This window comes from Fusibacter sp. 3D3 (assembly GCF_001748365.1).
In the GTDB taxonomy this organism is placed as follows: Bacteria; Bacillota; Clostridia; order Peptostreptococcales; family Acidaminobacteraceae; genus Fusibacter_A.
On the sequence record NZ_BDHH01000030.1, the window covers coordinates 1 to 48,220 of the forward strand.

52 protein-coding genes, 1 other RNA gene, 2 pseudogenes, 1 CRISPR repeat array and 2 riboswitches are annotated in these 48,220 nt (G+C 37.7%); of the genes and pseudogenes, 31 read left to right on the plus strand and 24 right to left on the minus strand.

What is annotated here, in order from left to right; translation table 11 throughout:
• From F3D3_RS21540 to F3D3_RS21565, 7 genes are all read right to left on the minus strand, one after another.
• Nucleotides 1-1,076: DDE-type integrase/transposase/recombinase (locus F3D3_RS21540; protein WP_069876546.1), on the minus strand; the 1,076-nt coding region annotated here is incomplete at its 3' end.
• Nucleotides 1,077-1,139: 63 nt separating this feature from the next.
• Nucleotides 1,140-1,661 carry a DUF6431 domain-containing protein gene (locus F3D3_RS24325; RefSeq protein ID WP_175438246.1) on the minus strand — a complete coding sequence of 174 codons (522 nt, stop codon included), beginning with the start codon at nucleotides 1,659-1,661 and terminating at the stop codon, nucleotides 1,140-1,142.
• A 281-nt stretch (nucleotides 1,662-1,942) separates the two neighbouring features.
• A CRISPR array of direct repeats spans nucleotides 1,943-2,887; the repeat unit is 30 nt; unit sequence GTTGAACCTTAACATTTGATGTATTGAAAT.
• A 108-nt stretch (nucleotides 2,888-2,995) separates the two neighbouring features.
• Nucleotides 2,996-3,661: a GntR family transcriptional regulator gene (locus tag F3D3_RS21545; protein WP_069876508.1), complete on the minus strand. Its 666-nt coding sequence runs from the start codon at nucleotides 3,659-3,661 to the stop codon at nucleotides 2,996-2,998.
• A gap of 67 nt (nucleotides 3,662-3,728) precedes the next feature.
• Nucleotides 3,729-4,679: an ABC transporter ATP-binding protein gene (locus F3D3_RS21550; RefSeq protein WP_069876509.1), complete on the minus strand. Its 951-nt coding sequence runs from the start codon at nucleotides 4,677-4,679 to the stop codon at nucleotides 3,729-3,731.
• Nucleotides 4,676-5,662, minus strand: a complete 987-nt coding sequence (locus F3D3_RS21555) for an ABC transporter ATP-binding protein (protein ID WP_069876510.1) — start codon at nucleotides 5,660-5,662, stop codon at nucleotides 4,676-4,678. The genes F3D3_RS21550 and F3D3_RS21555 overlap by 4 nt, the downstream gene beginning before the upstream one ends.
• A gap of 18 nt (nucleotides 5,663-5,680) precedes the next feature.
• Entirely contained in the window at nucleotides 5,681-6,547 is an 867-nt protein-coding gene (locus tag F3D3_RS21560; protein ID WP_069876511.1) for an ABC transporter permease, read from the minus strand.
• 9 nt (nucleotides 6,548-6,556) lie between these two features.
• Entirely contained in the window at nucleotides 6,557-7,489 is a 933-nt protein-coding gene (locus tag F3D3_RS21565) for an ABC transporter permease (RefSeq protein WP_069876512.1), read from the minus strand.
• Nucleotides 7,490-7,641: 152 nt separating this feature from the next.
• On the opposite strand from F3D3_RS21565, the gene F3D3_RS21570 reads away from it, so the two are divergent.
• The 8 genes from F3D3_RS21570 to F3D3_RS21600 all read left to right on the plus strand — a co-directional run bounded on the left by F3D3_RS21570 (nucleotide 7,642) and on the right by F3D3_RS21600 (nucleotide 15,750).
• Nucleotides 7,642-9,582, plus strand: coding sequence for an FAD-dependent oxidoreductase (locus tag F3D3_RS21570; protein WP_084389229.1), 1,941 nt, complete (start codon nucleotides 7,642-7,644; stop codon nucleotides 9,580-9,582).
• Complete coding sequence (locus tag F3D3_RS21575; RefSeq protein ID WP_084389230.1) at nucleotides 9,551-9,847, plus strand: ferredoxin family protein; 297 nt, start codon at nucleotides 9,551-9,553, stop codon at nucleotides 9,845-9,847. Before F3D3_RS21570 ends, F3D3_RS21575 begins: the two co-directional genes overlap by 32 nt.
• 44 nt (nucleotides 9,848-9,891) lie before the next feature.
• Nucleotides 9,892-10,908, plus strand: coding sequence for a M42 family metallopeptidase (locus tag F3D3_RS21580; RefSeq protein ID WP_069876514.1), 1,017 nt, complete (start codon nucleotides 9,892-9,894; stop codon nucleotides 10,906-10,908).
• A 22-nt stretch (nucleotides 10,909-10,930) separates the two neighbouring features.
• Complete coding sequence (locus F3D3_RS21585) at nucleotides 10,931-12,520, plus strand: ABC transporter substrate-binding protein (RefSeq protein ID WP_069876515.1); 1,590 nt, start codon at nucleotides 10,931-10,933, stop codon at nucleotides 12,518-12,520.
• Between the two features lie 17 nt (nucleotides 12,521-12,537).
• Nucleotides 12,538-13,800 (plus strand): amidohydrolase family protein, encoded by a 1,263-nt coding sequence (locus F3D3_RS21590; RefSeq protein WP_069876516.1) that lies wholly within the window; start codon nucleotides 12,538-12,540, stop codon nucleotides 13,798-13,800.
• A 13-nt stretch (nucleotides 13,801-13,813) separates the two neighbouring features.
• A complete protein-coding gene (locus F3D3_RS24960; RefSeq protein WP_255364412.1) occupies nucleotides 13,814-13,939 on the plus strand; it encodes a hypothetical protein in 126 nt (41 codons plus the stop codon).
• 72 nt (nucleotides 13,940-14,011) lie between these two features.
• The gene (locus F3D3_RS21595) at nucleotides 14,012-14,848 is read left to right on the plus strand and encodes a sugar phosphate isomerase/epimerase (protein WP_069876517.1); all 837 of its coding nucleotides are present in this window, start codon (nucleotides 14,012-14,014) and stop codon (nucleotides 14,846-14,848) included.
• Nucleotides 14,849-14,931: 83 nt separating this feature from the next.
• The gene (locus F3D3_RS21600; protein ID WP_069876518.1) at nucleotides 14,932-15,750 is read left to right on the plus strand and encodes a sugar nucleotide-binding protein; all 819 of its coding nucleotides are present in this window, start codon (nucleotides 14,932-14,934) and stop codon (nucleotides 15,748-15,750) included.
• A 36-nt stretch (nucleotides 15,751-15,786) separates the two neighbouring features.
• On the opposite strand, the gene F3D3_RS21605 is transcribed toward F3D3_RS21600, so the two are convergent.
• The 5 genes from F3D3_RS21605 to F3D3_RS21625 all read right to left on the minus strand — a co-directional run bounded on the left by F3D3_RS21605 (nucleotide 15,787) and on the right by F3D3_RS21625 (nucleotide 19,995).
• Nucleotides 15,787-16,251: a hypothetical protein gene (locus F3D3_RS21605; RefSeq protein ID WP_069876519.1), complete on the minus strand. Its 465-nt coding sequence runs from the start codon at nucleotides 16,249-16,251 to the stop codon at nucleotides 15,787-15,789.
• A 278-nt stretch (nucleotides 16,252-16,529) separates the two neighbouring features.
• Entirely contained in the window at nucleotides 16,530-17,975 is a 1,446-nt protein-coding gene (locus F3D3_RS21610; RefSeq protein WP_139132173.1) for a flotillin family protein, read from the minus strand.
• Nucleotides 17,972-18,562, minus strand: a complete 591-nt coding sequence (locus F3D3_RS21615) for an NfeD family protein (protein WP_069876520.1) — start codon at nucleotides 18,560-18,562, stop codon at nucleotides 17,972-17,974. The genes F3D3_RS21610 and F3D3_RS21615 overlap by 4 nt, the downstream gene beginning before the upstream one ends.
• A gap of 90 nt (nucleotides 18,563-18,652) precedes the next feature.
• The gene (locus tag F3D3_RS21620) at nucleotides 18,653-19,195 is read right to left on the minus strand and encodes a GNAT family N-acetyltransferase (protein WP_069876521.1); all 543 of its coding nucleotides are present in this window, start codon (nucleotides 19,193-19,195) and stop codon (nucleotides 18,653-18,655) included.
• A 47-nt stretch (nucleotides 19,196-19,242) separates the two neighbouring features.
• Nucleotides 19,243-19,995 (minus strand): DUF2087 domain-containing protein, encoded by a 753-nt coding sequence (locus tag F3D3_RS21625; protein ID WP_139132174.1) that lies wholly within the window; start codon nucleotides 19,993-19,995, stop codon nucleotides 19,243-19,245.
• Nucleotides 19,996-20,185: 190 nt separating this feature from the next.
• Here F3D3_RS21625 and F3D3_RS21630 point away from each other — a divergent pair, with 190 nt between their 5' ends.
• From F3D3_RS21630 to F3D3_RS21665, 8 genes and pseudogenes are all read left to right on the plus strand, one after another.
• Nucleotides 20,186-21,127 (plus strand): DMT family transporter, encoded by a 942-nt coding sequence (locus F3D3_RS21630; RefSeq protein WP_069876522.1) that lies wholly within the window; start codon nucleotides 20,186-20,188, stop codon nucleotides 21,125-21,127.
• 141 nt (nucleotides 21,128-21,268) lie between these two features.
• Nucleotides 21,269-21,730: an SsrA-binding protein SmpB gene (gene smpB, locus F3D3_RS21635; RefSeq protein WP_069876523.1), complete on the plus strand. Its 462-nt coding sequence runs from the start codon at nucleotides 21,269-21,271 to the stop codon at nucleotides 21,728-21,730.
• 14 nt (nucleotides 21,731-21,744) lie between these two features.
• Nucleotides 21,745-22,108: a transfer-messenger RNA gene (gene ssrA, locus F3D3_RS21640) on the plus strand.
• A gap of 121 nt (nucleotides 22,109-22,229) precedes the next feature.
• On the plus strand, nucleotides 22,230-22,946 hold the full coding sequence (locus tag F3D3_RS21645) for a Fic family protein (RefSeq protein WP_374700097.1): 717 nt from the start codon (nucleotides 22,230-22,232) through the stop codon (nucleotides 22,944-22,946).
• A gap of 794 nt (nucleotides 22,947-23,740) precedes the next feature.
• A pseudogene (locus F3D3_RS23850) lies at nucleotides 23,741-23,908 on the plus strand (IS1380 family transposase); the annotation flags it as partial.
• 409 nt (nucleotides 23,909-24,317) lie between these two features.
• A complete protein-coding gene (locus F3D3_RS21655; protein ID WP_084389232.1) occupies nucleotides 24,318-25,247 on the plus strand; it encodes a cation diffusion facilitator family transporter in 930 nt (309 codons plus the stop codon).
• Between the two features lie 68 nt (nucleotides 25,248-25,315).
• A complete protein-coding gene (locus F3D3_RS21660) occupies nucleotides 25,316-26,491 on the plus strand; it encodes a BadF/BadG/BcrA/BcrD ATPase family protein (protein WP_069876525.1) in 1,176 nt (391 codons plus the stop codon).
• Between the two features lie 20 nt (nucleotides 26,492-26,511).
• The gene (locus F3D3_RS21665) at nucleotides 26,512-27,234 is read left to right on the plus strand and encodes a Fic family protein (RefSeq protein ID WP_069876526.1); all 723 of its coding nucleotides are present in this window, start codon (nucleotides 26,512-26,514) and stop codon (nucleotides 27,232-27,234) included.
• On the opposite strand, the gene F3D3_RS21670 is transcribed toward F3D3_RS21665, so the two are convergent.
• Both F3D3_RS21670 and F3D3_RS21675 read right to left on the minus strand, forming a co-directional pair.
• Nucleotides 27,208-27,525 (minus strand): type II toxin-antitoxin system RelE/ParE family toxin, encoded by a 318-nt coding sequence (locus F3D3_RS21670; RefSeq protein ID WP_069876527.1) that lies wholly within the window; start codon nucleotides 27,523-27,525, stop codon nucleotides 27,208-27,210. The two genes, F3D3_RS21665 and F3D3_RS21670, sit on opposite strands and share 27 nt — an antisense overlap.
• On the minus strand, nucleotides 27,518-27,778 hold the full coding sequence (locus F3D3_RS21675; RefSeq protein ID WP_069876528.1) for a type II toxin-antitoxin system Phd/YefM family antitoxin: 261 nt from the start codon (nucleotides 27,776-27,778) through the stop codon (nucleotides 27,518-27,520). Before F3D3_RS21675 ends, F3D3_RS21670 begins: the two co-directional genes overlap by 8 nt.
• 296 nt (nucleotides 27,779-28,074) lie before the next feature.
• Between F3D3_RS21675 and F3D3_RS25275 the strand changes: the two genes are divergently transcribed.
• Nucleotides 28,075-28,302 carry an ATP-binding protein gene (locus F3D3_RS25275; protein ID WP_084389233.1) on the plus strand — a complete coding sequence of 76 codons (228 nt, stop codon included), beginning with the start codon at nucleotides 28,075-28,077 and terminating at the stop codon, nucleotides 28,300-28,302.
• A 231-nt stretch (nucleotides 28,303-28,533) separates the two neighbouring features.
• Here the strand turns inward: F3D3_RS25275 and F3D3_RS21680 are convergent, their stop codons facing one another.
• From F3D3_RS21680 to F3D3_RS21690, 3 genes are all read right to left on the minus strand, one after another.
• On the minus strand, nucleotides 28,534-28,839 hold the full coding sequence (locus F3D3_RS21680) for a hypothetical protein (protein WP_255364413.1): 306 nt from the start codon (nucleotides 28,837-28,839) through the stop codon (nucleotides 28,534-28,536).
• Nucleotides 28,840-29,002: 163 nt separating this feature from the next.
• Nucleotides 29,003-29,809: a hypothetical protein gene (locus tag F3D3_RS21685; protein WP_139132175.1), complete on the minus strand. Its 807-nt coding sequence runs from the start codon at nucleotides 29,807-29,809 to the stop codon at nucleotides 29,003-29,005.
• Nucleotides 29,809-30,294, minus strand: coding sequence for a hypothetical protein (locus F3D3_RS21690; protein ID WP_069876531.1), 486 nt, complete (start codon nucleotides 30,292-30,294; stop codon nucleotides 29,809-29,811). Before F3D3_RS21690 ends, F3D3_RS21685 begins: the two co-directional genes overlap by 1 nt.
• Before the next feature lie 159 nt (nucleotides 30,295-30,453).
• Here F3D3_RS21690 and F3D3_RS21695 point away from each other — a divergent pair, with 159 nt between their 5' ends.
• Nucleotides 30,454-30,741 carry a tyrosine-type recombinase/integrase gene (locus tag F3D3_RS21695; RefSeq protein ID WP_255364414.1) on the plus strand — a complete coding sequence of 96 codons (288 nt, stop codon included), beginning with the start codon at nucleotides 30,454-30,456 and terminating at the stop codon, nucleotides 30,739-30,741.
• 202 nt (nucleotides 30,742-30,943) lie between these two features.
• On the opposite strand, the gene F3D3_RS24330 is transcribed toward F3D3_RS21695, so the two are convergent.
• Both F3D3_RS24330 and F3D3_RS24335 read right to left on the minus strand, forming a co-directional pair.
• On the minus strand, nucleotides 30,944-31,117 hold the full coding sequence (locus tag F3D3_RS24330; protein WP_175438448.1) for a hypothetical protein: 174 nt from the start codon (nucleotides 31,115-31,117) through the stop codon (nucleotides 30,944-30,946).
• Between the two features lie 134 nt (nucleotides 31,118-31,251).
• The gene (locus F3D3_RS24335; RefSeq protein ID WP_175438449.1) at nucleotides 31,252-31,407 is read right to left on the minus strand and encodes a hypothetical protein; all 156 of its coding nucleotides are present in this window, start codon (nucleotides 31,405-31,407) and stop codon (nucleotides 31,252-31,254) included.
• A gap of 279 nt (nucleotides 31,408-31,686) precedes the next feature.
• Here F3D3_RS24335 and F3D3_RS21700 point away from each other — a divergent pair, with 279 nt between their 5' ends.
• The 3 genes from F3D3_RS21700 to F3D3_RS21710 all read left to right on the plus strand — a co-directional run bounded on the left by F3D3_RS21700 (nucleotide 31,687) and on the right by F3D3_RS21710 (nucleotide 33,775).
• Complete coding sequence (locus F3D3_RS21700) at nucleotides 31,687-32,067, plus strand: ISAs1 family transposase (protein ID WP_069876533.1); 381 nt, start codon at nucleotides 31,687-31,689, stop codon at nucleotides 32,065-32,067.
• Between the two features lie 222 nt (nucleotides 32,068-32,289).
• Nucleotides 32,290-33,114 (plus strand): PLP-dependent aminotransferase family protein, encoded by an 825-nt coding sequence (locus F3D3_RS21705; RefSeq protein WP_255364415.1) that lies wholly within the window; start codon nucleotides 32,290-32,292, stop codon nucleotides 33,112-33,114.
• A gap of 355 nt (nucleotides 33,115-33,469) precedes the next feature.
• On the plus strand, nucleotides 33,470-33,775 hold the full coding sequence (locus tag F3D3_RS21710) for a hypothetical protein (protein WP_139132176.1): 306 nt from the start codon (nucleotides 33,470-33,472) through the stop codon (nucleotides 33,773-33,775).
• Nucleotides 33,776-33,907: 132 nt separating this feature from the next.
• Here F3D3_RS21710 and F3D3_RS21715 read toward each other — a convergent pair whose 3' ends face one another.
• Nucleotides 33,908-34,336 (minus strand): hemerythrin domain-containing protein, encoded by a 429-nt coding sequence (locus F3D3_RS21715; RefSeq protein ID WP_069876536.1) that lies wholly within the window; start codon nucleotides 34,334-34,336, stop codon nucleotides 33,908-33,910.
• A 282-nt stretch (nucleotides 34,337-34,618) separates the two neighbouring features.
• Nucleotides 34,619-35,038: a hypothetical protein gene (locus F3D3_RS21720; protein ID WP_139132177.1), complete on the minus strand. Its 420-nt coding sequence runs from the start codon at nucleotides 35,036-35,038 to the stop codon at nucleotides 34,619-34,621.
• Nucleotides 35,039-35,581: 543 nt separating this feature from the next.
• Here F3D3_RS21720 and F3D3_RS24340 point away from each other — a divergent pair.
• The 10 genes from F3D3_RS24340 (at nucleotide 35,582) to F3D3_RS24795 (ending at nucleotide 46,536) form a co-directional block, all read left to right on the plus strand.
• Nucleotides 35,582-35,755: a hypothetical protein gene (locus F3D3_RS24340; protein ID WP_175438450.1), complete on the plus strand. Its 174-nt coding sequence runs from the start codon at nucleotides 35,582-35,584 to the stop codon at nucleotides 35,753-35,755.
• Between the two features lie 310 nt (nucleotides 35,756-36,065).
• Complete coding sequence (locus F3D3_RS24345) at nucleotides 36,066-36,227, plus strand: hypothetical protein (RefSeq protein ID WP_175438451.1); 162 nt, start codon at nucleotides 36,066-36,068, stop codon at nucleotides 36,225-36,227.
• Nucleotides 36,228-36,252: 25 nt separating this feature from the next.
• Nucleotides 36,253-37,605, plus strand: coding sequence for a rhodanese-like domain-containing protein (locus F3D3_RS21725; RefSeq protein ID WP_069876538.1), 1,353 nt, complete (start codon nucleotides 36,253-36,255; stop codon nucleotides 37,603-37,605).
• A gap of 39 nt (nucleotides 37,606-37,644) precedes the next feature.
• Complete coding sequence (locus tag F3D3_RS24350; protein WP_175438452.1) at nucleotides 37,645-37,812, plus strand: hypothetical protein; 168 nt, start codon at nucleotides 37,645-37,647, stop codon at nucleotides 37,810-37,812.
• 92 nt (nucleotides 37,813-37,904) lie between these two features.
• Nucleotides 37,905-41,555 carry an LPXTG cell wall anchor domain-containing protein gene (locus F3D3_RS21730; protein WP_069876539.1) on the plus strand — a complete coding sequence of 1,217 codons (3,651 nt, stop codon included), beginning with the start codon at nucleotides 37,905-37,907 and terminating at the stop codon, nucleotides 41,553-41,555.
• 151 nt (nucleotides 41,556-41,706) lie between these two features.
• Entirely contained in the window at nucleotides 41,707-42,474 is a 768-nt protein-coding gene (locus tag F3D3_RS21735; protein ID WP_069876540.1) for a class D sortase, read from the plus strand.
• A 68-nt stretch (nucleotides 42,475-42,542) separates the two neighbouring features.
• A riboswitch (cyclic di-GMP riboswitch) is annotated at nucleotides 42,543-42,624 on the plus strand.
• 14 nt (nucleotides 42,625-42,638) lie between these two features.
• Entirely contained in the window at nucleotides 42,639-43,427 is a 789-nt protein-coding gene (locus tag F3D3_RS21740; RefSeq protein ID WP_069876541.1) for a transglutaminase family protein, read from the plus strand.
• Nucleotides 43,428-43,607: 180 nt separating this feature from the next.
• Nucleotides 43,608-43,689: riboswitch (cyclic di-GMP riboswitch) on the plus strand.
• Between the two features lie 12 nt (nucleotides 43,690-43,701).
• Nucleotides 43,702-44,490: a transglutaminase family protein gene (locus F3D3_RS21745; RefSeq protein WP_069876542.1), complete on the plus strand. Its 789-nt coding sequence runs from the start codon at nucleotides 43,702-43,704 to the stop codon at nucleotides 44,488-44,490.
• 474 nt (nucleotides 44,491-44,964) lie between these two features.
• On the plus strand, nucleotides 44,965-45,165 hold the full coding sequence (locus F3D3_RS21750) for a CsbD family protein (protein WP_069876543.1): 201 nt from the start codon (nucleotides 44,965-44,967) through the stop codon (nucleotides 45,163-45,165).
• A 522-nt stretch (nucleotides 45,166-45,687) separates the two neighbouring features.
• A complete protein-coding gene (locus F3D3_RS24795) occupies nucleotides 45,688-46,536 on the plus strand; it encodes a GGDEF domain-containing protein (protein WP_069876544.1) in 849 nt (282 codons plus the stop codon).
• A gap of 115 nt (nucleotides 46,537-46,651) precedes the next feature.
• Here F3D3_RS24795 and F3D3_RS21760 read toward each other — a convergent pair whose 3' ends face one another.
• The 3 genes and pseudogenes from F3D3_RS21760 to F3D3_RS21770 form a co-directional block, all read right to left on the minus strand.
• Nucleotides 46,652-46,972, minus strand: coding sequence for a DUF6618 family protein (locus F3D3_RS21760; protein WP_069876545.1), 321 nt, complete (start codon nucleotides 46,970-46,972; stop codon nucleotides 46,652-46,654).
• Nucleotides 46,973-46,982: 10 nt separating this feature from the next.
• Nucleotides 46,983-47,789, minus strand: coding sequence for an ExeA family protein (locus tag F3D3_RS21765; RefSeq protein ID WP_242877126.1), 807 nt, complete (start codon nucleotides 47,787-47,789; stop codon nucleotides 46,983-46,985).
• A pseudogene (locus tag F3D3_RS21770) lies at nucleotides 47,786-48,220 on the minus strand (IS481 family transposase); the annotation flags it as partial. The pseudogene F3D3_RS21770 and the gene F3D3_RS21765, both read right to left, overlap by 4 nt.

Sequence of the window (48,220 nt, forward strand, 5' to 3'; positions counted from 1 at the left end):
ACTTCATACTCAATCTGATCGATGGTGATGACACAATCGATGGAAACGCGCCTTTCAATTTCAAGGAGGAAGTGTTTTTGAATCTCCTCATCAGTAAGACGCCTGATGCGTTCGGGTTCTGAAAAGAAGCGATCCTGTGGAGAAGACCCTTTAAGTGAGGCGTGTGGTGACTGATTATACCTTTGGACGTAAGCTAAAAGATTACCACGCAACTCATCAAGGGAATGAAAATCYCGAATATCCAGAGCYGCAAGCCATTGATCTTTCATGGTGCGAAACCARCGTTCGATTTTTGCTTTTTGWGTTGGCGTGTAAGGCCTGTCGTAATGGAGCACTGAGCCAGTGCGCGCTGCCAACAGTTCCATTTGTTTATTCTTAAAGGAGCTACCATTGTCAAAATTGTACATCTGTGGGCGACCATATTTGGCAACAGCAGACTTCATCACCGACATAAGGTTCACAAAATTATCGTTAAAAAAGACATCGATGCCGACAATGAAACGGCTAGCATCATCAATAAGGGCAATAATGAACACTTTGTGTTTCTTACCGTCTTGCGTTTTAAGATAAGGTCCCACACTGGTATCCCCACACCAAACTTCATTGATATGAGGGCGTTCATAACGTCGCATGTCTTGATTGGTAGTGGTCTTTTGATGGATCGCAAGGTGCTTTATAAAGCGATTGACCGTTGATTCTGATAATTCAGAGGGTTTTATACTCCCAGTTTCTCGAAGCTGCCTGAAAATTGCAGCAGAAGACATACGCGGGTAGTTGGATTTAAGGTATTTAATCTGTTCTTGAAGCTCATCATCAAGTTTGCGAGACTTTCCCGTATCCGATCTAGAGGCAGGTAGTAGTGCGTCGAAACCGCCACGTTGATAACTGTTATACCAATGTTTAATGGAAGCGGGTGCAAAATGCTTAATGGTGCCCTTTGGGGTACTGACACCTTTACTTGAGGCATCACGAAAGAAAGCCTCCTTAGATTCGTATTGATCAGATAGACCAGAAATAAGTGGAGCGATGATAGAATAGCGCATCAAAGCGATTGCATGAGTTTGATCGTGAGTCATAGTATGTTCCTCCTTTAGAATTATCTTCATTATAGGAGCAAATATAAAGTTGGTCGTGTTAGGTTATGTGGGTTTTAGAAAAAGGAGATTAGGCGTTCGTTTAATCTGCATAAACTGGCGATTGAAGTTTGAAAAAGAGCGCTTTACTAAATTGTTTGAAGGGCAAAGAGGTAAAGAAGCAGCAAGGAGGCGGTTTAACCAATGACAGAGATATTGTTTAATAACATACCGAATATTGCTCTCATCGATAGAGGGCGTGTCTTCCATGATAGGCGTAAAGTCATCAGAGCGTTTATGGCAGTTTATAATACGAACTTGGTCATGGAGAGAGATCTGAGAATAAGGGACTATGGAGGCTAATAGAATGGCATGAGTTGTTTTACAAAATGAACAGATGACACGTCTGATGCGTAAGGTTACTGAAGCATCTTCATACTTAATATCACGGTTATAGTAACCATGAATAGACATGCATCCCGAATGGCCACAAATACATCCCAACTGATGATTCTGAAGATTATTTAGGACATTATCGTATAAAATTTGAGAAATAGGATTGCAATTATCCGTTAAAATCGTTATCATATGAATTGTTATAGACGAGGTCTATCTCCTCTCTGTAATGAGTTTCAGCAGAAGTCAAACTTTGGTCGGGGAGACTTCTGTTGTATGAATGAAACTTAATGTATTCATGATAACATAAGAAGTTAGCGAATAAAATAATTTGATGCATCATGCAACAGATTAAAATGTCTACTAACTTCTTTTATTTTGACTGATATGGGGTTATTCAAAAGCAGATAATGTGCTGGATTACAATGTATTGAAATACTGGTGCGCCTTGTACCTTATCCGCTTTTGATGCTGTTGAACCTTAACATTTGATGTATTGAAATTGTCGCAAGCCATGCCAATTTTGTGTTTGCTTTTTAGTTGAACCTTAACATTTGATGTATTGAAATACAGGCAATGTTCTTTTGTCGAGCTCTTTCACAGTTGTTGAACCTTAACATTTGATGTATTGAAATACAGGCAATGTTCTTTTGTCGAGCTCTTTCACAGTTGTTGAACCTTAACATTTGATGTATTGAAATACGGGTAAATAAGTAACTGTAAACAAAGGATTTCCGTTGAACCTTAACATTTGATGTATTGAAATTCTATAATTTCAGGAAGCCAAACCGATACATTTTCGTTGAACCTTAACATTTGATGTATTGAAATGATCAAATGGCTTTTAATTGCATTGACAGTCAGTGTTGAACCTTAACATTTGATGTATTGAAATTACCGAGCTCTACTGTGTAATAAGGTGCGTTATCTTTGTTGAACCTTAACATTTGATGTATTGAAATAATTTTGCATGACTAGAATATCTCTTGAACTTGATTGTTGAACCTTAACATTTGATGTATTGAAATCTATCATGATGTGCTTCACATTTTTAATGATCATGTTGAACCTTAACATTTGATGTATTGAAATACAGAAGCACATGCACTTGCATCCAAACCAATCAGGTTGAACCTTAACATTTGATGTATTGAAATTACGTTATTGTTGGCTTAATATACTTTTCTCGACTTGTTGAACCTTAACATTTGATGTATTGAAATATATAATTTCAAATATAGTGGCCAGAGGGGAGTTTGTTGAACCTTAACATTTGATGTATTGAAATGATGCACTGTTCTTTTTTTCTTTAATATTATTTACGTTGAACCTTAACATTTGATGTATTGAAATGATGCTAATAAATTAGAATAGGATTTATTAACTTTGTTGAACCTTAACATTTGATGTATTGAAATCTGAGCCATCCCAAAGCTAAAGCTCTTTAGAACCGGTGGTTTTCTTTTTACAATAAAAAAAAGATGGCTCAATCAGCCATCTCCATACATTATACATAGTTGAATCCATCAGTACCTAATCTTATCCGAAGTGCTCAGAGCAAGCATCATATCTCGATTGAGATGCTCTTTGAAAAAGGTTTTGGCTTTTTCGATTTGACTTTTTTGAAGCGCTTCGTTGATTCGGATGTGATCCTCTTGAATGAGCTTCGCATTTTGAGATTCGAAGTGATATAAATTATAGAGGAGCGTCGTCTGTGCACGCAGTTTTTTGGCTGCGATTTCAAGGCGCGAATTATTTGCGTATTTGTAAAAGACCAAGTGAAAGGCATCTGAAAACTCAGACCACTGCAGAAGGTCATTCTTTTCAAGGTGCGCAGAAGAAGTTTTAACAATCTCATCTAACTCAGCTAAAAACTCAGTTTTATGTGCATTGTGCATGGCATACTGTAGTGCAAGACAATCCAAATCACCATTAAATTCAAAGATTTCTCTGATATCTTGATCGTTTAAAGTGACCACTGTGACCCCTACATTAGAATAGTAGGTGATCAGATTATCTTCGGCAAGCCTTGTAAGAGCCTCTCTTATGGGTGTATGACTCACCTGAAAGCGTTCTTTTAAAGATTGCAAGGTCAATTTTTCACCACATCTTATTTCTTGATTTAATATATCTTCCCTTAAAACATGGTAAATCTGCTCAGATAATGTCATCTTATTAATCGCCAAAGACATAACTAACCTCCTAGAGTTTCTCAATTATACTTTAACATGTCGTGAAGCATTAGGCAACTTGGACGGATCAAATATTTGGACAAGCCACAAAGTGTCCAGGTTCCACTTCCACGAGATCAGAACAATACCCTTTGCAACTCTCTTTATGCTCGGTGCACCTTGCGGAAAAACGACAACCTGGTGCGGGGTTAATGGGACTAAAGACTTCACCTTTCACCACCTCGATTTTCTTGTGGCGCATCTCAGAACTCGGCACGGGAATTGCCGTGAGTAGGGCTTTCGTATAGGGATGAAGTGGGTTTTTAAAAAGTTCTTTTGAAGGGCATAATTCCACACATTGCCCAAGATACATAACAGCGATGTGCGTTGAAATATGCCTTACCACACTGAGATCATGTGTGATGAACATATAAGTTAAACCCAAATCTTTTTGAAGATCCATTAAAAGATTTAAAATTTGCGCCTGAATACTGACATCCAGAGCGGAAACGGGCTCGTCACAGACGATGAATTTGGGTTTCATGGAAATCGCCCGCGCTATGCCGATCCGTTGTCTTCTGCCGCCGTCGAGTTCGTGAGGATAAGCGCTTGCAAGTCTTTTAGAGAGCCCAACAGTGGCCATCAGCTCATCCACTTCTTGATAGACCAAAGCTTTGCTTTTAAAGACCTTGTTGATGAGCAGGGGTTCGGCAATCAGATCACGTACCGTCATCCGTGGATTAAGTGAGGCATAAGGATCTTGAAAGATGATCTGCATATCTTTTCGAACCTTGGACAGTTCTGCGCCGCTTAAAGTTGTCAAATCCACCCCATCATAGAGGACTTGTCCAGAAGTGGGCTCTATAAGCCTTAAAATTGTACGCCCTAAAGTACTCTTGCCGCAGCCAGATTCGCCGACGACGCCAAGCGTTTCACCTTTTGGAATGTGGAGGCTTACATCATCGATTGCGTGAAGATGTCCTTCTTTTACAGGAAAATATTTTTTCAAATGTCTAATTTCAATCAGATTTTCATTCATAAGGACACCTTCTTTTGGTTGAATAAATGACATTTGATCTCATGTGTCTCGCTCATCTTAATCAAAGGCGGATTTTGATCACAAATAGTCATGGCATGGGGGCATCTGGGTTTAAATTTACAGCCTTCTGGTAATTGAGTGGGATCGGGCATGAGGCCCTCGATCGTATAGAGACGTTCACACTCACTCACTAAGCTGGGAATTGCACCAAAGAGGCCCACCGTGTAAGGGTGATGTTCAGGATCGTCGAAAATAGCTTCCATTAAACCGTATTCGATGATTTCACCTGCATACATAACCGCCACATAATCACATGTTTGTGCCACTACGCCAAGGTCATGCGTAATCATGATCATGGCTGTATTGAGGGATAACTTCAATTCTTTAATCATCTGTAGTACTTGGGCTTGAATCGTTACATCTAGCGCGGTGGTGGGTTCATCTGCAATGATGAGCTTAGGCCGACATGCCAGTGCTATGGCAATCACCACACGTTGTTTCATACCGCCTGAGAATTGATGGGGGTAATCTTTTTTTCTAAAAGCGGGAATCCCCACAAGCTCTAAACTTTGATTTACTTGATCTTCGATTTGATCGCGTGTTAAATGATCATTGTTGTGCAGAATTAGGGCTTCGGCGATTTGTTTGCCAACTGGAATGACTGGGTTGAGCGCAGTCATGGGGTCTTGAAAAATCATGGAGATGTTTTCGCCCCGAATCGTGCGCATTTCTTTCTCGGATAAATCGAGTAGATTTTTCTCTTCAAAGTATACCGAGCCAGCGCTGATGCGCCCTGTGCGATCGGGTAATAACCGCATAATGGATAAAGCCGTTGTTGTTTTTCCGGCACCTGTTTCGCCTACAATGCCAAGGGTTTCGCCCTTGTTGAGCGTTAATGAAATGTTGTTGACCGCATGTACGGTTTCTAAATCTGTTTGATAGATCACGGTTAAATCTTCAATTCTTAAGAGTGGTGTTTTCAAAATAATCCCCCTTTCCAGTTAATTTTTAAGTTTAGGATCAAGTGCATCCCGTAGACCATCGCCCACAAGGTTAAAAGACAATGCCGCGATGAGAATCATGATGCCAGGAAAATAGAGTAGATAAGGGGCTTTAAACATATATTGTCTCGCTTCTGAAAGCAATGCACCCCATTCAGGCGCAGGGGGTTGAACACCCATACCGATAAAGGACAATCCCGCCGCAGATAAAATCATGACGGCAATGCTCATCGTGGTGTTTACGATGATCGGGCCCATAGCGTTTGGCAAGATGTATTTGAGTATAATTCTAAAATCGGATGCATTATAAGAAAGAGCAGCTTCGATGTAGTCTTGATCCGCCACAGAGATCACCACCGAGCGCACGAGTCTAACCGTACTGGGGATGCAAGAGACGGTAATGGCGATTAAAAGATTGCGTAAATTCGCGCCCAAAGCGGCTACGACGGCCAGAGACAAAAGCACTGGGGGGACCGACATGATGACATCCATCAGTCGCATGACGATATTGTCAAACCGACCGCCATAGTAACCGCAAAATGCGCCGAGTAATCCGCCTATGATTAAGGAGATAAAACTCGTGGAAATCCCTATGAGTAACGAATATCTGGATCCGTGGATGACACGTGCTGCAAAATCTCGCCCTAAGTGATCCGTCCCAAAAGGGTGTTCAAAGCTCGGTGTCAAAAGACGATTTGCACCGACTTGTGTGATTGCTTTTTCATAAGGCATGAGTAAATCGGCAAAGATGGCCAGAAAGAGGATGATCATAAGAAGTCCTAGGCCTAACATAGCCGCTTTATTTTTTTTGAATCGCCGCCAAATTTCATGAAGCGGATGATTATCGCGAAGTAGTTTTAGTTTCAAAGTGACCTCCTATTTGGCATATTTAGATTTTATTCTCGGATCGATAAAAGCATAGAGTAAATCGATGATCAGCATAATCATTGAGAAAAGGAAAGCAAGTAAAAGTGTACTTGCCAGAACGACAGGCACATCTTTTTGTCTTATGGCTGTGACGATATGTGTGCCGAGGCCAGGCATACCGAACACAGATTCTATGATGATCGCACCACCGAGTGAAGCACCAAAATTCATGCCAAGTGAAGTAATAACGGGTAAGAGTGCGTTTTTAAGTGCATGGTTGATGATGATGCTCTGTTCTGAGGCCCCTTTTGCACGGGCTGTACGAATGTAGTCTTGTCTTATGGTTTCAAGCATGGTAGAGCGAGTAAGTCTTAAGAGTCCAGCGGCACTGCCCACCGACAGTGTGATCGTCGGCAAAATAAAGTGTTTCCAAGTATCGACGCCATTTGAAGGCAACCATCCAAGCTTTAAAGAGAATAAGAGCATGAGCATAAGGCCGAACCAAAATCCAGGGATTGCCGCAAAAAACATGGCTAAAATGGTAAAAAAGCTGTCGACGTAAGAATACTGTTTAACCGCTGAAATAATCCCTAAAGTGATTCCAAAAATGGAACTCAAGATAATCGAGAAAACAGCCAGTTTCACAGTATGTGGAAAACGAGATAGGATTTCCACAAAGACAGGAGTCTGGGTTCTGTAAGAGATGCCAAAATCGAAATGGAGTACGATATCTTTGACATAATTAAAAAAGCGCATTAAAAAAGGTTGATCATAGCCCAGTTCCATATTGAGACGTGCGATATCTTGCTTATCTGCCGTCATGCCGAGGATCAATGTACCGGGATCTCCAGGCGTTAGTGACATGATTGCAAAGACTAGAAAAACAGCCCCAATTAGAACAGGGATGGTTAATAAGAGACGCTGTGTGACATATTTGAACATTTATTTCCCCCCAATCACTGAATTTTTTATAAGCTTAGCACAAATTTTTAACCGCATCAATAGATTTTGCAAAATATAAGTTGCAACATTGAGAATATTCTGATAATATGTGTCCATAAATACTAACCGAGAAAGGAAGCTAAGTGAATCTAATGAAATGGCATTACAAATCAGAAGTAGACCAAACGTATTATTATGAAAGCGATGTCCTAGTGCTTGGTGGTGGTATTGCAGGGTGCATGGCGGCTATAGCAGCTGCGGAGAAGGGGTGCAAAGTCACCATTGTTGAAAAGGCAGGCATTAAGCGAAGTGGTGCAGGCGGATCGGGTTGTGATCATTGGGAGAACGCTGCAACCAATCCAGGTTCCACTGTGACGCCAGAAGAATTAACCCATGCGATGCTCGATGATAATGATGGCTATAACAATGCCATTTCTCATTATATTGAAGCGAGAGAGGGTTGGGATAGACTTTCAGAAATCGAAAAGATAGGCGGCAAGATCAGAGATGATGTGGACCAGTTTAAGGGTGCAGCCTTTAGAGATGAAGCGACGAAGCTCCTTTATGCCTATGATTATGAGAGTAAAATTACACTTAGAATTTGGGGCACGACTTTTAAACCCGCAATGGTTAAAAGGCTTAAAGAACTGGGCGTAACGATCGTAGAACATACTATGATTACGGCCTTGCGATCACAACACAGTGAGCAGGGCAACAAGACCCTGTGTACAGGTGCCATAGGCATCCAAACGCGAACAGGTGCTTTTCAAGTTTTTTCAGCCAAATCGGTGATCATGGCGATGTCAAGACCTGCAAGGATTTGGTTGTTTTCTGCAGCATACCCTGGAATTTGTGAATTTAGACCGATGTCATGTATCGGAGATGGACACGCAATGGGCTGGCGTATTGGTGCAGAATTTAATATGATGGAAAAATCGGTTAGAGCGCAATTTTCATCTTCTGGAAGATCATTTCCACCGTATAGTACTGGCAATAACCACAACACTTGGTATCCGGCTTCTATAATAGATGCCAGTGGGCAAGAGGTTCCCTATCAAGATCGAGACGGCAATATTTTAAAGACCTTTGATGAACGGGTAAGACCCTCAGCGGATCAAGCCTATTTTCTCAAAGGCGGTAACATCGAACAGGCAAAATACAAGTACGACGGGCCAGAGACCATGCCTTATGAAATCTTGAGCAAGAAAGGGTATAAATTGCCTTTTTATGCGGATTTGACGGAGATGCCTCAACTTGAACGCGATGTCATCTGGGGCATGATGGTGGGCGAAGAAGGCAAGACGAAAATTCCTGTATTAGAGAATCACAGAAGGGCTGGATTTGATCCTAAAAAGCACGTCTTACAATGCTACGGTGTCGGTTGGCAGAGTGCAGCATTTTTACCTCAAGAAAGGCAACTCTTTGGGCTCCCTGGTGGGTTCATGAATGATTGGCATCTTGAAACGAACATAGAGGGACTTTATGCGGCTGGGGATGCACTCTTTGCATCGAACTGTTATGGTCATGCGGCGGCAACGGGCAGCTATGCAGGGCGACATGCAGCAGATGGGGCAAAAAATAGAAAGTTATATCCACCAGAACGCGATGTGGACAAAATTTCGGAAGAAAGAGAACGCCTCTATGCACCCCTTTATAGAGCTTATGATCAAGGAATGTCTTGGAAAGAGTTGAATCACGGGATTTCTAAGACCATGCAGCTTTATTGTGGAGAAATCAAGGAAGAATCTTTGCTAAAAGCAGGTTTGGCAGTTCTAAAAGACTATGAGAGCACTTGTTTACCGATGGCAGTGGCATCGAATCCACATGAACTCATGCGTCTTTTAGAAGTGTATAATATTTTAACGGTTTCGCAGATGGTAATTGAAGCTTCTTTGGCGAGAAAGAAAAGCTGCGAAAAACTTGAATTTTTTAGAAGCGATAGCGATGAAACAGTACGAGAAGCGTTTGTCGTCATTCGAAAAGAGGGCAATCAAGTGCTTCACCGAAATGTCCCTTTGAACTATGCAGGGGATGATTTGAAAAAACAGTATGCACATTATAATGAAACAATCAAAGGAGTTGAGACGAATTAGTACTTTATTTGAATTTAGAAAAGTAGAACCCGCTAAGCCAATTGTCATAAACGATGATTGTATAGGTTGCTTAAGATGTGTTGACAGCTGTCCGATTGATATTTTTATGCCATCATCTGAGCAAGGTGGCATCCCTATAGTGGCTTATCCAGATGAATGCTGGTATTGCGGTGCATGTGCAATGGAGTGCCCTAAAAATGCCATTACGTTAACCCATCCGCTGATGAATCGACCTAAATGGGTTGCAAAGGATACGTTGAAATAAGATAAGTTAAAATAAGATACTGTAAAATAAAGGAGGTGTTTTTTATGGCATTGTTAAAAAAATTAACGCAGCTCTGGGGCGTGGCTGGACGAGAGAAAGCAGTACATGACTTTATCAAAAATGAAATTATTTCAGATGTGGATCAATGTTATTCGGATGCACTTGGCAATTTAATCGCTGTGAAAAAGGGCAATGGTCGTGGTAAAAAAATTATGATTGCAGCACATATGGATGAAATCGGTCTACAAGTCACTAAAATAGAACCAGATGGTAGAATCAAAGCCCATTCAGTGGGATGGGTTTGGGCATCGGCCGTCTATAACGACAAGGTTGTATTTCAAAATGGCACAGTGGGCGTTGTGGGGTGCGAGGGTAAAATCGAGGATGCTAAAAACGATACGACCAAGCTCTACATTGATATCGGCTGTACCTCTAAAGAAGAAACATTAAAATATGTCAATATCGGCGATTATTGCGGTTTTATGGGGCCTTATCACGAAATGAAGGACCAAAAGATCTGTGCTAAATCCATAGACGATCGGGTGGGCTGTTATATTCTCATTGAAGCGATCAAACAGATTAAGGCACCTACTGAAAACGATCTCTATTTTGTCTTTACAGTTCAAGAAGAAGTGGGTTGTAGAGGGGCAGTAGTAGCGGCCGAACGCATAAAGCCAGACATCGGTATCGCCATAGACATCACACCAGATCATATTTATCCGAGTGATCTCTCTGGATCAAATGCAGTGGGCGAAGGTGTTGCGATCAAGGTTGGTGATCCTTCGGCGATGATTGATGAGGCGCTACTCAATCAAATGATAAATTGCTGTGAAAAACATGAAATCAAATATCAAAGGGATGTAATGGACCGCGGTGGAACGGATATTTCCAGTATCAACCGTTCAAATTATGGGGTAAGAGTGGCTGGCATATCCATCGTCACGAGATATCCACACAGCCAGAGTGCGCTTATATCGCTTGAGGACGTGACACACGCGATTAATCTTGTAAAGCACTATGTAACGGAACCGTTTGTGTTCGAGGATACAATTTATAAATAAAGGATGAGCAAGGGGGCTTAGTATGAAAAGAAGTTTAGCATTAATTCTAATGTTGTTGATGGTTCTATCAATGACGACAGCATGTGGGGGCACAAAAGCAGAAGTAAAGACGGATGCTGATGGCGCATCAGCAAGTGTACCAGGCGCACAACCAGAAAGTAGCAATGCGGGACCAACCGCTGCTGTGGTTAAGGATACTTTGACTGTGGCGATTAAAGCAGATGTCACTACATTTCACCCATCAGATATAAGCACAACTGTGGAAATGGATGTTACTGATCAAATTTACGACAAATTGATGGATTTTTCAAATGAAGGCAATGGCGAATATGTGCCAAGAATTGCTAAAAGTTATGAAATTAGTGAAGATGGCCTTGTGTATACCTTTCATTTAAGAGACGATGTCACTTTTCACGATGGCAGTAAGTTAACCGCTGAAGATGTTAAATTTTCAGCAGAACTCTATCAAAATTCTAAATTTCAAGGGGCTTTAGCAGAGGGGCTTTCGGAAATTGAAGTGATTGATGCCACCACCATTGCCTTTAAAACAGCAGAGCCGTATTCACCTTTTCTAGAAAACATTATCGGCATTCATATCGCTTCAAAAGCTTACCACGATGCCGTTGATGAAAATGCTTTTACAAGCAAACCCATAGGTTCAGGGGCGTATAAAGTCAGTTCACATGAACTGGGCAGCCGAATCGTACTCGAGGCATATGAAGGCTATTATGAGGGCGTGGCTCGCATTAAAGAAGTGACATTTAAAGTGCTTTCAGATGACACAACAGTGGCTATAGCACTTCAAACAGGTGAAATCGATTTTGCTTCAATTTCTGAATCGAATTATGCCAATTTAGAGGGCATTGACGAAATCGTTGTGGAAAGTGTGCCCATGTCACGGTTTGGATTTATTTCATTAAATCATGAAAAATCCCCTTACAGCGAAGTGAAATTTAGACAGGCAGTTGCCTATGCCATCAATCGTGATAACTTGATAGAACTTGCAATGGATGGTTTTGGAACAGTAAATTCCAATATTTTAAGTCCAATGCGTTTTGGTTATTCGGAAGATCAATTTCAGTATACGTACGATCCAGAAAAAGCAAAACAGTTGCTTTCAGAAGCTGGAATTAAAACACCTTATGATTTAGGGGTCATGTATGTAGCAGACAGTTATAGCACACATGCGCAAGTCATTCAAAGTGATCTTGCAGCAGTGGGTCTTAATGTAACGCTTGAAATCTTAGAGTTTAATGCTTATCTTGATAAATTAATGAATGGAGAGTGTGGGATCACAATGCTGTCGATGAGTCTTGAAGGTTCAACTCAACAGTATGCCATGGCGTTTAAATCAGAGTATGTGGGTGCCGCTAACAACGTTAGATATGTGAACCCAGAAATTGATACTTTGTTTGATACTGCTGCTAAAGAAATTGATTCTGATAAACGCTATAAGTTGTATAATGAAATCTTTACCAAAGTACAGGATGAAGCCGTGTACGTGGTACTCTACAACAGTATAGGTCTATATGCGCATCAAATTGACTTAAGATGCCATCCTTTTATACTCGAAGGGCGTATCAGAATTTATGACTTTGAGTGGTTGAAATAGTGAGTATAGGAGATCAAATGTATTTATTTAAAAATATCAGCCTCATTTCCATGTGTGATGGGGCTGATATTAAATCCAATATGGAAGCTAATATGGAACCTAATATGGAAGCAAATATGGATGTTCTCGTTCAAGATGGGCTGATCGCTGAAATCGGTCAGGCTATAAAGGCAGAGGGCGCCGAGATTATTGAGGGCAAAGGCTATTATCTGATGCCCTCTTTATTTGATGCACATGCACATCTCAATTCAAGTGAAATGTGCAACTTGTTTATCGCAAACGGCATTACGAGCATTCGACATTTAAGTGGTGGCGATAAAGCAATGTCTTATGCCAAAGCCATTGAAACAGGTTGCGTCATTGGACCAAGTGTCTATGCTTCGGGTCCTATTTATGATGGGAGTGATGCGCTTGACAAGAAATCTGCATATCGCTATATCGACAGTATTGAATCGGCAGAAAAAGCCGTAATAGATACTGTAAGTGCAGGTTATAGATGGGTTAAAACATACCCTTCGATTAAACCTGAGCACCTAAAGGCCCTTATGGCAAAAGCAAATGAAATGGACATCAAAGTCTGTGGTCATATGAGCTACACTGTTGATAGTAAGATGCTTTGTGACTGGGGCTATCATTGTTGTGAGCACAGCAGTAGCTTGCCAAATGAGCCTCAGTCTATTCAGTATCTGGCTGAGGCAGGCATGTGGTTTTGTCCCACTCAAGTGGTTTGCGAGACGTTACCGGATTATGTCTGGGCGGGGAAAAAGCTTGAAGACTTAAAATATTATGAATACGTTCCAGATGTTATACGTCAGTTCTGGGAGACAAAAAATCAAGAGATCATCCGCGGCTATAAAAAGCGCGGGATGAAACCAGATATCCATGTCGTTATCGAACGCGGTAAAACGTTTATGAAGTATTCTGATAAGGTCATGGCGGGGAGTGATACTATGTATCCTGGAATTATTGCGGGATTCTCACTTCACGATGAGCTTGAAAAGTTGGTCGAGCTGTACGGTCAAACACCTTATGAGGTTTTAAAAATGGCTACGGTAAATCCCGCGCGATATATCGGTCTAGCGGATCATAAAGGCGGTATTCAAGTGGGTTATGATGCGGATTTATTACTACTCAGAGAAAATCCTCTAACGGCGATTTCAAATACGCGTCAGATTGAAGGTGTTATGAAAAAAGGACAGTACTTTGACCGAAAAAAATTAGATATACTTTTAAGATCTGCAAAAGAAGAACCTGTGGCTTTTTTTGAGCCACTTTTTTGAAGGCGGTTTTCGAATGCATTATAAAAGAACAGCGGAAGAAAAACAGAATATCATAAAGATTTTAATCATGTTTGCTAAAGGCATGGGTATGGGGATTGTAGTGATGCTTGTAATTATCGCCTTTTATCATCTTTTTTAAGCAAGAATTGTGGAGCAAATGCGCTATGCAATTTGGTATAATAAACCCAAAGACGATAAGAGGAGATTTTGAATGATAAAATACTATGGTGCACGTGCGCATGATTTTGGGCATATAAAAACGGATGAATTGATCGCCAAGTTGGTGGAGCATCATATAGACGGGGTTCAATTGGCCCCTTTAAAATTGTTTAAAGACTTGACTTCTCATGAAGCCTTTATCGAAGGGCATTTCAAAAATGAGGTATTGAGCGCCTTTAGAGAATCGGGAAAACAGATACACGTACTGGGGTGCTATTTAAACCAGACACACCCAGATGCTGCTAAACGTGCGCAGTTTAAAGCCATCGTAAAAGGTTATATTGATGTGGCTTCACTGGATCGCAAGACTTGTGAATGTGTTGCAACAGAGAGTTTCACCCTTAACGCTGACGGGAGTCCTCATCTGGATGATCACAACGACATCGGCTATAAGGCCTTTTTAAAAGAGGTTCTTGAAATTGTGGAATACGCAGAAGAAAAAGGGGTGGATTTTGCAGTTGAACCCGCACATCACCATATCCTCTATGATATCAAGACGACCCAAAGACTGATCACTGATGTGGCATCACCGAGACTTAAGCTCATCTTTGATCCCTGTAATTTGATGACAACAGAGCTTGCGATGAAACAAGAACAATTTTTTGAAGCCTTTCTAACGCAATTTGAAACGCATATTTTGGACTTGCATTTAAAGGATTTTGAATATGTAGAGGGTCATAAAAAGTTTCTCAGTGCTGGGAATGGGGCTTTAAAGTACAAGGCATTATATGAGTTGGTGCAGAAACAGAAATCTCCCATCAACGTCCTGCTAGAAGAATTTGATAAAAACCAAATTCTAAAGGCGATAAGTCATATGAAACAATTCTAACTTTTTTTTAAGTCAGATGAATGGATACGCCTTAAAATTGGGTAAGTATGTATAAATGTGAACATATGGACAGGGAGGCATACATGGAGAAGTTATTTGTACTTGGTGACAGTGGGCTTGTGGGAAGTGCTATCATAAAACGCCTTAAGGCGGATTATGAGATCATAGGGGTTTCAAGAGACCCTATAGCAGAGGCGAAGTGGAAGCACTTGAAATTTGATCTTGAATCGGACCGTTTACTGCCTATACTAGAGGCGACACAACCCAGTGCCGTTATTTCATGCACAAGAGGCGATTTTGAAAAACAGATGGAGACGCATCGTGAAATAGTCCAGTATGCCACTAAGGCAAAGGCTAAGGTCTACTTTTTTTCAACAGCCAACGTTTTCGATGGTGCCCCTGATTCTATAAAGATGGAAACAGATTTGGTCAATGCCACATCGGCATATGGCCGTTTTAAAATGGATTGTGAGAAACTTTTAATGGAGGGACTAAAGCAAAATGCCATCATTTTGAGATTACCCATGGTCTTTGGCGAAAATGGGCCGAGAGTTAAAGCCATTATCGCTGCGATTCAAAATGAAAAGAGCGTAGAACTCTATGAAAATTTAATTTTTACATCCATTTGGGATACGCAATTGGCCCATATGTTTAAACATATATTGACATCTGATCTAAAAGGAATTTTTCATCTCACCTCAAAAGATGCAATGGATCACGTCTCTTTTTATGGTAAATTTTTAAGCAAAAATGCATTGACAGAAATTGGCAGTATAAAACATAAAGAACCTTATTATCTGGCACTTGGAACCCAGCGCCATGAACTTGTGGATTTTGAATATTCAAATGACGATGTGATCGATAAGATCAAAAGAGTCATTAAGAAGTACTCTAAAAATTAATGTATAATTGAATCCATGTAAAGAGAACCCCAATACTCAATGATGAGCATTAGGGTCCTTTTTTTTATAGGATTTTGAGGCAAGTCGCATCATGGCATAAAAGACACAAAATTTTACGAGGTAGTGCATGCTGTAATGTATAAGTCCAGATAAAAGGGAGATCATAGAATACTCTAAAAACGCTCCTGAAGAGGTCACAAATGCCATGATGAGAGATAAAAATACAAAAAACCTTTTTTCTAACTTTATCGATCTTTCCGTATCGTTTGCTAAATCATTTACACTTTTGTTTAAACCAAGAACCACAAAGAGCATCACAGGATAAACAATCAACATATAAATGAGATTGTAAAGATTAAAGTAATGCTGTGCAATGGCATAACAATCCAACATAAAAACTATAGATAAGGTGAAAAAAAGTGCTTTGAGAATTTGATAATCCTCTTGATGGTCGTCTTGATGGTCGTCTTGATAGTCCTCTTGTGAATCCGATTTGTCCATAGGGCCTCCGAGATTTGTAGTCAATCTATTATACTAAAAAGATGTGTTTAAACCATGGCATTTCAAAGCGTATACTCAGTCCGCTTCGCTACCTTCGTAACACTTGCACAATCCTATCGGATTGCATTCAGTGGGTGTTTGGACTCCCACTGAATTAGGCATATGAACCCCCACTTAGAAAAGTGGGGGACATCTCCTCAAGGGTTATATTAAAATTTGGATACAAACAAGTTATGACACTTGAGCCAAATAGCGCTCAAGTGTCATAACTTGTTTCATTATTCAGTGGTATTAAATTCAGCAGCCTGAGCAGCCTCTTGAGCTGATGACGACATTTCAGGCGCTATAGAGTGTTGAACGTCTGTATGTGCCTTTCCTAAATAGCTTGGAATATCAAGTCCTGCCATGTTAAACATTTCGTTAAGAGGTGGGATGGATTGCATCATGCCAGATACAAATTTAGCGGTGTTTGTTTTACCATCGTCACCGCCGAGATTATCCCAAACTGTGATTTTATCAATTTTGATATTTTTAATCGCTTCAACTTGTTTCTCAATAAGTTCTGGTAACTTATCAACAACCATCAGTTTCATGGCTTGTTCTGCACCACCAGCAGCCTCGACGATCGCTTTGAAACCATCGGCTTGTTTGACGAGCATTTCGTTAGTACCTCTTGCTTGCGCTTCAAGTTTTAAGTAGATGGCATCAGCTTCACCTTTAGCGTTGATTCGAATTCTACTTGCTTCTGCTTCAGCCGCAATTTCAACACGTTCTTTTTCAATTTTTGCTTGAACGATTTGATCAGCTTCACGTGTTGCTTTTTCAAGTTCAGCACGTGCATTTTCAGCATCTTTTTGAGCCACATAAGATTCTTCAAGTGCTTTGGCTTGTTGTACTTTTTCAGCTGCCACTGCGTGCTTGTTGGCAATGGCTTCCATTTCACGACGCTTAGCATCGGATTCAGCCACTTTAATTTTAGATTGGTTTTCACCTTCTACGGCAGTTGCATTGGCATCGGCCACTTTAACCCTTTGATCCATTAAGGCTTGTGCTTCACCGATAGAACCATCTCTTGTTTTTTGTGATACAGAAATCTTAGCGTCGTTCACAGCTTTGGCAGCGGCTTCCTTACCCAAGGCATCTATGTAACCCGATTCGTCGCTGATGTCTGTGATGTTTACGTTGATCAATCTTAAACCAATTTTCTTGAGCTCTGATTCAACATTTCTTGATACTTCTTCTAAAAATTTATCTCTGTCCGTATTGATTTCTTCGATGTCCATAGTGGCAACAACGAGACGCAATTGACCAAAGATGATGTCTTTAGAAAGTTCTTGTATTTCTTCACTTTTAAGTCCTAAAAGTCTCTCTGCTGCATTTTGCATTATGTCAGCTTCTGTGCTGATCCCTACGGTAAATCTTGAAGGCACGTCAATTCTGATGTTTTGTTTAGAAAGTGCATTTTGAAGGTTGACTTCGATGGACATCGGGATTAAGTCTAAATAACGGTAGGCTTGGATCACTGGCCAAACAAGTGTTGCACCACCATGGATACATTTGGCACTTTTGACGCCATCTGAATTCGTACCGACTAAACCATATTTAACGAGGATTTTATCAGAAGGACATTTTTTATAGCGCGATAGGATTGCGATGAACAAACCAAATATAAAAATTGCTGCCATTGATACAAACATGACACCTGAAAAATTTTCAATGATCATTTTTTATCTCCTTTATTCTGAGTATCGAGGGTATAAGTTTCAATTAAAAGTTGATTGGTTCCAAAGATAGCTAAAACTTTAACTTTTGTGCCTGTTTTAATCACAGTGGATTCATCCGTTATAGCTTCAAGTTCTCTCAAGGAGCCTTGAACGGCGATCATGACTTTACCTGCACCTTGTCGATTCGGTGGGATGGGAATGTAGACTTCACCAACTTGATCCAGTGCATTGTCAAAATTCAGAGTACCATTACGCTGCATTCTACTGATGAGTAAGAACAAGCTCATGGAGATCATAACGAATATCAGACCAATGACAATGGAAAAGAACAGCGTCAATACGACTGGTATATTTTTGGTGACTAACCAAAGACCACTCCAACCGAAAAAAGTAAAAAAAGCAATAATGTTTCTCACTGAAAACAGTGTCATATGACTGGCACCTGTAATATCCACATCACCATCAGCATCAAAATCTGCATCAATTTCGCCCGAGAGACCAAAGATTGTCATGAGTGTTTGGATGAGTAAGATGAGGGATGCTGGAATAGCCACGTACAAATATATTTTTTCCAATGTTAATAGCATAAAATTGAACCTCCTTTCTGTGGGTTTACCATCCAAAAGTATAATACCATAAATCAGAGGCTTTGATATTAAATTAGTATTAAGTTAGGCTTAAACAAGTTTGTTTGATTTAATAAGCCCTATAAGCGCATGTGTCTCTTCAGTGCATTCGATATCTCCAGCGACGTTGAAAAGTGTATTGAAACCCATTTTATGCCAAAATCGAAGACCTCTCCAGTTTTTCAAGCTGACCCCAACGCCCACTTTGCTAAAAGGCAATTTAGTATAAAGGGTATTGAGATTTGAAATGATTTCATGACCATAGTGATTACGCCTCTGTGAACTGTCAATAACGAACATGCCTATCCAGAGGGTTTTGTCATCTGGATAGCCCATATATATTTCCATAAAACCTATTATTTCTAGAGTGTCTTTTTTTAGAATCGAATAAAAATCAAAGTGGTCACGACTGGCATTTGGAATAGGGGGGAGGTCGCCTTCTTCGATGGCTTTGATAAAGTAATCTTCGGTAAAAGCTTCCCCTTCTGTAAGGACTTTGTTCTCCCATGTATTTGCAACGCTCATGAGTTCATCGAGTTCTCTCAACTGAGCCGGCCTGATGATAAGTCGTTCTGTACAATGGCTATAGGGCATATTGAGTATCCTTTCTCCTTCAAATGATGTGGACTAGAAATTAGAGGTTACGATCGGAGCCAATAATCAGACCCGTCTTTAGAGCGATCCATAAAACCGTATTCGATGAGATAGCGTCTTAATGTAACATAGTCTGGGTAGATGGCTTTTAAAATGACATTGAGTTCTTTTTCAGTGTAATGTTTTTGAGGATCGAGCGTCGAAACGATTTGTCTTAAAATAACGAGTTTTTTCTTTTCTTTTGTAGAGAAGGTTTTGAGTTTTAAAGGTTCAAGGGAAATGAATGCACGCTCAAGAATAGCCTTGGCTTCATCTGCTGTGATTTTGTAACGATCATCAATCATGGTGGCGTGTGCGTGGATCGGTACGATGTCTGAGCTTGAGGGATGTGCTTCAAAGGTCAGTTCATATAGCGCAAGAAAGAGTTTGGCCTGTTTTGCTTTTTCCTTCATCGTAAAGCGCATATGTCTCACCGTGGAAGGTGCAAGTTTTAGGGATTTGGCTATTTCTTTATCCGAAACGCCAGAGGCCATTAAAATCAAAATTTCTTTTTGATTATCTGTGATGGAAGTTAATTTTTTATCGAGTGATAAAAGAGTTTCAAGTCTTTGACCATGTTCATGTACAATGTGATGCTGAATCATTTTTTCAGCAGTAAAAAAACGGTTTTCATAGGGAAAGATTTCACCCTCTTCATAGACAGCACCACATTCGATACAGTTATACGTGCCTTTGTCAGCATGATATTGGTATCCGTTTTTTAGGGTTTCTATGTTGGCGTCGATATAATTTGGTTTCATGGGTCACCTCTGTAATGATAAGATAAAATGTTTGTTATAAATATAAACAAATTATATAAAAGTTTATCTAAAATGTCAACATTCTGCAATATATATTTTGTGTGATCAAAGCAGTTTATGTGATCAAATCAGTGACTGTGACTACGATCTGTAGTATAATCAGTTGAGAACAAATAAAAGGGGTGTCGAGATGGCAAGAGATGAAAACCTCCAAATAGAATCCGAAGCAGAAAATGTGGCGATCAGATTGGAAAAAAGATTATTAAAGCAAAAAGGTTTTCTATATGCAGTTATTGCGTCTAGTATTTATGCCTTTAATTCAATTCTGGGTAAAATGATCCTAGTAGAAGGTGTAGCGCCTTTGATACTCAGTTTTTATCAATATCTGATTGGGACAGTGCTCATTTTAATGACGTTGTTGATTTTTCATAAAGATAAACTTAAAATCTCTAAAATTCAGCTCAAGCAAACTGCCATACAGGGCATTTTTGGCGCTTTTGGAACCAATATTTTTTTCTATTTAGCATTACAGCACTTAAATGCGGGAATCGCTTCGATGCTTCTTTTTACGAATCCTGTTTTTGTGACGCTTTTCTTTGCCATTACAGGGACTAAAAAACTTAAAAAGGAAAATTACATGGCATTGATTTTGGCGATGATTGGAATTGTACTCGTCCTCGACATTTTTGCGGTGAAGGGAATGACGCTTTCTTTGATCGGCGTCGGATTTGGACTTGCAAGTGCGTTGACGTACACCTTTTATAATCTCTATGCAGATTTTAAGATGGTTAAGATGGATCATTACACCGTGCTTTTCTATACCTCGTTATTTGGATTGAGCGTTTCATTTGCCAGTGTGGTAGGGGTATATGGCATCGTTCCAATCTTAAGTTTGCATTTGCTCAAATACATTTTTATCATAGCGGTATGTGCTGGAATTTTACCCGTGATTTTTTTCTATAAATCCATTGGAATCATTGGTTCGGAGAGAACGAGTATCGTGGCAACGCTTGAGCTGCCTTTGACACTGATCATAGCCTTCTTGATTTTAAAAGAGCATCTCAATGGGATGCAAGTCGGGGGCGCTTTATTGGTGATATTATCTGTGGTCTTGTTGCATCGTGGGGATTGAAAGGCGCTATAGGATTATTAAATTCTGATTACTAAACGGTCACAAGAATTGAACAATGGCAGCGTTTGTGTTAAACTGATAAAGTTCGGTAAATTAAACGCATTATAAAATGTAACATATGTATTTGAAAGGAGGTAGCCCATGGCTGAATTCAAACTTATATCCAATAACAAAAAAGCCAGACACGACTACTTCATAGAAGATACGTATGAAGCAGGTCTTGAGCTTTTCGGAACAGAAGTAAAATCCATCAGAGATGGTAAAGCAAGTATTAAAGAAGCCTATGCTGAGATCAGAAATGGCGAGATGTTCATCATTGGGATGAATATCACACCTTATGATCACGGCAATCAATTTAACAAGGATCCTCTTAGAACGAGGCGTCTTTTGTTACACAAGCGCGAGATTATCAAAATGGAAGATCTCAAAGCACGTGATGGCTATACACTTGTGCCACTGAGGCTCTATATCAACCCAAGAGGTCTGGTTAAGATCGAAATTGCGGTTGCTAAAGGAAAGAAAAATTACGATAAGCGCGAAACACTTGCGAAGAAGGATGCTGAACGCAATATTCAAAAAGCCTTGAAGAATTACAACCGATAGGCAAACCCATTCATGGGGCCGTCCAGGTTTCGACAGGGATGATGCACTACTGTAAGCGAGCCGTGTTTCTTGGTCTGGGGTACACGTTAACGAACTGGACTACTTAAATATAATTGCAAACGAAAATTTTGCACTAGCTGCCTAATCGCAGCGTCAACCCTAGGCCTTATCTCAGCCGCTTAGGATCTTGACCTAAACCCTGCTGGGGTCTCTGGATCAGATGCTTTTCTAATTTGATTTGGTAGTATAATAGAAATAGCTTGCTAGCGTGTGTGTCGTTAAACGTGCTTGTGAGCGAATCTTATGAAGCGACTGCGCTCGGAGAAAGCGGTAGGAATTTGTTTTTGGACAGGGGTTCGATTCCCCTCGGCTCCACCAATAAAAAAATACCCCCAAATGACTTGAATAAGTTAGTTGGGGGTATTTTTAAAATGATTCGAAACGAAATATAATGAAGTTAATAAGTTGAAATGAGGTGATTGTCATTAAGCACAAAAGAGTGTTTGAAAAACTTGAACAATACAACCGAATTAAAGGTGATCTTCCAGAAGTGAGTTTGAATAGTTACAGGCAGGCTTTTGAACTTGAATATACTCATAATTCAACAGCTATTGAAGGCAATACACTCACCCTTTTAGAAACTAAAGCAGTACTCGAAGAAGGTTTATCAGTTGGTGGGAAACATTTAAGAGAGCTGTATGAGGTCATTAATCATAATAAAGCTTATCAATATGTTAAAAAATGTATTGCGGATAAACTTGTCTTAAACGAAAATATCATCAAAGATATTCATTCGATATTGATGGAAAATATTATGGTTGGTGGTATATACCGCAATGTAGATGTCTATATTTCAGGTGCTCAGCATACGCCACCATCACCAAGTGAAATGTACGCTCAAATAAAGACCTTTTATATGGATTTAATTGATAAAACATTTGAAAGTACTATAGAATGTGCCGCATGGACCCATGCTGAATTTGTGAGAATACACCCTTTTGTCGATGGCAATGGTAGAACATCAAGACTTATTATGAATTATCAGCTGATGGCAAATGGATTTTTGCCGATCTCAATTAAAAAAGAATCCCGATTAGAGTATTTTAATGCTCTCGAAGCCTACGCTGTTACAAAGGATTTATGTCTTTTTGAGAATATGATTGCGGTTCTTGAGGATGAGCAATTAGATCGGTATTTAAGCATGAGCAAGGGTTAATTCACATGTTAGCTTTCTTGTTCGGGGTATACAATAAAAGGAAAGGCCCATGCAAACGCATGGGTCTTTCCTTTTATTGAGTGGATGCTGTGGGAGTCGAACGGACCGTTAAGAAAAACGTCCGGGGGACGTTTTTTAGGCCCTGGCGTGATAGCACCTGAGCCGCGCCAAAAAGGCGGCGAAGGTGCGGAGCGACTCCCCATATGTATGTGTTGGGGTGTTGTATGAACGGAGCGCCCCAAGGTGGACTGGAGATGGAGGGAGTCGAAACCTCGTAGCTTGGAGATTCGAAGAATCTCCAAGGGAGAGAGTGAAGCACAAAGGAACAGCGCAAGCTGTTACGACTGCTGAACTCGAGCGCAGCGGCTGCTCGATTCCCCGTGAGTATGTGCATGGACCTTATCTCAACGGAGCGAATAGAAGAGGATTTTTGTGCGATGTAAAATTGTCCAATGTATTGAAAATACATGCATTAAATGAGTTCAAATACATGTGGAAATTGCATAATTACCTAATAAGTCAAAAAGTTACGTTTAGCGCTTTTGTGAAGTCAGTAACACGTGGGTGAGAACCACCAGTGCGGAGATTTTAGAGATGCTCTATAGGAGTGGCCGTATAGATACCGCATTTTGGGTCTATGAGACGAATTTACAAACTGAACAACCGCCATACCTTGCTCAGGCACCCTTTCGGCGATAACTCACTTTCAATTTCTACAACCTTTCATTTCACTGCATCACAACCACTGAAAAAAAGTTACCGCCATTTAGGTCTCTGAGCCCCATAGCTTGTGTGACTACTTGGATGTGTCTGAATATAGGCAGCAGATAAAGACATTTCGATTGAAATACGTTTTTATTGCGGCTAAAATTATCAAAACAGCTAGGTCTGTGATTATGAAGCTCTCAAGCAAATATCCTTATCAAGAGGTGTATAAAAAATGTATCTGCTTACAGTCGTAACGATTGATAAATTGCCTCTTGAATCACTTGAGTGAATCGAGTGGTTTTTTAATTGAACCAACAATTTTGATTTTTGAAACTTAGTTGAGAATAATGGGTATATCCTATTCAAATGTGTTGAGGAAGGTGTGTGAAAAATGTTGAAATGTAGGAGTAACTACTTAAATTCATCATAGGTTTAGCGAAAATATTGAATTCTAGTACTTTTCGAAAAACGACGTAGAATTTAGGTTTTACTGACAACTTAGTTGACAAACACCGTGACGCTCAGAACTTCAACTTGACAAAGGAAAAAGATAAGAGTAAGCTATTCGTATGAACATATGAACATATGAACATATATTCATATGAATAAATTGGTGTTTAGTGACGCCATAGAATTGTTTTTGACAAAAAGGAGATGTATAAAATGAATGAACACAATCATGACCATGGCCATTTAAAGGATGCTGGGCATTCTCACGACGTTTCACAATTATCTGGCAAAAAAATATTTTGGGTGACTTTATTGAATGCGACAATTACTATAGCAGAAATAATTGGTGGAATTGTTTCTGGAAGTTTAGCACTATTGTCGGATGCAATGCACAATTTAAGTGATACGATTGCAATCGCCTTATCCTATTATGCAAATAAAATTGGTCAAAAACCAAAAGATAAAAAACGGACTTATGGTTATAAAAGAGCAGAAATTCTAGCCGCATTCATAAATGCTTCTGTTTTGATTGCGTTGTCATTATTATTAATCATTGAGGCTATCAAGAGGTTTAATTCACCGGAAGCTATTAATGGAAATTTGATGATCATAGTTGCTTTTATTGGTTTAATTGCCAATCTTTTTTCTGTTTTTCTACTGGAAAAAGATTCTCATGAGAATCTGAATATCAAATCTAGCTATTTGCATTTGTTAGGTGATACCGTTTCATCCGTGGGTGTATTATTGGGCGGTATTGCAATCAAATATTGGAATGTTTTATGGATAGATCCCATTGTGACCATTGCAATATCATTATATATATTAAGAGAAGCATGGCATGTTACCAAGACAACCATTGACATTTTGATGCAATCTTCACCTTCGCTTGACTATGAACATATAAAAGAAGAAATTGAGGCTATTGAAAATGTGAAAAACATTCATCATGTACATGCATGGATGACTGATGAAAAAACAATTTATTTTGAAGCGCATATAGATCTTTCGGACATGTTATTGTCTGAAGTACAATTAGTCTACAATAAAATTGAGCACTTACTGAAAGAACATTATGATATAAGTCATATTACATTGCAAGCAGAAGTTGACAATTGCAGTTCAAAGGATTTTTTCAATAGTTGATTGTATGAATAAAGTCAGGTTTCTAGTTTTATTTAGCATAATATTATTTGCATCTTAGGAGGTGTCATATGAATCGAAGGTTGAATGTAGGATTAGATGTCGGGTCTACTACTGTAAAAATGATTGTATTAGATGAAGAAGACATTATAGTATTTAAAGATTATCGTAGACACTTTTCCGATATAAAAAAGACTGTCACGGAATTGTTTGAAGACGTTCATGAGTTGTTAAGTTCTGCAACTCTTAAATTCATGGTCACCGGTTCAGCTGGATTAAGTCTAGCTGAAAGTCTTGGCGTCAAATTCATCCAAGAAGTTGTGGCTTGCACTAAAGCGATTAAGAAATATGCACTAGACACAGATGTGGCCATTGAACTTGGTGGTGAAGATGCAAAAATCATGTATTTTGGAACGACTGTTGAACAACGTATGAACGGTACTTGTGCCGGTGGAACGGGTTCTTTTATTGACCAGATGTCCTCACTGCTTAGAACGGATGCGCTTGGACTTAATAATTTGGCTCAAAACCATAAGGAAATTTATCCTATTGCCTCTAGATGTGGCGTCTTTGCCAAAACCGACGTTCAACCCTTGCTCAATGAAGGGGCATCAAAGGAAGATATTGCCGCTTCAGTACTTCAAGCGGTAGTCAATCAGACAATCAGCGGGCTTGCATGCGGAAAACCCATCAGAGGTAAAGTCGCGTTTTTAGGCGGTCCGTTATCATTTTTGCCTGAACTCAAGAAACGTTTTGAAATCACTTTAAATCTTGGTGTGAACGAAAGCGTCACTCTGGATCATACCCAGTATTTTGTTGCGCTTGGTGCCGCATTATCATCCAAAACTTCTGAAGATATGGATCCGCATTGTCTATATGACAGAATGCCATCCATCTACTGTGAATCAAGAGATACATCAGATCTGTCAGAACCACTATTCAAATCAGAGGAAGCCTATGCTGAATTTGTGGCGCGACATGAAAAGCATAAAGTAAAACGTTTCCCTATTGAAGATGTGAGTGATCCAACTTATTTGGGCATCGATGCAGGATCGACGACGACAAAAATCGCATTAATCGATGATCAAAAAAGACTCATATTCTCACATTACGGATCTAATGAAGGTGATCCACTTAGGATTGGCGTGACTAAAATGCTTCTAAGTGAAATATTAGAAAAAAAAGATGAAATTCATAAAATAGTCCAGAAGAACAAGGGCAATCAAGTGAAAGTTGAAATGAGGTGATTGAGATTAAGCACAAAAGAATGTTTGAAAAACTTGAACAATACAATCAAATAAAAAATGATCTTCCAGAAGTGAGTATAAATAGTTATAGACAGGCTTTTGAACTTGATTATACCCACAATTCAACTGCTATAGAAGGCAATACACTGACACTTTTAGAAACAAAAGTTGTTCTTGAAGAAGGTTTATCAATAGGTGGAAAACAATTAAGAGAGCTTTATGAGGTCATTAACCATAATAAAGCCTATCAATATGTTAAGCGTTGCATTACAGATGGACATTTACTAAATGAAAAGATCATTAAAGATATTCATGCAATTTTAATGGAAACCATTATGACAGGCGGCATCTATCGTCATGTGGATGTCTATATATCCGGTGCCGAACACACACCACCATCACCAAGTGATATGTACGCTCAAATAAAAGCCTTTTACATGGATTTGGTAGAAAAGGTATTTGATAACCCTATTGAATGCGCTGCATGGACTCATGCTGAATTTGTAAAAATACATCCTTTTGTTGATGGCAATGGCAGAACCTCAAGACTTATTATGAACTATCAACTTATGGCAAATGGATTGTTGCCGATCTCAATAAAAAAGGAATCTCGATTAGAATATTTTAATACGATTGAAGCATATGCAGTTAAAGGAGATTTAAGTTTTTTTGAAAATATGATTGCTGTTCTTGAAGAAGAGCAGTTAGATAAGTATTTAAGTATGAGCAGGAGCAAATTTTAGAAATAGCTTTTTTGTCTTAATGCCAATGTTAGATTTTTGCTTTATATGAGTAAACGCAAAGCACTCCAAAATTGAAGCGCTTTGCGTTGTGCGTCTATAACCTTCTTTTTCCAAACGCTTATTTAGGCATATACTATAGATGCGCGGACTATTTTGAAGTAAAGCGTAGCATTTATCCACCTCATCCAGAAATGAGACAGCAGCCATTTTGTTAGCACACTCAAGTAAAATATATTTGACAATCTCATCAAGATCATTCTGTGCAAGTTCGGTGATTGTCAATTTATACATTGTATTTCTCTCTAACACTTTTTAAAGCCTTTTGTGCATCAAGTACTTTTCCTTCTGAGAGCTGAGTTTCTGCTGCATTTAGTTTGTCGTAGACGTCTAGGATATACATTTTTTCTTTGTAGGTTTCCATACTCATAATGACCATATCACCATACCCATTTTTAGTAATATAGATGGGTTCTTTGGATTCATGGCACATTTGAGAAATCTCGCTCGTGTTTTTTAGGTCTCTAATTGGAATAATTTGAGGCATTTGATCATCTCCTTCCGTGGCTTTATTGTACCATAATTATACCACGATACCGATGATTTAGCTATACATTAGACTACACAAAATGCACAGCACAAGTAAAGTGTTAGTGCTAGAATCAGTGAGGACATATATTGAAAGTCATTTAGCCGTCTAACAGTGTCAATTAAAGCGATTCGAAATGGAGAAAAAATTATAGTTATTGCATAGCGTTATGGTATAGAGTTAGGAACCAATCTGAATTTCACAAGTTATGTCAGATATTGTGAAAATAAGAAACCTTTTATCATCAATGGTTTATGAGATCATCCTCTACTATAATAAATATCTTTTACGTTGCAAAACACAACGTAGAATGCAACGAAAAAAAATACGTTGCAAACAATACGTTTTTAAAAACAGTAAGTGCGTATGCGAACTATGAAACTGGAACAATAATATTTGGTGTAAACGATCAAGGAGATGCAGTAGGTGTCGATGATATTCAAGAAACATGTGCAAACGCAAGGGTTCGTTTGTTTTTTTGATTGGATTAACCATAATTTGACCATAAAGGTAATTATGATTCTGATTCTGGTGAACTTGCAATTTTTGAGCCTGTTTTCAAATAGATAAATAGCTATTGTAAAACTGAGCAAAATTTATTGAGGCGTTATTTTAGTCCTTTCTCGAGTAAACTATTATAGATTAAGTGCATACATGCTTACATATAAATCAAATGATCAATTTCATGGCTTTGTACTGGACAATTTGATCGTCTAAAAACGCGCAGGCTTCTCTTGATGCGTTTTCGATGTTAAATAACATAGCAGTCCTTCGCAACCTTTCATAACATCTTGATAAGTGATTTCAAAGTCTCCGGTATACCAAGGGTCAGCAATGTCGCCGTGTGCAGTTAAAATCTGACGGGTGCCCCTATGGACGTCATTGCCGATTTCCTCTGTGCTCGTCGCTGCTGAAGCAATTTCGAAAACATCGCTTAACCGATGTTTGGCAACCAGATCTTTCATGACATACTCTGCCATTGGCGACCTGCAAATGTTGCCATGACAAATGAAAAGAATTTAACCACTTTGGTGTCCGACACCAAAAGCGGTAGGAGCAAATTTTAGTCAGCCAGAGTGGATATTCAAATGAAGATGTCCTATGAAGATAATCTAAAACAAAATCTTGATGACTTAGTAGAACGGATGAAGCGACAAGCATACAAGCCACAACTTTCTATGATCAGCGCTGCGTTTGTTTCCTTTTAAATAGAAATATGAAAAGTGAAATTACAAATAATCCTGCTAAAACCCAAATAGTATAATTCATTGAGTCATGACGAGTAGAATAACCACCCATTTTATTATCTACAGTGTTTGATATTGATAAATCTTTTAGCTTGTTGAGTATTTCTTGAGCTTCATACTTTGTGAATAGTTCATAGTTTGACAAGTCTTTTGACTCGTTAAAAAACGGAATTATAAACTGGTTGTTATCGGCTTCAACATATAATCCTTTAAAGTTATAGCCAATAAAATCAACCATTTTAAGTTTGTCAAATTTTTTTATGGATTGATCTATTAAAATTTTCTTAATAAACTGATCATCATAACAGGCTTTTAAAAAGGAATCATCAATGCCAATATAACCGTGTTCTAAAATTCCATCATCAGTTATTAAGAATCTCAGCGCTGCCTTTGTTCCATCATCTAAAACTAAAAGAGTATAATAACTTACTAATGTATTTTCCATTATTTCGGTGGTTGTCTTGGAATCAATTAGTGAATAATCTGATAATTTTTGAGTGAGATTATAAATTTGAACAAAATCGTTATTTTTATGAGAATAGAAATCAGATGCTTTTAACTTGTCTTTACTTGTAAAAATTTCAACATTTTCATTATTAGATTCGGCTGAAATAAATTCATTGAGTTGAGTTATAATAGTATCGTCTTTTATCGTAATTGATACTGTATCATCTTGCGCAAAAGAAAGTGAAACTGTACTAATAATCAGCGCTAAAACCAATAAAATTCTAATTTTTTTCATTACCATTCACCATCCAAATAATATGACGTTCCTATTACATAAAGTCCTGTATATTGAAGTTCATCCCATGAAAAATATTCGTTAGTTGCCTGTCCGGGACCCGGATCAACATAGAATATTCTTTGATTATAGTTTCTATCATCATAAGCATGTACAGCAAGAGCATGCTCGGCACCGTTTGAAAATTCCATTCCAAGAGCTATTGGATTGTTAGAAGTCCTTAATTTGCCTACAATGAAACTTTGTGATGATGTATAGCTGTATCCGGTGGATTTTTTGTAATCTATATCTGCAACATCATATTGACTTTTAGTAACGTTAAAACGACTATCTGCTACCATTTGAGCTACAGCATTCCAACACCATTCATCTTCTAACTGAGTATAAACTGGCATAGAATAGTAAATTACTTCACCAGTGGCAAATGATAGAGATGATGCTATAATTGCTAAAATTAGAGCAAAACTTAAGTATCTTTTATGCATTGTATTGCCTCCTTGTTTTGTTAATGAATTTTGTAAAAAATACTAACTGAAAGGTAAATTTACATATTTTCTACATGATACAATTATATATATGATTTGTCAAATTGAAAATGAAATTGAAAAAAAATAGTAATAAAATAACATATTATTGGACTAAGAATATCTGATCTGCTAAAACTTAGAGTGAGAGATGTGAACGGTAAGAGTGATCTTTACATGACAGCTCAAAAGACTGGGAAAGAAATCAGGCTCCCGATCCATAAGACACTGCAGCGTGAGATTGAAGAGCCCATAAAAGATCGGCAAGGATTTGAGTATCTTTTTAAATCAAGAGGAGGTCTTAACAAACCGATCACATCAAAGACAGCATGGCTCAAGATCAAACAGGTAGGTGAATACTTCGGCGTTTATAGACTTGGTACCCGTTCCATAAGGAAGACATTTTAGTATCATTTCTATTTGTCCTCAAAAGACATCGCACATCTCGTGAGCATCTTTGGACATTCTGATCCTAATAAAACACTTGAGGCGAGCAGTGTACAAAAAAATATGGCGCAAGGCATGGAAGTTTACATCTTCCTCAAGTCCTAATTGATTTTGAAGTTTTCGCCATCTTGAGGTTAAGCGATCGCCTCTGACAGGAGAACAGTTATTTGCAGTGAAGAGATGATTGGCTTGACGGCGTTTTAGGCGCAGTGATGATCACTTGATTTCTGCCATCCTTTTTAACCCTGTTCAGCGTCTTATTCACCTTGATCAAATCGTTTTCGATATCTGCATGTGTAAGCGCCAAAATCTCACTTTGTCTGAGACCAGTGAACAATGCGAATAGATAGGTGAACAGACTTTGATCTGCACTATAAGCTTCAGTAAGCAGTGTGATTTCATCACGATCAAGGTGCTTCTTACTTTCAACTTGTCGTAATCCAGTGCCATGCCACTCCTTTCGTAAAAATATTATAATGGCGTGTACATATAAACAGAGGGTAGGGAAGCGAGGACCAGTTGTCTTTTATCATCGACCTTCCAGTTGAGCCTTTCAAGACTCATGACCGTAAACTTTATGGTGTGCAGTTCTTCTGTGACCTTAAATGCCTGTGCAATATCTGCCACAGAGATACCTTTTTGTGACTTTAGATAACCTAATAGATCATATGTAGGAATAAGGTAATCACATGCCCATCTAATCGCGCGAGATTCGTTTCTGTGGGTATTAAGTATATCCAGATATGAATAAGGCGAGTGATTTAGTCGATATGGTGGTAAAGTAGTGGCCTAGTTCATGCGCTAGGACGTGGCGGAACTCGGTTTCGTCTTTGATTTGTCCAATCATAATAGGATAACATGCAAGTCCACGGCTATCGCATGAAAAAACTCTGGAGGAGAATTCATATGGACAAAACAATGTTTAAAAGTGCATTTGAAAATGTAAGCGATTTTAGACAAGAGTGGAAAGTAAAACATAAGCTGATAGAAATAATCTTTACAACAGTGATTGCAATGATTGCAAATGCGAATACATGGATAGAAGTAGAATCCTTTGTAGAGGCAAAAAAAGAATGGTTTAAAAAATATGTGGATTTAGAGAATGGCGTACCTTCTCATGATACGTATAAACGCGTATTTGAAAATTTGGATAGTGATTCTTTTAATAGAGCCTTTATAAGCTGGACAAGCAAGCTATCGAATGAATCCGCTGGCAGAATAATCGCTGTAGATGGAAAAACATCAAGGGGATCACATACAGAAGATAGGAAGGAAGTTGGGACATGATCCCATTAGACACGGAAGGTTCACCATCATAGCTAAACAGAGGAATCACGGCCTTTATAGAGTATTACAAGCGGATGCTTATTAAGCTGTACCCATTTTAGCTATTCAGTACATGATATCATGACTGTTCTACACTTTTAGCTCTGGTTAGCGAGGTAACTATTTAAACCAAAGCTTTAAAAATCAATGATTTTAGGCTTGACAATATAGGAAGGTTCATCCATTTATACAGAAGCGCCATCCTATATTAAATCACTTCAGGTATTTCAATCAGCTGGCATGAAGCTCCTTGGAGTAAATATGGATCGCGAAGGAATTCAATACTGGAATGCCGTTTTGGAAAGAAGAAGTGGGGAAGATGCGCTTTTATATACGATTCCAACCTTTCAAAATCCAACAGGCGTTGTTATGTCTGAAATGAGGCGAAAAGAATTATTTAAGTTTTGTATGGATAACCGGCTGCCAATCATTGAAGATGACGCTTACGGCGATATTTGGCTAGATGAAGAACCACCAAGATCATTAAAAAGCATGGATGAAAATGGAATGGTGCTTTATCTTGGAACTGTCTCTAAAGTATTAGCGCCAGGGTTGAGAATAGGATGGATTGTAGGCGCAGAGTCTGTTGTGGAGCGCTTAGGTGATGTTAAAATGCAAATGGACTATGGTGCAAGCTCTGTTTCGCAGTGGATTGTAAAGGCAGTTTTATCTAGCCCGCAATATGATTTGTATTTGGAAGGGATGCGCGAATCCTTAAAATCCAGAAGAAATTTAATGATTGAAGCGTTAGAAAAATATTTTAAGTCTATAGCGGATTGGCAAATTCCCCAAGGTGGATTTTATATTTGGCTAAATTTGAAACACAATGTGGCAATGGATCAATTGTTTCATTTAGCATTAAAAGAAAGAATACTATTGAATCTAGGCAGTATTTATGATTTTAGGAAAAATAATGCCCTTAGACTTTCATACTCATATATTGATGAAGAAGAGATTATGGTGAGCATTGAAAAATTATCTCAAGTTGTTCAGCGATTACAAAGCTGAGAAGCGGTAGCTTTCTTGTTCGGACGAGTCCTCTTTCAGTTTATGGAGGTTGAGAGTTGGACCACAAAGAGGTTCTACACCATATTACAATGATCCACATTTGCTATAAATCTTGTCTAAGGAAGTCGATTGTGCAAAGTCGACTTCCCTTTTTTTAGTAAAATTAAACTTAGAATACGAATTACCAATAGGCTCGTAGGTAAGCGTGTCAATCTGACTTTCAGTCAAGTTAATTTATCGAGATGTCAAGCTAACTTATCGATATGACAAGTTAGCATACCAAATTGGGTCTAGATACTCTAAATTCAATTCGGAAACAGGCTGGATGGAAATAAATTTTGAAAGGCATTTAATTATGAAAAAATTTAAAATTGAAGGCTATATAGATCCTATAAATATAACAAATGAATTTTTCGTATTTAAGATTTGTGATGAATTTTATAACGRCATTTATCACAAATTTATGGATTTTATTGAGTCRAATGAGTGGGAGTTTGGTGGTGGTATAAGAACTCTAGTTCCTAATGCAGATTTGTTAGGCYATATTACGACTAGCGAAGATATTAGTATTAGTCAAGTTAGGGAGAGCTTGTTAAAACATATGGCGGATAATGACGTCCTGTTTAAAGGTGATATATCTGAATTAAAAGATAAAGTTTAAATAAACGATAACCATAACAAAATTCATTAAATTCAAGAGTATTCATAAAAAGCCCCTACCCACTCAATATTATTGAGTGGGTAGGGGCTTTTTTATAAATGTTATTTTAAACAAATTCACCAATCTCTTGAACTAAGCTTTATTCTTACGCTTATGCATATAATAAAACGGAAGTCCTATAATGTCAGTTGCATGTTCCCCTTCAACGATTTGATGTAACTCTCCACCAGTTGTTTTTTCCTTTTTATACTTTCCCAATTCTTTCTCAAATGCTTCTAAAATACTTGTTAAATGCTCTTTTGGTACAACTTTTTTTGCTAGTGGTATAAATGATTTTTCCTCTTCTTCCATATGGTGTTCAAGGACTTCCTTGAGTACACTGAATTTAGTGTCCCAAGTTTCATTTTCTACCGATGTTTTTTCTAATACACTGAACCGATACATTCCAAGACTATGTTCTTCAATCATTTCGAGAACAACATCAGCATCTTCACCCTTAACATTTTCTTTAACGAGTGGAAATACTACATATTCTTCTTTGATGTGCATCAACACGTCCATACTGTACCTTCATTTCCCTTCTATTGCGTCCATATTTTTTTGAAACACCTTGCTCGGTCACAAATGCCACATGGTAGGTACGTGTGAGTTCCAATGATTCCACCTGTAAGTTCAACGGTGCTAATGGGTGGGTTCATTGGAATGATAATCAAAGCGTATACTCAGTTCGCTTCGCTACCTTCGTAACACTTGCACAATCCTATCGGATTGTATTCAGTGGGCGTTTGCATTCCCACTGAATTAGGAATATGAACCCCCACTTAGAGCAGTGAGGACATCTCCTCAAGGGTTATATAAATCATTCATCGTAACCGGTCCGGGAATCACAGGTCCACCATATCGCCATCCATTAGAGAAAGCCATTTCAGCACTGGACACATCCAAAATAGATTGCAAAAGAAAATTATCCATTGTGGATTCCAACATTGTGTAACGATTTAACGCTGTAGCCGTTTCACCGACAACTGTATCCAACATCTCTTTAAAGGGCGCAAGTTCGCGCTCTATGATATTGGTGATAGACGGATCTGGTGTAATACTTGCGTCCACTTCGATTAGTTGATGTAAATAGTTTGTGATTTTTCCGTCGGATACCTCTAAGTCGATTCGTCCGAGGAATGAACCATGGCAACCGGATTGCATGACAAGCGTGTTGCCTCCTTGTGATCTCTCACCATCAGCCAAATTTAGGCTTCGACTCAATGAATACCCAAATAAACAACTATATCTCAATTGTTATGGAAAACCATTTAAAAAGCAAATGCATATTTATGCAATTGTTAAATTTATAACTAATATACCGAAATAGTTATAAATGTGTATTTTCCAATGTTTTAATATTTCTCTATAACTGAAATTTACGCTTTTAAAGCTGAAAGTTAAAAATATTTTATTTAATTATGCATAAAATCAGTTCATAAGGGTATAAAGATACAATGTGGATGAATAAAGCAGATAAATGCAACTACCGGTTATATGATGGAAACCTGGCATCCCGTATGTGGGAAGGGTTCGTTATCTGATGAATTATATAAAATACACGGGAGGATTAAAATATAGAAGGTGATGCAGAAATACTTTCGGGAAAGATTCAAGAGAAATATGGTAAGACCAAAGACGAAGCAGACGAAGAAATTTGAGCATTTGAAAAAGGAAAATACTAACGTAAAAACCGTCAGAAAATACTGACAAAAAAAGCGCATATTATGAAATACACATCAGGAAATGATACATTTTTTTGAATCTATGAACAATAATAATGTTGAAAGTGAATCAGTTCATACCAACAACGGTGATAACCGCATGGGTAAAAATAATATAGTTTTAGTTGGTATTTTTGAAACAGAGAATATGCGTGATGAAGTATGCGTGATGAAGTTTACTCGTCTTACAGACAAAACAATGCACTTACTGACATAAATGCACCAAAGTTTTAACTTTAGTAATTTCAACATAAAAAATATCTGCAATTTGCAGATATTTCTTTCTTATTTTATGTAGTCGGTTAGATTGACGATTTGAAAAAAATATTGAAAAAGATTTACGCAAAATTGTGGAGACGCTAATTCAATTTGAACATGAAATTCAAAATGATGAACTCAGGATAACTCAGTTGGAACTTGGACGAATTAAATCCAGATACTATGATATTTAGGATCTTGCACCTGAAGGATATCTAATTGTTTCTGAAAAAGGGCTCATTATAGAGTCAAACCTGACGGCTACTTTGATGTTTGGAGAATCAAAGCAAAGTCTAGAGAAAAAACGATTGTTTAAATATATAGCCAGAGAAGATCGAGGCGCAGATAATGATTATCTGAAACCGTTGTTTGAATCCAAGCTGGCCCATGAATGTGAAATTAGAAGGGTGATGTCAGATAACAACATTTAGTAGAGTTTAACCAAAGGAGACCACTGTGTATTTTAAAAAAATTGAAACAAAGGGACTAGCGCATTATTCCTATATGATCGGTGATGGAGATTACATCGCTGTAATCGATCCGATGAGAGATGTAGAAATTTACATGCATGAAGCAAGAAAAGCGGGAATGCGCATAAAGCATATATTTGAGACGCATAGAAATAAAGATTTTATTGTTGGCTCTATGGAACTGGCTGAAAAAACTGGCGCAACAATCTATATTTCGGAACATGAAGATTTGGGGCACGTGTATGGCGAAAAGATTCAAGATGGATTTGAACTCGCCATTGGAAAGATAACTTTAAAGGCGATGCACACGCCTGGACATACATTAGGGCATATGAGTTATGTGGTGTATGAAGAAGGTGTGAAAGAAGCGTTCGTTGTATTTACAGGGGATTGCTTATTCATGGGTGACCTTGGAAGGACGGATTTTTATGGAGAAGAAAACCTTGACAAAATGACGGGTCTTCTATATGAGAGCGTATTCGAAAAGTTGCTTCCATTAGGTGAACATGTGATTTTATGTCCTGCTCATGGTGCTGGTTCTGCATGCGGCGATGCTATGGACGAAAGAACAATGTCATCTTTTGGATACGAAAAGGCAAAGAACGCACTCTTACAGGTGCAATCCAAAAAAACATTTATAGCGAAGTATGCAAAAATGAGAATTAAGCCAAGGTATTTTAATCATATGGAAGTACTTAACGTAAAAGGTTCAGATTTTGTTCACAATGAAGTGGTTCTCAATACACTGACGGTGGATGAACTATCTGATGTGAAATCGGATGTACTTTTGTTTGATGCTAGAACAAAAGAAGGGTTTATCGGGGGACATATACCAGGATCTATATATTTACCCAAAGGTAACTTAACGGCATTCTTAGGATCCATTTATTCACCAGAAGTCAAATTCACATTTATTATCGATGGACAAATTGGGGATATGGAAGATATATATTGGTATTGTAAACGAATTGGATTTGATAATTTTTTGGGATACTTGCCTAATGGTATTGAAATGTGGCAAAAAAGCGGTCGCGAAATCGATCAACTTGAAGCGATATCAGCAAAAGCATATAAGGAAATGGCAAAGGGTGATGACTTTATACTTTTAGATATACGAGACGACCATGAAGTGGAAGAAAAAGATCCAGATACAAATAAAGTTAGTATACCGTTTAAGAAACTCAATGAGAGCCTAGAAAAGATAGAGCCTAATAAGACAATTTACGTGCTTTGTGGTTCTGGAAATAGAGCAACAACGGCTGCTTCCTATCTTAAAGGAAATGGCTACAACGCGGTGGTCATAACTGGCGGGGCAGAAATGTATAGAAATTTTGTTTAATGAAAGTAATCCTGTTTTGGTGTACATTGGAGAGTTATCATGAATACAGATGTAATCATTGTATTTATAATACTTTTGCCATTTATGCAGAATATCGGAGCAGTTGCGTTATTTTTACCTGCGGTAAAGAAAATAGGAAATAAATCAGGCATTAGCCATCAAAAATTGATTATTCATGTCCAATGTGGCAGCAACCGTATTTTATAGGTAACGAACATTTTCAACAAGATAAGGCACACACTTAATTAAAATAGAGTGATATCTCTAAAAAACTATTATACGAGGAGTTAGAAAAGAATATGAAAAAAGAAAATAGTCGAACTATTAGTAAAATGCTTATTATTATTATGCTATTAAGCATGTTTGTTGGCATCTTTCCACAAGATCAAATGACCTATGCTGACAATCCAGTAAATGTTACTTCGGGCTCAGCAGTAAATGTTACTTCGGGTTCAGCAGTAAATGTCACTACAGGTTCAGGTGTTATAGTAAACCTTGGAAATAGTTTTATAAAGAAAATTGAGCTCACAGATGTGAATGGCAATATGCTTGTAGAGCCAGTTTCAAAAGATGCAGAATTGAAAATTAAATATTATTTTGAAATCCCTAACACTATGAATGTGAAAGAAGGGGATCGTTTTACGATTCAGATCCCTAAAACGATTCAATCGATCGATAAGGATTTTTTAAATTATCCATTAAATGATGAAAATGGAAATACAATTGCTAACGCAAATTTCTTTACAGATAATACAATAAAAATTATTTTTACAGATTTTGTAGAAAAAAATGCATTGAGCAATGTGAATGGGAATTTCTGGGTTGAAAGAAGATTTGAAAGTTCTAATATCGACAATCAAGGTGATACTAGTATAATTTTTGACCTCAATGGAGAAAGCAATTATGAGATTAAAGTGAATTTTGGGACAACGCCAGAAGAAACGAAAGTAAACATTTCAAAGACAAATAATTACAATGCTCAAAACAATGAAATTACTTGGGAAATTGAACTTAAACCAAACTCAGAACCGACCTCAAATTTGCCAATAGAAAACGTTATCCTCGACGATGTAATAGAAGATACACAAACCTATATAGGGGGGGCGTTTACGATTAAGAGCAATATACTAGGATGGGATCAAAATACTTCAGTAGATGTCACTGAACCCAGTGGTGCTTTGAAAGCGCTAAAAGTTGCTTTTAAAAATGCAATTAACACGAATCCAAATGAAGTTTATACAATCAGTTATAAAACAACACCTGATATAACAGCGTTTACATCAGATTCACAAACGATTTCATTTAAAAATATTGCGGATGTACAATATTTAGATATAGATACTAAAGCTGTTAAGAAAGAGACTGCAATTTCCAACCGTAATATAAAATCTGATTTTATAAAAAAATGGGGATCGCATAAGAGTACGACTAAACAAATTGAATGGACAGTTAAGATTAATAATAACTACTTCACGTTACCTGCAGGCACTAAAATTGAAGACACTATCCCTGCAGGATTAGCCTTAGATACCAACAGCATAAAGTTTGATAATGTGCCAGTGACATTAGGTGCGAATTTAACTTATTCGGGGAATGTATTGACTTATACAATGAGCAATGAAATAAAAGAACCGCATGTATTGGTCTATACAACTGATGTTGTTGATCCGAATGCATATGTATCTAATGATTCAAAAGTTTATAAGAATACAGCCAAGTTGATTGGAACAGGTATACCAAGCAACGCATCTGTGGGCGTAAATGTAAAAGCAAATACAGAAGTCATAAGTAAAAAAGCCAATAATGCAAATTCTTCAACTCATGAAATTGAATGGCAACTTGTTGTCAATAAAAACAAGATAAACATTGAGTCGCCTCTTATCACAGATACTATTCCAGTGGGGCTATCCTATGTTGTGGATTCTTTTAGTGTTAATGACGTCGCTACAAATACTGGTTTTCATTACGATGCGACAACAAATGTGTTTGCGTATAATTTTGAGGGGCATAAAACAGGTGCTAACACAAGCATTGATAACACTTATACTTTAAAATATAGAACTAAGGTTTTAGACAATACAGTATATGCAGTAAATGGAAGTCTATATTTTATCAATAAAGCAGATTTAGAGGGCGATAATATTCCTAAGTCATCTGTTACAGCAGGCAAAACTTATGTAAGTAAACTAATTGATAAAAATGGTATTGGTTACGATTATATCGACCGAACTATAACGTGGGAAATTGTTGTTAACCAAAATAAAATGGCGATACAAAATGCACGTATTGAAGATATTATTCCTGAGGGACAAGCATTTGTGGCTGGATCAGTCAAAATAAATGGAACTGATGCAAAAGCAGCAGCAACCGATGGGTATCGTTATGATAAAAACAGCAAATTATTCACATATAATTTCCCATCGATGATTAATACAGAACAAAAAATAGTATTTAAGACTCAAATCACAGATTTGGCACTTTTCAATACAAATGGATCAAGTGTTATCGAAAATACTGCAAAACTTTTTGGAGATGATATTCCAAATTATATTGAAGATAAAGGCACTCAATGGATCGATCGTGTAGTTGTAAAGAAAACAGGAAAATATGATGCTGGCGATACTTTTATAGAGTGGGATGTTGTTATTAATAAAAATCTTCAAATGATTAGTACGCCTGTTCTTGAAGATATCTTACAGGAAGGATTGGCTTTAGATAGTGCCACTGTTAAGTTGTATGAGTTAAATGTTAAATCAAATGGGTCATATACAATTGGGGATGAGATTGAAGTTTTATCAAGCAACATTGATTATGATGCAGCAACTCGACTTTTTACATTCAAGTTTAATAAAACAATCGATAAAGCCTATCTGTTAAAATTTCAGACAGATATTGATTCCACTCATAAGAATGCAACTTTTACCAATAGCATCAAATTTAAAGGTAGCTATGGTGAAGAAAGTGGCGATTCTTCTAATATAAAGGTTGCAGTTCAAGAGGTAGGTGGTGCGGCTTCAGCGAAGAACGGAAGCTTAACACTTATTAAAGTAGATAAAGACAACTCATCACTTAAACTTCAAGGGGCTGAGTTTAAAATGTTTAATAAATTTGGAGATATGGTAGGAACCATTGTGACAACCGATTCAAACGGAAAGATCGTATTTGATAAGTTGAAATTTGGATTGCCTTACACTCTCAAAGAAATAAAAGCGCCAACAGGTTATAAAATTATCGGTAACGGTGAACATACTTTTACGTTAAGTAGTGCGACAAAGGATATCACCTACACGATGGAAAACCAATTGATTAAAAGCATTAAAATTAAAAAAATAGATAAAGCAGATAATTCTGTAGTGCTTTCAGGTGCAACATTTGAAGTGAAAGATTCAAAGGGTGCAGTTGTTAAGACGGTTACAACAGGACAGGATGGTATAGCGTTAATAAATGATGTTGCTCTGGGCGCATATAGTGTAAAAGAAACGAAAGCACCAGCAGGTTATACACTAGAGGATACAACGTTCAATGTTAATGTGGATACCAATTCACCAGCAATAGTTGAGGTTGTAAGAGTGAATGAAAGGGAACCAGGTCCAACGTTAGATCAAGATAAAGATCCGACACCGGACCCAAATTCAACACCGGACCCAAATCCAACACCGGACCCAGATTCAACACAGGAAACTACTCTGGTAGATGATGAAAAAATACCTGCTGGTGGTGATGTTGATATTCCTGAATCTGGAGAAACGAGCGTACAACCCAATGGGACAGAAGATGAATTTTTTGTAGAAATTGATAATGAAGAAATACCTTCAGGAACAATTATCATTGATGTGGATGCTTTGCCACAAACAGGGGAAGCATCACCACTACTCATGTATCTTGTGGGGATCTTGTTGATAGGATGTGGCGTATTTACAGGCGTCAGATTTAATAAATCAAAAAAATAATCACTAAGATATAGGCATGATGGGTTTCTGAAATAAAAAAAGACCCATTATGCTTTTATTATCGCAAATAGAGTTGAGTTGAAGCTTTTAAAGAAGGGCGTTAACCTCTGAAAGGCATTGGCTTAATTTGATGTAAAGGGGTAAGCCCGTTATGAAAAATAATATAAAAATAATATCTGTAATACTTATATTGCTGGGCTGTGCTCTGATCATATATCCAAGTGCGAGTCATTTTTATTACGAAAGTAAGCAAAAAGAACTGATGGAGAGTTTTTTAAACCACTTACAATCTGTAGATTCCGTTAAGGATGATACTACAGAAGTCCAAAAGCGTCTTATAAATAATAGCAGTGAAGTGGTCCTAAAACCTAAAATTGAAAAGGGTAAAATAGATGCGTTAGAGGTGTCGGAAGCGTATGAAGAAAATATTTTGCCTTCTGCAGAAATGGAAAATCCAGATCCTATAGAGACCTTAGAAAATACAATGCAGAAAAAGAACAATATGAAAGATTGGCCAATAGAAGGTAGTTTGAAGATCGATAAAATAGATTTGTATCTGCCCATAATTGAAGGCGCCTCAGCTACACATCTCAACATATCCATAGCCAGTTTAAATGAATCTGGAAAACCGTGGTTAAATAATAATTATGCTATTGCAGGGCATAGAAGCAGAACTTATGGGAAAAATTTCAACAGATTAAATGAGATAGAAATTGGGGATGAGATATGTGTTGTGGATAAAGATAATAATCAATATGTATATGAGGTAAATGGTATAAGTATTGTGGATGAAACAGATTTTTCGGTGCTTGAAGATAATGGGATTAGTGAAATTACATTAATTACTTGCGATCCGATCAATGTTAAACACCCACCTACAAGACTAATTGTGAAGGGCATTTTAAAAAAAATGAAATAAGTTGTTTCTATCAACAACTTTGAGGTATAATGTAAATAATTAAATAAAAATAATTAACAAAAACTTTTCACCGATAATAGCAAACTATTGGAAACGATAGGACGCAAAGCTAATGGGCCTAAACACTAGAATGGCAGCCAAGCTACCGAAAGGGGAGTTTTTTCATGAAAAAAATGGTATTATTTTCTGTTCTTTTTTTTATAGCTTCGATGTTCAATTTTTCTTTTGGTCAAGATTTAGTGAATATTGATACGACAAATGAAGGTGTTGTTGGCATTGAGTATAATGCAAAAAATTTAGAGGATACTAGAGTTGTTGTTCAAAAAGGAAATGAAAAATATGTATATCGTATGCACAGCAACAATGCAATTTTTCCATTGCAAATGGGGAATGGTATTTACACGGTGACTTTACTTGAGCATGTAAATGGAACTAAGTATAAAGTTATTTCAAGTGAAGATATTGATGTAACATTGAAACAGGTCAACACTGTTTTTTTAAGTTCAATTCAAAGGGTTCAGTGGGATGATACGATGGTACCAATTATAAAAGCAAAAGAATTAGTTGCTGGTCTAAACGGTGATCGAGCAAAAGTTGAAGTGATATACGATTATATTGTTAATGGTATTGCATATGATTATCAAATGTTGTCTTCAGTGAGCAATACTTACCTACCTAATATTCAAGTTGTATTTGATAAAAAAAGTGGCATTTGTTATGACTATGCATCTTTATTCGCAGCGATGCTGAGAAGTGTAGATGTTCCTACCAAATTAGTCATGGGACATACAACCAATTTGGATGCGTATCATGCGTGGAATGAAGTATATGTTGAAAGTGAAGCTAAATGGATCATTATAGATACAACAATTGATGCACAGTATATTCAAAAAAATAAGACTGTAGAAATGGAAAAAAATAAAAGAGATTACACAAGCGAACGTATATATTAAATTGATTTGTAATTGAATTCTTTTCCCTGGAGAATCGGTGTTAAGCAGACCTTCTTCGGGGTATTTTTATGTGCAATTTGGAGTAAGGTTGAGCACAGGAAAGAAAATCTGTTTTTATTAGAAATCTCAGGGTATAAAAATACCATCGATAGCTGAAGATAACAATCGTAAGAGACTTTTCACCGATAACGGCAAACTATTGGAAACAATAGGACGCAAAGCTAATGGGCCTTAACACTAGAATGGCAGCCAAGCTACCGAAGGGGGGATTTTTATGAAAAAAATGATGCTATTTTTTATTTTTGTATTTACGACTTCACTCTTTAACTTCTCATTTGGACAGAATTCGATGGATATTGACACAACAAATGAAGGGGTTGTTGCCATTGAATATAATGAAGAAAAATTAGATGAGATTAGAATTATCATTCAAAAAGAATCTCAAAAGTATGTGTACCACATGCATAATGCTCAAGAGTATTTCCCGTTACAGATGGGAGAAGGTGTTTATACAGTAACTTTGCTTGAAAATGTAAGTGGAAACAAATATAGAGTTATTTCAAGTGAGAATATTGACGTAACTATAGATAATGAGAATGCTGTTTTTTTAAATTCAATTCAAGTAATTCAATGGGATGATTCAATGTTAGCAGTTAAAAAAATAAAACAGTTGGTAACAGGTATTGAAAATGATAGAGAAAAAATTAAGGTAATATATGAATATATCATTAATAATATTGAGTACGATTATTATAAGGCTTCTATTGTGAAAAATGATTACTTACCAGAAATTGAATTTATATTTAATTCAAAAAGTGGAATATGTTATGATTATGCATCTCTGTTTGCAGCAATGTTAAGAAGTGTTGATATTCCAACAAAGCTTGTTATGGGATACACGACTTATTTTGATGATTATCATGCGTGGAATGAAGTCTATATATCAAGCGAAGACAAATGGATCGTTATAGATACAACGATTGATGCTCAATATAGACAAAAAGATATCGATGTTAATATGGAAAAAAATAAAAGTGATTACACAAATCAACGTGTATACTGATTCCTTTTTTTAATTTATCCATATATCGTAGAAGTCTATGAAAAGGTGAATCGGTTTGTATCCACGTTGTTATGGTCTCCTTGTGATCTTTCGCCATCAGCCATATTTAGGCTTCGACTCTATGGATACCCAAATAAACAACTATATCATGGTCGTCACGGAAGAGTATCTAAAAACGAGTGTATAAATATACAATTGTTAAAAAAATAACTAATATATCAAAATAGTTATAAACTTGAATAAATCAACGTTTTTATATTTTTTTAAAAGCAAACTTTTATATTTTGAAAACGTGATATTTAAATTTTTTATTGAATTATGCATAAAGTCTGTTTCAATGGGTATAAATATACAATCCGAATGAATAAAGCGGAGTAGGTACAACTACCGGTTATATGATGGAAACCGAGCACCCGGTATGCGGGAATGATTCATTATCGGATGGATCAATATAAAATACACGGGAGGCATAAAATGAACGAATCAATTTTAAAAGGAAAATGGAAACAAGTTAAAGGAAACGTAAAAAAACAGTGGGGTAAACTTACTGATGATGAAATTGATGTTATAGAAGGTAATGTAGAAATTCTTTCGGGAAAGATTCAAGAGAAATATGGTAAGAGCAAAGACGAAGCGGACGAAGAAATTAGAGCGTTTGAAAAAGGACAATACTAACGCAAAAACCTTGTTTTGCCTGACCCGTCCTCGTCTAACCACTTAGAGCGGTTAAACATTCCGGCCTCTAAGCTGGACGAAAATTAATGATATGCAATAAAAGAAATATCTGCAAATTGCAGATATTTCTTTATGGATCAAAGCGTATACTCAGTCCGCTATGCTACCTTCGTAACCCTTGCGCAATCCGTTAGGATTGCATTCAGTGGGCGTTTGGACTCCCACTGAATTAGGGAGATGAACCCCCACTTTAAGAAGTGGGGGTTCATCTCCCCAAAGGTTATATACATTAGGTAAGATTATTCATGTGAAATTAAAGGTTAGGGTGTCAAAAGTCAGTTTCGCATTAATCCTCTACCCTATGCTGTATCACGTACTTCCCGTAAACGACATCATAGGGGAGAGGGGTGCTCAACTTTTGGCTTTTGACACCCTAACCATTAAACAAATGAAAATTATACACGCCAACATTAGTGTGATTCATTACCACGAGAGTTCATAGTTGAAGAAGGAAGGCGCATCGTGAAAAAAGTAAGCGATAAAAATATTGAAAAGAATTTGCGCGAAATTGTAGAAACATTAATAACTAAGGAAGACAAATACAAGGATGAAAAATTGGAGCATTTGTCACTTAGAGAAATTGATGCGCTTTTTCATGAATTAAAGGTATATCAATTTGAACTTGAAATGCAAAATGATGAACTTAGAAGAACACAGTTGGAACTTGAACGTATTAAAGCCAGATACTTTGATATTTATGATCTAGCGCCTGAAGGTTATTTGATTGTTTCAGAAAAAGGACTCATTATTGAGTCAAACCTGACGGCTGCGTTAATGTTTGAAGAATCAAAGCATAGTCTTGAGAAAAAACGATTGTCTAAATATATAGCCAGAGAAGATCGAGGCACATATAAGGATTATCTGAAACAGTTATTTGAATCCAAGTTGACCCAAGAATGTGAACTTAGAATGGTAATGGGGGATCGGTCTAGCTTTTGGGGGTATATGAAATCTACTGTTGCTATGGAAAATGAATTGTCCGTTTGCAGAATGGTTATAAGTGATATTACACCTAGAAAAACAGCTGAGATGAAGTTGAAAGAAAGTGAAGAAAAACTAACTTATTTAAGCACGCACGATCACCTTACGGGATTATATAACAGAAGATATTATGAACAGCAGCTAAAGATTTTAGACACACAAGAGAATCTTCCGCTTTCGATCATTATGTTTGATGTCAATGGTTTAAAGTTAGTTAACGATTCCTTTGGACATGATTTAGGAGATGAACTTCTTAATAAGGTGTTATCCGTCAAATTAAAAGCACCACCATCAGTCGCATTGTTTAATCCTAAATCGTGCCTAGTCTAGGGATCAGAAGCAAATTATTAGCGGCCTAATGAGCACATTAAATAAACTGCCTCATATTTAGTGCATATTAAATGATCCAAAGAAAAAAAGCGAGTGACCTCGCTTATGATTTGAGTTAAATATCTATATATGAACTAATCGCCTTCAAGGCATAAATAATGCTGATGGCATCTGTTTTTGAAAAATTCGGATGATAATTCGTAAGGCGTTCTAAGTTCCAGAAGGTATCGGTTAGTGCCGCAAGTTCAGTTGCCACGCCATGGSTAGGAATACATAAGAAGTTACCATGGGCGTAGTGACCACAAATGATGTGAAAACAACTTCCACGAGCGGTTATTTTTATCTCATAGGGATGAACGGTAGTGAGCAACTGGACTTGACCTTCCCAAGAGCCAGACTTAGATTTACTTTTAGAACAACGATAATCAAAAATCATAAAAAACCTCCTAGAGTTCAGTATCGTTAATGGCTTGCATGACCATGTCAGTATTAATAGATGACGCTTTGTGACTTTCGCCGATGAGTAAGCTCGCGTTGCAAAACTTATTGATAATTCGGGGTGTGCCATCGGCGGCATTGAGTATGGCTTCGATAGCATTATCATCGAAAATGGATTGAGTGCATCCAGCACCTTTAAGCTTATCATTTATATAGCATCGACCTTCTTCTTTTGTTAAGCCCCCCATGTCATAGTTCATCACGATGCGCTGACGAAAGGGCTCATGGATGCCCAAACGAAGTGTTGAATTGAGAGAAGGCAGTCCAGCAAGGAGTATGGCAGCGCGATCTCTAGAATCCATTTCAAAGTTAAAGAGAATCTTAAGGTCATTGAGAATGGCGGTATTGATATAGTTGGCTTCATCAATGATAATAACGGGTGTTTTTCGTTTTTCAATGGCAAGTCGTGAAATTTCATCTTGAATAGTTCTGAAATTATCAGGCTTACGAAAAGCGGGTTGCGCTCCAAGTTCTACAGCAAGATTGCGGTAAAAATCATTAGCTGTGAGCGTAGAAAAACTAGAGTAAATCACCTTATATAAAGAGGGATTGAGGTTATTCGCCCAGTGCCTGATAGCAGTGGTTTTTCCGCGACCAGGAGTGCCCGTAAGAAGACCAAATCCCTTTGTTTTGACTAAATAATCAAGACGGAAAAGGGTTTCACGATATTCTTTGGTGTCAACAAGAACTTCTTTAGAATTCTTTAAAAAAGGGTTGAATTCCAAACCGTAGCGGGCGATATAGTTCATGTTCATACTTCTTCACCTCTATACAAATGTAACTTTTCTCGTTTAACAAAGGCGTTTTCGTGTTTGTTGAGTAATCGGATAGGTGTAAAAGTGCCATCGTGTTCAACAATAAAAATAGATGCCATATCCGCAGAGTAGCGTAGGCGAACTCTTTGCTTTGCAAAGCGATAATCAACTTCATACTCAATCTGATCGATGGTGATGACACAATCGATGGAAACGCGCCTTTCAATTTCAAGGAGGAAGTGTTTTTGAATCTCCTCATCAGTAAGACGCCTGATGCGTTCGGGTTCTGAAAAGAAGCGATCCTGTGGAGAAGACCCTTTAAGTGAGGCGTGTGGTGACTGATTATACCTTTGGACGTAAGCTAAAAGATTACCACGCAACTCATCAAGGGAATGAAAATCCCGAATATCCAGAGCCGCAAGCCATTGATC

Coding starts and splice junctions, on each gene's coding strand:
- F3D3_RS24345 (WP_175438451.1), top strand. CDS start 36,066: ATGTTTGGAGAATCAAAGCAAAGTCTAGAGAAAAAACGATTGTTTAAA.
- F3D3_RS21685 (WP_139132175.1), bottom strand. CDS start 29,809: ATGAAAAAAATTAGAATTTTATTGGTTTTAGCGCTGATTATTAGTACA.
- F3D3_RS21670 (WP_069876527.1), bottom strand. CDS start 27,525: ATGTATAAATTGACAATCACCGAACTTGCACAGAATGATCTTGATGAG.
- F3D3_RS21735 (WP_069876540.1), top strand. CDS start 41,707: ATGAAAAATAATATAAAAATAATATCTGTAATACTTATATTGCTGGGC.
- F3D3_RS21610 (WP_139132173.1), bottom strand. CDS start 17,975: ATGATCATTGAAAATTTTTCAGGTGTCATGTTTGTATCAATGGCAGCA.
- F3D3_RS21565 (WP_069876512.1), bottom strand. CDS start 7,489: ATGTTCAAATATGTCACACAGCGTCTCTTATTAACCATCCCTGTTCTA.
- F3D3_RS21765 (WP_242877126.1), bottom strand. CDS start 47,789: ATGAACATGAACTATATCGCCCGCTACGGTTTGGAATTCAACCCTTTT.
- F3D3_RS21590 (WP_069876516.1), top strand. CDS start 12,538: ATGTATTTATTTAAAAATATCAGCCTCATTTCCATGTGTGATGGGGCT.
- F3D3_RS21570 (WP_084389229.1), top strand. CDS start 7,642: ATGAAATGGCATTACAAATCAGAAGTAGACCAAACGTATTATTATGAA.
- F3D3_RS21665 (WP_069876526.1), top strand. CDS start 26,512: ATGTTTGAAAAACTTGAACAATACAATCAAATAAAAAATGATCTTCCA.
- F3D3_RS21675 (WP_069876528.1), bottom strand. CDS start 27,778: ATGCCTCAAATTATTCCAATTAGAGACCTAAAAAACACGAGCGAGATT.
- F3D3_RS24350 (WP_175438452.1), top strand. CDS start 37,645: ATGAATACAGATGTAATCATTGTATTTATAATACTTTTGCCATTTATG.
- F3D3_RS21575 (WP_084389230.1), top strand. CDS start 9,551: ATGAAACAATCAAAGGAGTTGAGACGAATTAGTACTTTATTTGAATTT.
- F3D3_RS21745 (WP_069876542.1), top strand. CDS start 43,702: ATGAAAAAAATGATGCTATTTTTTATTTTTGTATTTACGACTTCACTC.
- F3D3_RS24325 (WP_175438246.1), bottom strand. CDS start 1,661: ATGATAACGATTTTAACGGATAATTGCAATCCTATTTCTCAAATTTTA.
- F3D3_RS21660 (WP_069876525.1), top strand. CDS start 25,316: ATGAATCGAAGGTTGAATGTAGGATTAGATGTCGGGTCTACTACTGTA.
- F3D3_RS21605 (WP_069876519.1), bottom strand. CDS start 16,251: ATGGACAAATCGGATTCACAAGAGGACTATCAAGACGACCATCAAGAC.
- smpB (WP_069876523.1), top strand. CDS start 21,269: ATGGCTGAATTCAAACTTATATCCAATAACAAAAAAGCCAGACACGAC.
- F3D3_RS21715 (WP_069876536.1), bottom strand. CDS start 34,336: ATGGACGTGTTGATGCACATCAAAGAAGAATATGTAGTATTTCCACTC.
- F3D3_RS21615 (WP_069876520.1), bottom strand. CDS start 18,562: ATGCTATTAACATTGGAAAAAATATATTTGTACGTGGCTATTCCAGCA.
- F3D3_RS21740 (WP_069876541.1), top strand. CDS start 42,639: ATGAAAAAAATGGTATTATTTTCTGTTCTTTTTTTTATAGCTTCGATG.
- F3D3_RS21585 (WP_069876515.1), top strand. CDS start 10,931: ATGAAAAGAAGTTTAGCATTAATTCTAATGTTGTTGATGGTTCTATCA.
- F3D3_RS21580 (WP_069876514.1), top strand. CDS start 9,892: ATGGCATTGTTAAAAAAATTAACGCAGCTCTGGGGCGTGGCTGGACGA.
- F3D3_RS21700 (WP_069876533.1), top strand. CDS start 31,687: ATGGACAAAACAATGTTTAAAAGTGCATTTGAAAATGTAAGCGATTTT.
- F3D3_RS21630 (WP_069876522.1), top strand. CDS start 20,186: ATGGCAAGAGATGAAAACCTCCAAATAGAATCCGAAGCAGAAAATGTG.
- F3D3_RS21620 (WP_069876521.1), bottom strand. CDS start 19,195: ATGCCCTATAGCCATTGTACAGAACGACTTATCATCAGGCCGGCTCAG.
- F3D3_RS24340 (WP_175438450.1), top strand. CDS start 35,582: ATGAACAATAATAATGTTGAAAGTGAATCAGTTCATACCAACAACGGT.
- F3D3_RS21655 (WP_084389232.1), top strand. CDS start 24,318: ATGAATGAACACAATCATGACCATGGCCATTTAAAGGATGCTGGGCAT.
- F3D3_RS21600 (WP_069876518.1), top strand. CDS start 14,932: ATGGAGAAGTTATTTGTACTTGGTGACAGTGGGCTTGTGGGAAGTGCT.
- F3D3_RS21750 (WP_069876543.1), top strand. CDS start 44,965: ATGAACGAATCAATTTTAAAAGGAAAATGGAAACAAGTTAAAGGAAAC.
- F3D3_RS21550 (WP_069876509.1), bottom strand. CDS start 4,679: ATGAATGAAAATCTGATTGAAATTAGACATTTGAAAAAATATTTTCCT.
- F3D3_RS24960 (WP_255364412.1), top strand. CDS start 13,814: ATGCATTATAAAAGAACAGCGGAAGAAAAACAGAATATCATAAAGATT.
- F3D3_RS21690 (WP_069876531.1), bottom strand. CDS start 30,294: ATGCATAAAAGATACTTAAGTTTTGCTCTAATTTTAGCAATTATAGCA.
- F3D3_RS21545 (WP_069876508.1), bottom strand. CDS start 3,661: ATGTCTTTGGCGATTAATAAGATGACATTATCTGAGCAGATTTACCAT.
- F3D3_RS21730 (WP_069876539.1), top strand. CDS start 37,905: ATGAAAAAAGAAAATAGTCGAACTATTAGTAAAATGCTTATTATTATT.
- F3D3_RS21625 (WP_139132174.1), bottom strand. CDS start 19,995: ATGAAACCAAATTATATCGACGCCAACATAGAAACCCTAAAAAACGGA.
- F3D3_RS25275 (WP_084389233.1), top strand. CDS start 28,075: ATGAGATCATCCTCTACTATAATAAATATCTTTTACGTTGCAAAACAC.
- F3D3_RS21595 (WP_069876517.1), top strand. CDS start 14,012: ATGATAAAATACTATGGTGCACGTGCGCATGATTTTGGGCATATAAAA.